Annotated in this window: 41 protein-coding genes and 4 tRNA genes (1 of these 45 only partly in view); 21 read left to right on the forward strand and 24 right to left on the reverse strand. The window is 64.3% G+C overall.

The window, feature by feature from the left end; translation table 11 throughout:
- A protein-coding gene (rnr, locus tag AWB70_RS32055; protein ID WP_053568361.1) for a ribonuclease R crosses the window boundary here: on the reverse strand, window positions 1-2,019 show its 5' portion. The gene continues 453 nt to the left of window position 1, outside the view; only the first 2,019 of its 2,472 coding nucleotides appear in the window; the start codon lies at window positions 2,017-2,019; the stop codon falls past the left edge of the window.
- A gap of 225 nt (window positions 2,020-2,244) precedes the next feature.
- On the opposite strand from rnr, the gene AWB70_RS32060 reads away from it, so the two are divergent.
- The 3 genes from AWB70_RS32060 (at window position 2,245) to AWB70_RS32070 (ending at window position 2,779) form a co-directional block, all read left to right on the forward strand.
- Window positions 2,245-2,331, forward strand: a tRNA-Leu gene (locus tag AWB70_RS32060).
- 137 nt (window positions 2,332-2,468) lie between these two features.
- Window positions 2,469-2,555: transfer RNA gene (locus AWB70_RS32065), tRNA-Leu, on the forward strand.
- Between the two features lie 137 nt (window positions 2,556-2,692).
- Window positions 2,693-2,779 (forward strand) — tRNA-Leu (locus AWB70_RS32070).
- A gap of 165 nt (window positions 2,780-2,944) precedes the next feature.
- On the opposite strand, the gene AWB70_RS32075 is transcribed toward AWB70_RS32070, so the two are convergent.
- Window positions 2,945-3,364, reverse strand: a complete 420-nt coding sequence (locus AWB70_RS32075) for a hypothetical protein (protein WP_053568402.1) — start codon at window positions 3,362-3,364, stop codon at window positions 2,945-2,947.
- A 329-nt stretch (window positions 3,365-3,693) separates the two neighbouring features.
- Between AWB70_RS32075 and AWB70_RS32080 the strand changes: the two genes are divergently transcribed.
- The 9 genes from AWB70_RS32080 to AWB70_RS32120 all read left to right on the forward strand — a co-directional run bounded on the left by AWB70_RS32080 (window position 3,694) and on the right by AWB70_RS32120 (window position 14,381).
- On the forward strand, window positions 3,694-6,186 hold the full coding sequence (locus tag AWB70_RS32080) for an acyl-CoA dehydrogenase (protein WP_053568362.1): 2,493 nt from the start codon (window positions 3,694-3,696) through the stop codon (window positions 6,184-6,186).
- A 54-nt stretch (window positions 6,187-6,240) separates the two neighbouring features.
- On the forward strand, window positions 6,241-7,668 hold the full coding sequence (locus AWB70_RS32085) for a 3-oxoacyl-ACP reductase (protein ID WP_053568363.1): 1,428 nt from the start codon (window positions 6,241-6,243) through the stop codon (window positions 7,666-7,668).
- 31 nt (window positions 7,669-7,699) lie between these two features.
- A complete protein-coding gene (locus tag AWB70_RS32090) occupies window positions 7,700-8,605 on the forward strand; it encodes a MaoC/PaaZ C-terminal domain-containing protein (protein ID WP_085952640.1) in 906 nt (301 codons plus the stop codon).
- A complete protein-coding gene (locus AWB70_RS32095; RefSeq protein WP_235024400.1) occupies window positions 8,602-9,897 on the forward strand; it encodes an acetyl-CoA C-acetyltransferase in 1,296 nt (431 codons plus the stop codon). Before AWB70_RS32090 ends, AWB70_RS32095 begins: the two co-directional genes overlap by 4 nt.
- Window positions 9,898-9,942: 45 nt before the next feature.
- Window positions 9,943-11,682 carry an AMP-binding protein gene (locus tag AWB70_RS32100; RefSeq protein WP_053568365.1) on the forward strand — a complete coding sequence of 580 codons (1,740 nt, stop codon included), beginning with the start codon at window positions 9,943-9,945 and terminating at the stop codon, window positions 11,680-11,682.
- Between the two features lie 4 nt (window positions 11,683-11,686).
- Window positions 11,687-12,550, forward strand: a complete 864-nt coding sequence (locus tag AWB70_RS32105) for a DUF1571 domain-containing protein (RefSeq protein WP_053568366.1) — start codon at window positions 11,687-11,689, stop codon at window positions 12,548-12,550.
- 194 nt (window positions 12,551-12,744) lie between these two features.
- Window positions 12,745-12,987, forward strand: coding sequence for a hypothetical protein (locus AWB70_RS32110; RefSeq protein ID WP_041730476.1), 243 nt, complete (start codon window positions 12,745-12,747; stop codon window positions 12,985-12,987).
- Window positions 12,988-13,074: 87 nt separating this feature from the next.
- Complete coding sequence (gene surE, locus AWB70_RS32115; protein WP_053568367.1) at window positions 13,075-13,854, forward strand: 5'/3'-nucleotidase SurE; 780 nt, start codon at window positions 13,075-13,077, stop codon at window positions 13,852-13,854.
- Between the two features lie 68 nt (window positions 13,855-13,922).
- The gene (locus tag AWB70_RS32120; protein WP_053568368.1) at window positions 13,923-14,381 is read left to right on the forward strand and encodes a DUF2147 domain-containing protein; all 459 of its coding nucleotides are present in this window, start codon (window positions 13,923-13,925) and stop codon (window positions 14,379-14,381) included.
- A gap of 87 nt (window positions 14,382-14,468) precedes the next feature.
- Here the strand turns inward: AWB70_RS32120 and AWB70_RS32125 are convergent, their stop codons facing one another.
- From AWB70_RS32125 to typA, 6 genes are all read right to left on the reverse strand, one after another.
- A complete protein-coding gene (locus tag AWB70_RS32125; protein WP_053568403.1) occupies window positions 14,469-14,873 on the reverse strand; it encodes a transposase in 405 nt (134 codons plus the stop codon).
- A gap of 144 nt (window positions 14,874-15,017) precedes the next feature.
- Window positions 15,018-16,115: a cell division protein ZapE gene (gene zapE, locus AWB70_RS32130; RefSeq protein ID WP_053568369.1), complete on the reverse strand. Its 1,098-nt coding sequence runs from the start codon at window positions 16,113-16,115 to the stop codon at window positions 15,018-15,020.
- A gap of 78 nt (window positions 16,116-16,193) precedes the next feature.
- Entirely contained in the window at window positions 16,194-17,624 is a 1,431-nt protein-coding gene (lpdA, locus tag AWB70_RS32135) for a dihydrolipoyl dehydrogenase (RefSeq protein WP_014191679.1), read from the reverse strand.
- A 90-nt stretch (window positions 17,625-17,714) separates the two neighbouring features.
- Window positions 17,715-19,007: a 2-oxoglutarate dehydrogenase complex dihydrolipoyllysine-residue succinyltransferase gene (gene odhB / locus AWB70_RS32140; protein WP_053568370.1), complete on the reverse strand. Its 1,293-nt coding sequence runs from the start codon at window positions 19,005-19,007 to the stop codon at window positions 17,715-17,717.
- A gap of 83 nt (window positions 19,008-19,090) precedes the next feature.
- Window positions 19,091-21,949 carry a 2-oxoglutarate dehydrogenase E1 component gene (locus tag AWB70_RS32145; RefSeq protein WP_045450738.1) on the reverse strand — a complete coding sequence of 953 codons (2,859 nt, stop codon included), beginning with the start codon at window positions 21,947-21,949 and terminating at the stop codon, window positions 19,091-19,093.
- 299 nt (window positions 21,950-22,248) lie between these two features.
- Window positions 22,249-24,075 carry a translational GTPase TypA gene (gene typA / locus AWB70_RS32150; protein WP_053568371.1) on the reverse strand — a complete coding sequence of 609 codons (1,827 nt, stop codon included), beginning with the start codon at window positions 24,073-24,075 and terminating at the stop codon, window positions 22,249-22,251.
- A 308-nt stretch (window positions 24,076-24,383) separates the two neighbouring features.
- Here typA and AWB70_RS32155 point away from each other — a divergent pair, with 308 nt between their 5' ends.
- The 4 genes from AWB70_RS32155 (at window position 24,384) to AWB70_RS32170 (ending at window position 29,350) form a co-directional block, all read left to right on the forward strand.
- Window positions 24,384-24,890, forward strand: coding sequence for a MarR family winged helix-turn-helix transcriptional regulator (locus tag AWB70_RS32155; RefSeq protein WP_053568372.1), 507 nt, complete (start codon window positions 24,384-24,386; stop codon window positions 24,888-24,890).
- Between the two features lie 84 nt (window positions 24,891-24,974).
- Complete coding sequence (locus AWB70_RS32160) at window positions 24,975-26,486, forward strand: efflux transporter outer membrane subunit (protein ID WP_053568373.1); 1,512 nt, start codon at window positions 24,975-24,977, stop codon at window positions 26,484-26,486.
- A 52-nt stretch (window positions 26,487-26,538) separates the two neighbouring features.
- Window positions 26,539-27,777, forward strand: a complete 1,239-nt coding sequence (locus tag AWB70_RS32165; RefSeq protein WP_053568374.1) for an EmrA/EmrK family multidrug efflux transporter periplasmic adaptor subunit — start codon at window positions 26,539-26,541, stop codon at window positions 27,775-27,777.
- A 13-nt stretch (window positions 27,778-27,790) separates the two neighbouring features.
- Window positions 27,791-29,350 carry a DHA2 family efflux MFS transporter permease subunit gene (locus AWB70_RS32170; protein ID WP_045450741.1) on the forward strand — a complete coding sequence of 520 codons (1,560 nt, stop codon included), beginning with the start codon at window positions 27,791-27,793 and terminating at the stop codon, window positions 29,348-29,350.
- A gap of 4 nt (window positions 29,351-29,354) precedes the next feature.
- On the opposite strand, the gene arsH is transcribed toward AWB70_RS32170, so the two are convergent.
- The 12 genes from arsH to AWB70_RS32230 all read right to left on the reverse strand — a co-directional run bounded on the left by arsH (window position 29,355) and on the right by AWB70_RS32230 (window position 44,112).
- The gene (arsH, locus tag AWB70_RS32175) at window positions 29,355-30,116 is read right to left on the reverse strand and encodes an arsenical resistance protein ArsH (RefSeq protein ID WP_053568375.1); all 762 of its coding nucleotides are present in this window, start codon (window positions 30,114-30,116) and stop codon (window positions 29,355-29,357) included.
- A 15-nt stretch (window positions 30,117-30,131) separates the two neighbouring features.
- Complete coding sequence (gene arsB, locus AWB70_RS32180; protein WP_053568404.1) at window positions 30,132-31,193, reverse strand: ACR3 family arsenite efflux transporter; 1,062 nt, start codon at window positions 31,191-31,193, stop codon at window positions 30,132-30,134.
- A gap of 46 nt (window positions 31,194-31,239) precedes the next feature.
- On the reverse strand, window positions 31,240-31,572 hold the full coding sequence (locus AWB70_RS32185; RefSeq protein WP_053568376.1) for an ArsR/SmtB family transcription factor: 333 nt from the start codon (window positions 31,570-31,572) through the stop codon (window positions 31,240-31,242).
- A 114-nt stretch (window positions 31,573-31,686) separates the two neighbouring features.
- Window positions 31,687-32,610, reverse strand: coding sequence for a tRNA pseudouridine(55) synthase TruB (truB, locus tag AWB70_RS32190; protein ID WP_053568377.1), 924 nt, complete (start codon window positions 32,608-32,610; stop codon window positions 31,687-31,689).
- Entirely contained in the window at window positions 32,611-32,997 is a 387-nt protein-coding gene (gene rbfA, locus AWB70_RS32195; RefSeq protein WP_053568378.1) for a 30S ribosome-binding factor RbfA, read from the reverse strand.
- Between the two features lie 95 nt (window positions 32,998-33,092).
- Window positions 33,093-36,110, reverse strand: coding sequence for a translation initiation factor IF-2 (infB, locus tag AWB70_RS32200; protein WP_053568379.1), 3,018 nt, complete (start codon window positions 36,108-36,110; stop codon window positions 33,093-33,095).
- A 93-nt stretch (window positions 36,111-36,203) separates the two neighbouring features.
- The gene (nusA, locus tag AWB70_RS32205) at window positions 36,204-37,679 is read right to left on the reverse strand and encodes a transcription termination factor NusA (protein ID WP_014191693.1); all 1,476 of its coding nucleotides are present in this window, start codon (window positions 37,677-37,679) and stop codon (window positions 36,204-36,206) included.
- A complete protein-coding gene (gene rimP, locus AWB70_RS32210) occupies window positions 37,676-38,134 on the reverse strand; it encodes a ribosome maturation factor RimP (protein WP_014191694.1) in 459 nt (152 codons plus the stop codon). Before rimP ends, nusA begins: the two co-directional genes overlap by 4 nt.
- 391 nt (window positions 38,135-38,525) lie before the next feature.
- On the reverse strand, window positions 38,526-40,415 hold the full coding sequence (gene rluB / locus AWB70_RS32215; RefSeq protein WP_053568380.1) for a 23S rRNA pseudouridine(2605) synthase RluB: 1,890 nt from the start codon (window positions 40,413-40,415) through the stop codon (window positions 38,526-38,528).
- A gap of 131 nt (window positions 40,416-40,546) precedes the next feature.
- On the reverse strand, window positions 40,547-41,530 hold the full coding sequence (gene scpB, locus AWB70_RS32220; protein ID WP_053568381.1) for an SMC-Scp complex subunit ScpB: 984 nt from the start codon (window positions 41,528-41,530) through the stop codon (window positions 40,547-40,549).
- Window positions 41,531-41,883: 353 nt separating this feature from the next.
- Window positions 41,884-43,125 (reverse strand): pyridoxal phosphate-dependent aminotransferase, encoded by a 1,242-nt coding sequence (locus AWB70_RS32225; protein WP_053568382.1) that lies wholly within the window; start codon window positions 43,123-43,125, stop codon window positions 41,884-41,886.
- A gap of 72 nt (window positions 43,126-43,197) precedes the next feature.
- The gene (locus AWB70_RS32230) at window positions 43,198-44,112 is read right to left on the reverse strand and encodes a LysR family transcriptional regulator (protein WP_014191698.1); all 915 of its coding nucleotides are present in this window, start codon (window positions 44,110-44,112) and stop codon (window positions 43,198-43,200) included.
- A gap of 413 nt (window positions 44,113-44,525) precedes the next feature.
- Here AWB70_RS32230 and AWB70_RS32235 point away from each other — a divergent pair, with 413 nt between their 5' ends.
- Together AWB70_RS32235 and AWB70_RS32240 are read left to right on the forward strand one after the other, a co-directional pair.
- Entirely contained in the window at window positions 44,526-44,927 is a 402-nt protein-coding gene (locus AWB70_RS32235; RefSeq protein ID WP_014191699.1) for a transposase, read from the forward strand.
- 248 nt (window positions 44,928-45,175) lie between these two features.
- Window positions 45,176-45,433: a hypothetical protein gene (locus AWB70_RS32240; RefSeq protein WP_053568383.1), complete on the forward strand. Its 258-nt coding sequence runs from the start codon at window positions 45,176-45,178 to the stop codon at window positions 45,431-45,433.
- A 226-nt stretch (window positions 45,434-45,659) separates the two neighbouring features.
- Here the strand turns inward: AWB70_RS32240 and AWB70_RS32245 are convergent, their stop codons facing one another.
- Window positions 45,660-45,971: a hypothetical protein gene (locus AWB70_RS32245; RefSeq protein WP_014191701.1), complete on the reverse strand. Its 312-nt coding sequence runs from the start codon at window positions 45,969-45,971 to the stop codon at window positions 45,660-45,662.
- Between the two features lie 338 nt (window positions 45,972-46,309).
- Between AWB70_RS32245 and AWB70_RS32250 the strand changes: the two genes are divergently transcribed.
- Window positions 46,310-46,963 (forward strand): YdcF family protein, encoded by a 654-nt coding sequence (locus AWB70_RS32250; protein ID WP_053568384.1) that lies wholly within the window; start codon window positions 46,310-46,312, stop codon window positions 46,961-46,963.
- A 265-nt stretch (window positions 46,964-47,228) separates the two neighbouring features.
- Complete coding sequence (locus tag AWB70_RS32255; RefSeq protein WP_014191703.1) at window positions 47,229-47,474, forward strand: hypothetical protein; 246 nt, start codon at window positions 47,229-47,231, stop codon at window positions 47,472-47,474.
- 116 nt (window positions 47,475-47,590) lie between these two features.
- Here the strand turns inward: AWB70_RS32255 and AWB70_RS32260 are convergent, their stop codons facing one another.
- Complete coding sequence (locus tag AWB70_RS32260; RefSeq protein ID WP_014191704.1) at window positions 47,591-48,007, reverse strand: gamma-glutamylcyclotransferase family protein; 417 nt, start codon at window positions 48,005-48,007, stop codon at window positions 47,591-47,593.
- A gap of 96 nt (window positions 48,008-48,103) precedes the next feature.
- Between AWB70_RS32260 and AWB70_RS32265 the strand changes: the two genes are divergently transcribed.
- The gene (locus AWB70_RS32265; RefSeq protein ID WP_045450749.1) at window positions 48,104-48,955 is read left to right on the forward strand and encodes an AraC family transcriptional regulator; all 852 of its coding nucleotides are present in this window, start codon (window positions 48,104-48,106) and stop codon (window positions 48,953-48,955) included.
- Between the two features lie 21 nt (window positions 48,956-48,976).
- On the opposite strand, the gene AWB70_RS32270 is transcribed toward AWB70_RS32265, so the two are convergent.
- Window positions 48,977-49,441, reverse strand: a complete 465-nt coding sequence (locus tag AWB70_RS32270; protein ID WP_014191706.1) for a GNAT family N-acetyltransferase — start codon at window positions 49,439-49,441, stop codon at window positions 48,977-48,979.
- Window positions 49,442-49,624: 183 nt separating this feature from the next.
- A tRNA-Asp gene (locus AWB70_RS32275) sits at window positions 49,625-49,701 on the reverse strand.

Raw genomic sequence — 49,701 nt, forward strand, 5'->3', positions numbered from 1 at the left:
GAAGATGCCGAACGTCGTCACGCCGTTCACCATGCCGCCATATTCCTCGCCGAGCTTGTCGCGCATGAAGTAGCACTTGAGCCATGCTTCGACGTCGCGCGAGGCTTCGTCGGCGCGCCGTTCGTTCGACGAGCAGTGCAGCCCCAGCTCCTCCCAGATCGCCACGCTGTTGCGCGCGCGGCCGCGCGCCGTGTCGTCGGCTCTCTGCATTTCGCGTGCGGCCTTCGTGAGGCCGGTGCTCAGCGAGACATCGTGACCGACGTCCGGCAGATACTTCTTGCCCTGCAGGATCGCGTAGATCGCGCGATGCGTGAGCAAGTCGGGATAACGGCGAATCGGGCTCGTGAAGTGCGCGTACGCCTCATACGCGAGACCGAAATGGCCGATGTTGTCGGGGCTGTACACGGCCTGCTGCATCGAGCGCAGCACCATCGATTGCAGCATCTGCGCGTCGGGCCGGTCGCGAATCTGCGCGATCAACGCGGCATAGTCGCTCGCGTGCGGCTTGTCGCCGCCGGTCAGCGTCAGGCCGACGCCGCGCAGAAACGCGCGCAGATTCTCGAGCTTTTCTTCCGTCGGGCCCGCATGCACGCGATACAGCCCCGGATGCTTGTTGCGCTTCAGAAAATCCGCCGCGCAGACGTTCGCCGCGAGCATGCACTCCTCGATCAGCCGATGCGCGTCGTTGCGATGACGCGGCACGATCTGCTCGATCTTGCCCTGCGAATTCACGACGATATACGTCTCGGTCGTGTCGAAATCGATCGCGCCGCGTTTCTGGCGCGCGGCATGCAGCGCCTTGTAGACGCCATACAGATTTTGCAGATGCGGCAGCAGATCGGCGCGCTTCGCCGCTTCCGGGCCCTTCGTGTTGGTGAGCACGGCCGCGACTTCAGTGTAGGTCAGCCGCGCGGACGAATGCATCACGCCCGGATAGAACTGATACGCCTTGATCTCGCCGCGCGCGGTGATGACCATGTCGCACACGAGCACGCAGCGATCGACATGCGGATTCAGCGAGCACAACCCGTTCGACAGCTTTTCCGGCAGCATCGGAATCACGCGGCGCGGGAAGTACACCGAGGTGCTGCGATCGAGCGCGTCGATGTCGAGCGCTTCGTTCGGGCGCACGTAATGCGAGACATCGGCGATCGCGACCAGCAGACGGAAACCCTGCCCGCGTCCGACCGCGACCGGCTCGCAATACACGGCGTCGTCGAAATCGCGCGCGTCTTCGCCGTCGATGGTGACGAGCGGCACGTCGCGCAAATCGACGCGATGGCGAATATCCACCGGACGCACTTCATCGGGCAGCTTCGCGGCGGAGGCGAGCGCGGCATCGCTGAACTCATGCGGCACGCCGTATTTGCGCACGGCGATCTCGATTTCCATGCCGGGATCGTCGATATCGCCGATCACTTCGATCACGCGCCCGAGCGGCTGCGAATGGCGGCTCGGGAAATCCGTCAGATCGACGGACACCACTTGCCCGACCTTCGCCTTCTTCGGATTTTGCGTGATGAGGATGTCGTGCCCGATGCGCTTGTCTTCCGGCACGAGAATGAGCGCGCCGTTTTCGTTGACGAGCCGCCCGATCACGCGCTTGTTCGCGCGCTCGGTCACTTCGACGATATGCCCTTCCGGCCGCCCGCGCCTGTCATACCCGACGATGCGCGCCAGCACGCGGTCGTTGTGCATGACCTTCTGCATTTCGCCGTTGGGCAGGAAGAGATCGTCCTGGCCGTCATCGCGAATCAGGAAGCCGAAGCCGTCGCGATGCCCTTGCACGCGGCCCGCCACGAAATTCGACGGATGCGTGAGTTGATAGTGGCCGCGCTTGTCGAGGCGGATCTGCCCGTCGCGTTCCATGGCCGCCAGTCGCTTGAAAAATCCTTCGCGCTCCTGGCGCTTGATCGACAGCGCTTCGGCGATGTCGTTCGCGGCATGCGGTGTCTCGCTCGTGCGCAGCACGCCGAGAATTTCTTCGCGGCTCGGAATCGGATACGGATATTTGCTCAAGGGCGTAGTCGTGATTTTTCTCGTTGGACGGGACTTTTGCGGTGCTTTGCAAACAGGAAGGCGGTCATCGTTGCGAGTCATTCTAACACCCGTCCTTTAAGCGCCACGGGGCTTGCGGGCCGAGCGCGCCCGTCCCGCGCGGCGCGATGCGCATTGCGTCGAAACGCTTGACAGACGCAAAGAGCCCGCTATAATTGCGTTCTCTGCTGTTAAGCAACGCGCCTTGCCCAGGTGGCGGAATTGGTAGACGCACTAGGTTCAGGTCCTAGCGGTGGCAACACCGTGGAGGTTCGAGTCCTCTCTTGGGCACCAGATGTCGGAACAAGCCACCTTCGGGTGGCTTTTTCTTTTTGTGCGGAGACCGTGTTTTTGTTTCAGATGCGTTGTATGACGTTTCGATTGACACGGCGTCCGTTCCCGCTAAAATAGCGGGCTCGCTGTACCCCTTGGCCCAGGTGGCGGAATTGGTAGACGCACTAGGTTCAGGTCCTAGCGGTGGCAACACCGTGGAGGTTCGAGTCCTCTCTTGGGCACCAGATGTCGGAACAAGCCACCTTCGGGTGGCTTTTTCTTTTTGTGCGGAGACCGTGTTTTTGTTTCAGATGCGTTGTATGACGTTTCGATTGACACGGCGTCCGTTCCCGCTAAAATAGCGGGCTCGCTGTACCCCTTGGCCCAGGTGGCGGAATTGGTAGACGCACTAGGTTCAGGTCCTAGCGGTGGCAACACCGTGGAGGTTCGAGTCCTCTCCTGGGCACCAAGGTCCTTCTTTCGCGAGACGCTTGAATAAGCGCATCGCAAGCAAAAACCCCACGCATTGTCGTGGGGTTTTTTGTTTTCCGGCTGCCCTTTCCCGAAACGCGAAACGGCCGCCCGCGCACGAAGCGAGGCGGCCGGTTCAGGGCCGCCAAAACTTCCGTCCGGGCTAATCCTGCTCATCGTCCTCGAACGTCAGCAGACGAATCAACCGCAAGAGCTCCCCACGGTCGATGACGCCGTCGGCATGATGCCGGACATCGCGCAGCCAGTTCATCGTCATCTCGGACAAGCCGAGTTCGCGCGTGATTGCCGAAACCGGCACCTCCCGTTCCAGGAAAACGAGCGCCAGGTACGTGGCAAGTAGCGTCGGCTTACCCCTGGCGTCTCGGTACAAGCCATCTCCTTTGCGCGCTGTCGATTCACGGACGTGCCTCAGCATTTCCATATCCAGCCGGACATGCACGTAACGCGTTTCCGGGATCAGAAAGTACAACAGGTCGCCCGTTTGCAAAACCCAATCCACAATGTCGACGTAATCCGGCACCGCGCCGATATTTAGCCTGACTAATTGATCGCTAATCTCCATGTTCAAATATGCTCCCATGGCCACCCCACTCGTGGCAGGTGGTCACAACAAAAGCCCCCGTGTTGTGACTTGCTGCGGCCAGTCCCGCAAAGAATGTCGCGCAGCACCCTTTGACGCCCCGCAGAGGCGGGGCGTCAAAAATCTTTCGGATTTATTTGTTTAGTATTTCGAACTAATCGCGCTGGAGTATTTCGCAAAAAGTCAAGAACGCAGAATAGCTCCCGCATATTGGGCGCCGAAGTAGATCCGTCTTAAACGCCCCCTCGTGCGCGAAAAAGCACTCCGTGGCATAAAGGATGCTCAGCGGTAAGCAACCTCGGAGATCCGTGATGCCCGCTCTCTACGTCATCGCTTTCCTCCTGCTCGGCGGCGCGCTCACCTTTCTGCAAGCGCCCGCTCTGGCGTGGCTCGCCGCGCTTGCGCTCTGGGTGGCCGCGGGACCGTTCATCGGCGTGACCGGCGCGATCGGCGTCGCCCTGCTTTCCATCGTCTTCGTGCTGCCGGCTTTCGTGCTCGCCGTCCCGCCGTTGCGACGCGCGCTCATCAGTCGGCGCGTGTTCGTCGCCTTTCGCAAGATGCTGCCGGAGATGTCGTCGACGGAGCGCGACGCCATCGAAGCCGGCACCGTCTGGTGGGACGCCGAACTCTTCTCCGGCCGCCCCCGATGGGATCGCCTGCTCGCACACGGCGCGCCGGCGCTGACGCCGGAAGAACAAAGCTTCATCGACCATGAATGCGCGCGGCTGTGCGAGCTGTCGAACGACTCGGACACGACCGCGATCTGGCAAGACCTGTCGCCGCAAGCGTGGGCGTACATCAAGGAACAGGGCTTTCTCGGCATGATCATCCCGAAGCGATACGGCGGTAAGGCGTTCTCCGCGTATGCGCATTCTCAGGTCATCATGAAGCTCTCGACGCATTCTTCGGCGGCGGCGGTGTCGGTCATGGTGCCGAATTCGCTCGGGCCGGCCGAACTGCTGCTGCACTACGGCACCGACGCACAGAAGGATCACTACCTGCCGCGGCTCGCGCGCGGCGACGACATTCCCTGCTTCGCGCTCACGAGCCCGTATGCCGGATCGGACGCCGCCGCGATTCCCGATGTCGGCATCGTGTGCCGCGGCGAGCACGAAGGACGCGAGGCGCTCGGCTTTCGCGTGACGTGGGACAAGCGCTACATCACGCTCGGGCCGATCGCAACCGTGCTCGGCCTCGCCTTTCGCGCCCTCGACCCCGATCATCTGCTCGGCGACGCCGACGCGCCCGGCATTACCTGCGCGCTCATTCCGACGAAGCATCCCGGCGTGCATATCGGCCGCAGACACTGGCCGCTCAACGCGGTATTCCAGAACGGCCCGAACTGGGGCCGCGACGTCTTCATCCCGATGGACTGGGTCATCGGCGGACGCGCGCAGGTCGGCAATGGCTGGCGCATGCTGATGGAATGCCTCGCCGCCGGCCGCGCGATCTCGCTGCCTTCGTCGAACGTCGGCATGGCGAAGCTCGCCGTGCGCGGCACGGGCGCGTATGCCGCCGCGCGCCGCCAGTTCCGCACGCCGATCGGGCGCTTCGAGGGCATCCAGGAAGCGCTCGGGCGCATGGGCGGCAATCTCTACGTGATGGACGCCGCGCGCCGCCTGTCCGCGCAGGCCGTGGATCTCGGCGAAAAGCCCTCGGTGATATCGGCGATCGCGAAATATCACATCACGGAACGCGCGCGCAAGGTGATCAACGACGGCATGGACGTGGTCGCGGGCAAGGGCATCTGCATGGGGCCGTCGAACTTCCTCGCGCGCGCGTATCAGCAGATGCCCATTTCGATCACCGTCGAAGGCGCGAACATTCTTACGCGCTGTCTCATCATCTTCGGACAGGGCGCGATTCGTTGTCACCCGTACGTGCTGAAGGAAATGGCCGCCACGCGCGACGACGATTCACGCGCCTTCGATGCCGCATTCTTCGGGCATGCGAGCTTTCTGGCGTCGAACGCCATGCGCAGCCTGCTCTACGCGTTCGGCGCGGGCGCGCTGAGCCGCGGCCCCGCGCGCGCCGATGCGCGCCTTGCGTCCTTCTACCGCGCCGCCACGCGTCTCTCGAGCGCGTTCGCCCTGTTCGCGGATGTGTCGATGCTCGCGCTCGGCGGCGATCTGAAGCGGCGCGAACGGCTTTCGGCGCGGCTCGGCGACATCCTCTCGCAGTTGTATCTGCTCTCCGCGACGCTCAAGCGTTTCGAGGACGACGGCCGTCCCGACAGCGATCTGCCGCTCGTGCGCTGGGCCGCCGAAGACACGCTGTATCAGGCGCGCGCCGCCTTCGATGGCCTGCTCGCGAACTATCCGAACCGCGCGGCGGCGGCGTTGCTGCGCGCCATCGCGTTTCCTTTCGGCCTGCCGCACGCGCCGAGCGCCGACGCGCTGGGCAACGACATCGCCATGCTGATGCAAACGCCCGCCCCCGCGCGCGAGCGCCTTCTCGCGGGCTCGCACGTTTCGTCGTTCGACACCGATCCGGTCGCGCGCGGCGAGAAGCTGCTCGCGCTGACGCCCGCGGTCGCGGCGCTGGAATCGCGTCTGCGCGATGCCGTCAAAGCGGGCCAGACCGCGCCGCTGCCGCAAAGCCCGCAAGACATCGAAGCGTGGGCGCGGGCCGCCGCCGGGCGCGGCCTCATCGACGAAAACGAGCGGGCACTCCTGACCGAATGGGCCGCCCATGCGCGCGAAGCCGTGAAAGTCGATGATTTTTCCGCAGACTTCGGTATCCTCGAAGCATTGCAAAAGCGCAACGCGGCGCTCGAACGGCAGTGGCCCGAGCGCATCGACTGAAGCAGGAAGGCCCCGAAACCACGCCGCGCCCCTTCGACGACCGATTGCCAATCGATGAAAGACCGCTATCTCGACTTCGTCAATTCGCCCTTCGGCACGAGCATCGCGCGCTCGCTCGGCCTGCCGCGTCCCGAGGTTTTACGCCGCCATCGCGCGGATCGCGCCGAGTTCGGCGGCATGGCGGCGATCGGCGCGGGGCCGTCGCCGGCGCGCTTCGACGACCTCTTGGCCGTGCTGTCCGCCATCGGCATGACGAGCGTCGCGCACGAAAGCGCCGCGGGCTGGCTGCCCGTCGCCGCGCGCCACGGCGCGATGAGCGGGCGCTTCGAGCCGCGCGTGCGCGAATCGCTCGCGAGCGAGCGCGTCGAAGCGCTGATCTTCGATGCGACCGGCATCGCGCACGGCAGCGAACTGCATGCGCTCTACGCGTTCTTTCACGACGCGCTGCGCTCGCTCGCGAAAAGCGGCCGCATCGTCGTGCTCGGCCGTGCAAGCGCGGCCTGCGCGAGCGTGGCGGCGGCCACCGCGCAGCACGCGCTCGAAGGCATGGTCCGTTCGCTCGGCAAGGAAGCGCGCAACGGCATCACGTCGAATCTGCTGCGCGTGGCCGACGACGCGAGTTTCGAATCCGCGCTGCGCTTCTTCCTGTCGCCGCGCTCGGCTTACGTGTCGGGTCAGGTCGTGACCATCGACAGCCCTTCTTCCGCACCGCAAGACTGGGCCAGGCCGCTCGCAGGCAAACGCGCGCTCGTGACGGGCGCGGCGCGCGGCATCGGCGCATCGATTGCGACGGTGCTGGCGGAGCGCGGCGCGATCGTCACCGGGCTTGACATCGAGGCCGCGCGCGATGCGCTCGATCAGACCATGCTCGCCATCGAAGACGCGTCGCCCTCGGGCGGCGCGCATGCGGCGCTCGTCGCCGATATCACCGCGCCGGAAGCGCCCGCCGACATCGCCGCGGCGCTCACGGCTTCGGGCGGCGTCGATATCGTCGTGCACAACGCGGGCATCACGCGCGACAAGACCATCGCGCGCATGACCGGCGAGATGTGGGACAGCGTGATCGACATCAATCTGCTGGCGCAGGAACGCATCGACGGCGTGCTGCTCGAACAGAACACGTTGCGCGACGACGGGCGCATCGTCGCGATCTCGTCGATCGGCGGCATCGCGGGCAATCGCGGACAGACCAACTACGCGACGTCGAAGGCCGGCGTCATCGGCCGCGTGCACGCCATGGCGCCCCTGCTGCGCGCGCGCGGCATCACGATAAACGCGGTCGCGCCCGGCTTCATCGAAACGCAGATGACCGCGCGCATGCCCTTCGGCGTGCGCGAGGCCGGCAGACGGCTCAACTCGATGGGGCAAGGCGGCTTGCCCGTCGATGTCGCCGAGACCGTGGCGTGGCTCGCGAGCCCGGGCAGCGCGGGCATCACGGGCAACGTGGTCCGCGTGTGCGGGCAAAGCCTGATCGGAGCGTAGAGACAAGGAGAACCTAAGGAGAACGATGGCGATGCACGCTCCCACGATGCCCCGCGCCCGCACCGTCGTAATCGATACCTTGCCGGCGCCCGCGAAGCTCTACGGCCGCGCGCTGCCCGCGCTTTTCAGGCGCTCGCGCGCGCCCGAACTGCCGGCGATCAGGCTCGTGCGCCCGGACGTCAGGCTCGATCCCGAAGAGGTTGGCCGTTATGCGCGGGTGTGCGGGTTCATTCCCGAGCATGGCGTGCCGCTCACCTTCCCGCACGTGCTCGCATTTCCGCTGCATCTGATGATGCTCACGGACCCTTCGTTTCCGTGGTCCGCGCTCGGCGTCGTGCATCTTTCCAATAGCGTGCGGCTGCGGCGGCCGCTCGCGGCGGGCCAGAATCTGCGGATCGAAGTGGAATGCGGGCCGCTGACGCCGCATCAGAAAGGTCAGGCGTTCACGCTGCATACGCGCATCTACCGGCGCGGCGAGGCCGTGTGGGACGGAGACAGTGTCTATCTGAAGCGCGGCGTGCGCAGCGAAAGCGCGGCGCCGTCGAGCGAACGTGCGAGCATCGCCGATGCGCCCGCGCCGCTTCTCGCACGCGAAGCGCGCTGGCAGCTTCCGCCGCAACTCGGCCGCGACTACGCGAAGGCATCGGGCGATTTCAATCCGATCCATCTGCACATGCTGAGCGCGAAGGCGTTCGGCTTTCCACGCGCGATTGCGCATGGCATGTGGACGCTCGCGCGCACGCTCGCCGCGCTGCATCCGATCAAATCGCTCGCGGCGGGCGAGGCGCACGGCGATTTCAAGCTGCCGCTCTATCTGCCCGGCGATGCCACGCTATGGACCGCCGCGCCCTCACCCACCGCGCGCGATTTCGAAGTGCGCGATCTCGCGGGCGACCGGCCGCATCTGCGCGGCCATTTCGAATGGGAGCTGCCATGAGGGAGGTTCGCAGAGTCGCGATCATCGGCAGCAACCGCATTCCGTTCGCGCGCTCGAACACGGCGTACGCAAGCGCGTCGAATCAGGACATGCTGAGCTTCGCGCTGCAGGGGCTCGTCGATCGCTTCGACCTGCACGGCCTGCGGCTCGGCGAAGTGGCGGCGGGGGCGGTCGTCAAGCATTCGCGCGATTTCAATCTGACGCGCGAAGCCGCGCTTTCGACCACGCTCGCGAAGGAAACGCCCGCCTACGATGTGCAGCAAGCCTGCGGCACCGGCCTCGAGACGGCGATTCTGGTCGCGAACAAGATCGCGCTCGGGCAGATTGACGCGGGCATCGCGGGCGGCGTCGATACCGCGTCGGACGCGCCCATCGCCGTGAACGAGCGCATGCGCAAGATCCTGCTCGAAGCGAATCGCGGGCGCTCGGCGGGACAGCGCGTCGGCGCGCTCGCGAAGCTGCGTCCCGGCATGTTCTTCAGGCCGCTGTTGCCGCGCAACGCCGAACCGCGCACGGACCTGTCGATGGGCGAGCACTGCGAACTGATGGCCAAGCGCTGGAAGATCGCGCGCGAGGCACAGGACGCGCTCGCGCAGGACAGTCATCGCAAGCTCGCGGCGGCCTACGGGCGCGGCTTCTTCAATGATCTGATGACGCCGTACAAAGGACTCGCGCGCGACAACAACCTGCGTCCCGACGTTTCGCTCGACCAGCTTTCCGCGCTGACGCCCGTCTTCGACCGCGACGCCGGCACGCTCACCGCGGGCAATTCGACGCCGCTCACCGACGGCGCGTCCGCCGTGCTGCTTGCCTCCGAAGCATGGGCCGCCGAACGCGGGCTGCCGGTGCAGGCGTTCCTGACGTTTTCCGCGACCGCGGCCGTCGATTTCTTCGACAAGCGTGAAGGCCTGCTGATGGCGCCCGCCTACGCGGTCCCCTCGATGCTCGCGCGCGCCGGGCTCGCCTTGCAGGACTTCGACTTCTACGAAATTCACGAAGCGTTCGCGGCGCAAGTGCTGTGCACGCTGGCCGCGTGGGAAGACGAGGAGTACTGCCGCACCGCGCTCGGCCTCGACGCGCCTTTAGGTTCCATCGACCGCGCGCGCCTGAACGTGAACGGCGGCTCGCTCGCCACGGGCCATCCGTTCGCGGCGACGGGCGGACGTATCGTCGGCACGCTGGCGAAGATGCTCGCGCAGGCGCCGGCCCGCAGCGACGGCACGCCGCTGCGCGGACTGATCTCGATTTGCGCGGCGGGCGGCCAGGGCGTCGTCGCGATACTGGAGCGGTAGGCAGGACGGCTTGGCGAAAAAAATATAAGCCAACGGAGACACCACATGAGCCCGGAACAGGCAGCGCCGCGCGGGGTTTCGGAGCCGCACGCAACGGACGGCATCTGGTACGCGTCGTATCCGCCCGGCATCGCACGGGAGATCGATCCGTCGCGCTACCGTTCGCTTGCGCATTTCTTCGACGAGTGCGTCGGGCGCTTCGCCGATCGCGTCGCGTTCGTGAGTCTCGGCTCCCCACTGAGCTTCGCTGCGCTCGGCGCGAAGGCACATGCGTTCGCGTCGTATCTGCAAAGCGTCGGCGTGAAGCCCGGCGACCGCGTCGCGCTCATGATGCCCAACACGCTCGTCTATCCCGTCACGCTGTTCGGCACGCTGATCGCGGGCGCGATCGTCGTCAACGTGAATCCGCTCTACACGGTGCGCGAACTGAGCCAGCAATTGAAGGACAGCGGCGCGCAGACCGTTGTCGTGTTCGAGAACTTCGCGAAGACGGTGCAGGACGCGCAACCGGGCTCGCGCGTGAGAAACATCGTCGTGACCGGGCTCGGCGATCTGCTCGGCGGCGGGCTCAATGTGAAAGGCCGCGTGATCGATCTGATGCTGCGTCACGTGAAGAAGCAGGTGCCCGCCTACGCGCTGCCCGATGCGGTGCGTCTGCCGCAAGCGCTCGCGCGCGGCGCGCGGCGCAAGTTCGAACCCGTGAGGATCGGCCACGGCGATATCGCGTTCATTCAGTACACCGGCGGCACGACGGGCGTCGCGAAGGGCGCGATGCTCACGCATCGCAACGTCATCGCGAATCTGTTGCAGGCGCTCGCGTGGGCGGGCGGGCAACTCGTCGACGGCGAAGAGACCATTGTCACGCCCTTGCCGCTGTATCACATCTATTCGCTGACGGTGAACGCGCTCGCGTTTCTCGCGATCGGCGCGCGCAACGTGCTGATCGTCAATCCGCGCGACATTCGCGCGCTCGTGCGCACGCTACGTCACGAAAATTTCACGGCGATCACCGCGCTCAACACGCTCTACAGCGCGCTCATGGACAACGACGCCTTCCGCCAGCGCGACTTCTCCGCGCTCAAGCTCGCGATGGCGGGCGGCATGGCGACCCAGCGCGTGGTCGCCGAGCGCTTCAGGGCGCTGACGGGCCGCACGCTCGTCGAAGGCTACGGCCTCACCGAATGTTCGCCGCTCGTCGCCGCGACGCCACTCGATGTGCACGGCGAAGCCGCATTCGACGGCACCATCGGCGTGCCGGTGCCATCGACGCTCGTGCGCATGCGCCGCGAGGACGGCGCGTGGGCGAACATCGACGAACCGGGCGAGCTTTGCGTGCAGGGCCCGCAAGTGATGAAAGGCTATTGGAACCGTCCCGAGGAAACGGCGGGCGTCATCGACGCGAACGGCTGGCTGGCGACCGGCGACATCGGCGTGTTGGATGCGCGCGGCATCATCCGGCTCATCGACCGCAAGAAGGACATGATGATCGTGTCGGGTTTCAACGTGTATCCGAACGAAATCGAGGATGTGCTCGCGGCGCATCCGAAAGTGCGCGCAGTGGCGGCCGTCGGCGTGCCCGATCCCGTCACGGGTGAGCGCGTGAAGGCGTTCGTCGTGCGTCGTGATGAAACGCTTACGGTGGAAGAATTACTGAAGTTCGCACGTTTACACCTGACCGGCTACAAGGTGCCGGCTTACATCGAGTTTCGCGACGCGCTGCCGCTCACGACGATCGGCAAGGTACTCAGGCGCGAACTGCGCAAAACCGCAACCAAAAAGGATTGAGCTCATGCTGGACTGGCGGCGCGCGTGCGCAGGCTTGCTATGGGTCTGTTTGCTCTTGATGAAGGCGCCCGCGCATGCGGAGTCCGCGCTGGATGCGGCGCGCGTCGGCGAGCTCGGCGTCGAGCAGCAGGCGCAATGGCTCGCACAGGCCGCCGCGAGCGGCGCGCTCGCGCGACTCGACGACGCGCAGCTCGTCGCCCTCTTCCGCTCGCTCGACGCGCGCACGCTGCCGCGTTATCTGCAGGACGGCCTGAGCGATTTCGCGTCCTGCGAGTTCACCATGCGAAGGCGCGAGCGCATCAAGGGCAAATGGCCGAAGCGCGCCGATCACATGCTCGTGCGCGTGACGCGCGAGCCACTGCGCATTTACGCGAAATGGCTGCCCGATGGCGCGCACGCGGGCCAGGAAATCATCTACGACGATTCCGTGCGCCCCGACGAACTCTATGGCCATCTCGGCGGCTTTCTCAGCATCGTGCCGATGTGGACGTCGGTGAACGGGGCGCTCGCCCGCGCGCAGTCCAACCATTCGATCCGCGAACTCGGCGTCGACGCGATCACGCGGCGCTTCATCGACGAGGGGCACAAATTCGCCGAGGCCGGCATCACGAAGCCGACGAATATCGAGGTGAAGACGATCGGCGGGCTGCGCGTGCTCGCGCTCACCTACGAGACGCCCGAAGGCCAGCCCGAGTTCTACGCGAAAAAGGAAGTGCTCGGGCTCGACCTCGAACGGCCGGTCTTTCGCACGCTGGAGTCGTACGACAACGACGGCAATATCTTCGAAAGCGTGGTGTTCGAGCGCATCGAGCCCAAGCATTTCGACGATCTGACTTTCGATCCCAAAAACCCGGATTACCGCTTCTGATTACGCCGCTGTGAAATGCCCGCTGAACTCGTGACACCGCATGTAACAACTCGCCGCACCGCGCGCCGCGCGTTTTAAGTTTCGCCTAAGAGTCGGCCGATAACCTGCCCGCACTCCATCGACATCAAGGTCAGCGCGAGGGCGACGTGCCCGCCGCGCCGCGTAATCGTCATGCAAACCTGAGGGCTTCGTTCATGAACTTCCGCCGCCCGGCTTCCGCTCCAGTGCGAGCCATCAAGAGATTGTTGAGCCATCACGAAATCGCCACGCTGCTGCTGCTGATGCACGCACCCATCGACGTGATGGCGGCCACGCCCGACGTCGCGTCGCTGACGGAATATGGCTACGTCGAGATCGTGTCGCCGGAAGCCGGCACGCCGAAAGTGCGCCTGACCGAAGACGGCAACGCGCTGCTGCGCGGGCTGGGCGTGAAGTAAGGCCTTACACCCGATCTGGACCGGCGTCACGCGAACTCTGTAATAATCGGTCGATCCGTTCAATCATCGACCCAGGAGTGATTCGCGATGTCCGCCCTCTCACCCATCGTGCAGCGTGTGCTCATCACCAACGACGACGGCATCGACGCGCCCGGCCTCGCCGCGCTCGAAGCCGTTGCCGCCGAACTCGCGCATGAAGTCTGGGTGATCGCCCCCGAGCACGATCAAAGCGGCACCTCGCATTCCATCAGCCTGCATTCGCCGCTGCGCGTCTCGCGTCAGGGCGAGCGGCGCTACGGCGTGCAAGGCACACCCGGCGACTGCGTCGTGATGGCCGCGCGCCACATCATGAAAGACGCGCCGCCCACGCTCGTGCTGTCGGGCATCAACCGCGGCGCGAATCTCGGCGTCGAGACGATGTTCTCCGGCACCGTCGGCGCCGCAATGACGGGTCTGCTGCTCGGCCTGCCGTCGATCGCGCTGAGCCAGACCTTCACCGACCGCGAAAACGTGCGCTGGGATACGGCCCGCACGCTCGCGCCCGGCGTGATCCGCCAGTTGCTTTCGATTTCCCATGACGCGCCGACCTGCCTCAACGTCAATTTCCCCGATTGCGATGCGTCCGCTGCCGGTCCGCTCACCGTGACGCGACAAGGCGTGGGACTCGTGGAAGGCATCGACGTGCTACCGATGGTCGATCCGCGCGGCATCGATTATCACTGGCTGCGCTTTCAGCGCGGCCCGCGCCCGAACTCGCCCGATAGCGAAACGGCGGTGGTCGCGTCCGGGCGGGTGTCCGTCACGCCGCTGCATTTCGATCGCACCGACGAGCGCACCTTCGCCACGCTCGAAGCGGCTCTGCGCTAGAACGATTCCTCTCGGCCGAATGCGGGCGCTTTCCCGTAAGCTCTCCCACGTCCAAACGAAGAAAGGAGATGCAGATGAGCGGTTTCATCGGAGCGCGCCGGGTGGCCGGCGTGCTGCTGGCGATCGCGTCGGCGAGCGCCTTTGCGCAGACGACACCGGCGGGCACCTGGCAAACCATCGACGATGCCTCCGGCCAGCCGAAAGCGATCATCGAAATCACCGACAACGGCAGCGGCGAGTTGTCGGGCAAGATCGTGCGCGGCATCGGCAAGCTGGATCAGCCGGATAAGCGCTGCACGGCGTGCACCGGCGAGCGAAAGGATCAACTGCTCAGAAACATGACGATCATCAGCGGCATGCGCCGCGATGGCGATACGTGGCAAGGCGGGCAGATTCTCGACCCGGAAAGCGGCAAGCTCTACAAGTGCAAGATGACGCTCGAAGACGGCGGGCAGAAGCTCGTGGTGCGCGGATATATCGGCGTGTCGCTGCTGGGGCGCTCGCAGACCTGGCTGCGCCAGCCGTAAAGTCGCGGAAGGACATAAACGACAAAGCCGGCGGAAGACAGATGTCTTCCGCCGGCTTTGCTTATTTCGTCGCGGGTCGCTACGCGATCATGCGGCGCGCCGCCGATGTGCCGCATCCGCGGCTGCCTCTGCAGTGACATCGTCGGGCAGGTCCGCGTTCTCGGGCCTGTGTTCACCCGGCACGCGCATGCGCGAGGTCATCAGCGTATAAAGCGATTCACCGGACGGCCCGAACAACTGCGTCATGACACGCAGCAGCACGCCCGATTCGTGCCATGCCTTGAACCGCCGGTGACACGTCTGATACGAAGGATATTTGCGCGGCAGCGTGGACCACGACGCCCCGCTGTACATGACCCAGAGCACACCGTTCAGCACGGCGCGCGTGTTTGCGAGGGGCCGGCCTCGCAGCTCCGAACGGGGACGCAGTTCGGGAAGCAGCGGTGCGACCATCTGCCATTCCTCGTCGGACATGTCGCGATAGGGCTTCACGATAAAAATCTCCAATTAGCTGACTGATAACTGGTATCGACGATACCGAGTACCCCCAAGCCAGCAAATCGGAGTGGTCCGAATCTCTAAATTACCCGGAGAGGCTTACGCCGTTTGGCTAACCGCCTGTTTTTGATTCTCGTATTAAGTCAGCGAGATATCCGTGACGCGTCGCGGCGCCTCCAGATACTCCTTCGACTGCATTTCGACGATGCGCGAGACGGTCCGCGCGAACTCGTTGGCCATCGGGCCTTCTACGTACAGTTCTTCGGCGGGCACGGCCGCCGACATCAGCAGTTTCACCTTGTGGTCGTAGAACACGTCGATGAGCCACGTGAACCGGCGCGCTTCGGACGCCATGCGCGGCGTCATCTGCGGAACGTCCGAGAGAATCACCGCGTGAAAGCGGTTCGACAGTTCCAGGTAGTCGTTCTGCGAGCGCGGGCCGCCGCATAGCGTCGCGAAGTCGAACCATACGACGCCGTCCGCCTTGCGCAGCGCCTTGATCTCGCGCTTCTCGATATGCAGGATCGGGCTTTCGTCGGGCACCGCCGCGAGCTTCGCGAAATCCGCGCGCAGCGCTTCGCTCGCCGCCGCGCCGAGCGGCGTGTGATACGCCTTCACTTGCGAGAGCGTTTGCCGGCGGTAATCGGTGCCGGCATCGACGTTGAGCACGTCGAGATGCTCCTTGATGAGTTCGATCGCCGGCAGCAGCCGATCGCGATGCAGCCCTTCCGGATACAGCGTGTCGGGCTCGTAATTGGACGTCATCACGAACTGCACGCCGTTCTTGAAAAGCCGGTCCAGCAGGCGATAGAGAATCATCGCATCGGCGATATCGGAGACGTGGAACTCGTCGAAGCAGATCAGCCGGAAACGCTTGGCGATGCGTTTGGCCAGCTCGTCGAGCGGATCGGCCTGCCCTTTCAGCTCTTCCAGCTCGCGATGCACTTCCCGCATGAACTCGTGAAAATGCAGACGCGTCTTGCGCTGCACGGGCACGACCGCAAAGAAGCTGTCCATCAGGAAGCTCTTGCCGCGTCCGACGCCGCCCCACATGTAGACACCGCGCGGCAGATCCGGATGCACGAGAAACTTCTTGAGCGCGTTGGAGCGGCGCGACTTGTACGCGACCCATTCCTCGTAGCAGCGCTGCAGGCGCGCGACGGCCGCGAGCTGCGCCTCGTCGGATCGATAGCCGCGCGTGCGCAGTTCGTTTTCGTAATACTCGGTGACGTTCATCTTCTGCCGTTTGAAGTGACGAAGGCGAGCGGTTTGATCCGCTCGCCTTCGTTTAGCGATGCCTATCGAAGGCGGGTCTTACATGTTCAACGCGCGCTTGTCGACGGCGAGCGCCGCTTCACGCATCACTTCCGACAGCGACGGGTGCGGATGGCAAATGCGGCCGATATCTTCCGACGCCGCCTTGAACTCCATCGCGACGACCGCTTCCGCGATCAGGTCCGATGCGTCCGCAGCGATCACGTGCACGCCGAGGATCTCGTCGGTCTTGGCATCCGCGATCATCTTGACGAAGCCTTCAGCCTTGCCGATGCCCAGCGCGCGGCCATTGGCCATCATCGGGAACTGGCCGGTCTTGATCTCGCGGCCTTCGGCCTTGAGCTGCTGTTCCGTCTTGCCGACCCACGCGATTTCCGGTTCCGTGTAGATGACCCACGGCACGCAGTTGTAGTCGATATGCGGCTTCTGGCCGTCGATGATTTCCGCCACCGCCACGCCTTCGTCTTCCGCCTTGTGCGCGAGCATCGGGCCGCGCACCACGTCGCCGATCGCGTACACGCCCGGCACGCTCGTCGCGCAGTGATCGTCAACGTCGATGAAACCGCGCTCGTTGGCCTTCAGGCCGATGCTTTCCAGACCGAGGTTGTCGGTGTTCGGCACGCGGCCGATCGACACGATCAGACGATCCGCTTCGAGCGTCTGCGCGTTGCCCGCGCTGTCCGTGTAGGCGATCGACACGCCGTTCGCGGACGTCTTCACTTCGCCGATCTTCACGCCGAGATGAATGTCGAGGCCTTGCTTCTTGAACTGCTTCGCGGCTTCCTTGGCGAGCGATTCGTCCGCTGCGCCCAGGAATTGCGGCAGCGCTTCGAGCACGGTCACGTCCGCGCCGAGACGCCGCCACACCGAGCCGAGCTCCAGGCCGATCACGCCCGCGCCGATGACGGCGAGCTTCTTCGGCACGGCGTCGAACGACAGCGCGCCTTCATTGTCGGCGATCAGCGTGTTGTCGACCGGAATGCCCGGCAGATGACGCGCCTTCGAACCCGTCGCAATGATCACGTTCTTCGCCGTGACGACTTCCGTCTCGCCTTCGCCCGACACTTCGATCTGCACGCCGGAAGCGTTCTTGCCGGTGAACTTGCCGTGACCCTTGAGCCACGTGATCTTGTTCTTGCGGAACAGGAACTCGATGCCCTTCGTCATCTTTTCGACGATGCCGTCCTTGCGCGCGAGCATCTTCGACACGTCGAGCTTGACGTCCGACACGCTGATGCCGTGATCGGCCAGATGCTTCGACGCATTCTCGAATTCTTCCGACGACGCGAGCAGCGCCTTCGACGGAATGCAGCCCACGTTCAGGCAGGTGCCGCCGAGCTTCAGCGCGCCGGCCGGGTTCTTCCACTTCTCGATACACGCAACCGACTTGCCGAGCTGCGCTGCGCGAATCGCCGCGATATAGCCGCCAGGGCCCGCGCCGATCACGACGACATCAAATTCTTTGGACATGACTTTCCTTGGTCTATCTCCGCTCTTGCGGAGGAGCCTTTTAGAAAGGCGCGCGCGAGCCTATCGCGCGCGCCCGAAGGCACTGTGCTCTTACAGGTCCAGCAGCAGGCGGGCGGGATCTTCCAGCGCGTCCTTCATCGCGACGAGCGACAGCACGGCTTCGCGGCCGTCGATGATGCGGTGGTCGTACGACAGCGCGAGGTAGTTCATCGGACGGATCACGATCTGGCCGTTTTCGACGACCGCGCGTTCCTTGGTCGCGTGCACGCCGAGAATCGCGGACTGCGGCGGGTTGATGATCGGCGTCGAGAGCATGGAGCCGAACACGCCGCCGTTCGAGATGGAGAACGTGCCGCCGGTCATTTCTTCGATCGACAGCTTGCCGTCCTTCGCTTTCTGGCCGAATTCGGCGATCTTCTTCTCGATGTCGGCGAGGCTCATCTGATCTGCATTGCGCAGGATCGGCACCACCAGACCGCGCGGCGAACCGACCGCGATACCGATGTCGAAGTAGCCGTGATAGACGATGTCGTTACCGTCGATCGATGCGTTCACGAGCGGGAACTTCTTCAGCGCGTGCACGGCGGCCTTCACGAAGAACGACATGAAGCCGAGCTTCACGCCGTGTTCCTTCTCGAAGCGGTCCTTGTACTTGTTGCGCAGATCCATGACCGGCGCCATGTTGACTTCGTTGAACGTCGTCAGGATGGCGTTGGTTTGCTGCGATTCGAGCAGACGCTCGGCGATACGCGCGCGCAGGCGCGACATCGGCACGCGCTGTTCCGGACGGTCCTTGAGCCACTGATCGGCCGATGCCGGCGCGGCAACCGACGGCAGCGACGGCTTCGCGGCGCGCGCGGGTGCGGCGGCAGGCGCCGCAGCCTTCGCGGCGGCGGGTGCGCCAGCCTGCGCGGCGAGCGCGTCGCCCTTCGTGATGCGGCCGTCGCGGCCCGAACCCGACACCTGATCCGCCGACACGCCCTTCTCGGCCAGAATCTTCGTCGCGGCAGGCGATGCCGCGCCGCCCGCAGCGCCCGCTTGCGCGGCGACCGGAGCAGCAGCAACCGGCTCGGCTTGCGGAGCCGGCTTCACTTCGGCGTCGCCTGCAGCGGCGACGGCAGCCGGCGCTTCGCCCGCTTTCGCTTCGGTGTCGATCTTCGCGATGAGTTCGTCGGCGGTGACGATATCGCCGTCGTGCTTGATGACTTGCGCGAGCACGCCAGCCGACGGCGCGGGCACTTCAAGCACGACCTTGTCGGTTTCGATCTCGATGAGGATTTCGTCCTGGGCGACAGCCTCGCCCGGCTTCTTCTTCCATTGCAGCATGGTCGCTTCCGAGACCGACTCGGAAAGCTGGGGAACCTTGACTTCTACGATAGCCATTTCTGTATTGTCCTGATGCGTGTCTGGGTGGTCGAACATCGGGACGGGAAGCGCTTCGCCTCCGCCGTCCCGATCAAGCCGAATTACTTCGCGATGGTCTGCGCGCCCTTCAGGCGGCCGAACGCGCCTTCCACGAGCGCCTTTTGCTGCTCGTAGTGCTTCGCGTAGTAGCCGACCGCAGGCGACGCCGAAGCCGGACGGCCGCTATAGGCCAGCTTCATGCCCTCGCGCATGCCTTCGCGCAGATGGTGCTCGATGTAGAACCAGGCGCCCTGGTTCTGCGGCTCGTCCTGCACCCACACGACTTCGGTTGCGTTCTCGTACTTCTTGAGCTCCGCGTCGAACTGCTTGTGCGCGAACGGATACAGCTGCTCGATACGCACGATGGCGACATCGTTGCTCTTCGCTTCGCGGCGATGCGCGACGAGGTCGTAGTACACGCGGCCCGAGCACGCGACCACGCGCTTGACCTTCTTCGCTTCGATGGCTTCGTCGACTTCGCCGATGACCGGCTGGAACGAACCCTTCGCCAGTTCCGACAGATCCGACACGGCTTCCTTGTGACGCAGCAGCGACTTCGGCGTGGCGATGATGAGCGGCTTGCGGAACAGGCGGATCATCTGACGGCGCAGCAGATGGAAGATCTGCGCCGGCGTGGTCGGCTGAACCACTTGCATGTTGTGATCCGCGCACAGTTGCAGAAAACGCTCGATACGCGCCGACGAGTGCTCCGGACCCTGGCCTTCGTAGCCGTGCGGCAGCATCATCGTGAGGCCGGAGACGCGGCCCCACTTCACTTCGCCCGACGAGATGAACTGGTCGATCACGACCTGCGCGCCGTTCACGAAGTCGCCGAACTGCGCTTCCCACGCGACGAACGTGTTCGGCTCGGCCGTCGAATAGCCGTACTCGAAACCGAGCACCGCTTCTTCGGACAGCACGGAGTCGATGACCGTGAACTTGGCCTGACCTTCCGCAATGTTTTGCAGCGGAATGTACGTGCCGTCGTTCCAGCGCTCGCGGTTCTGGTCGTGCAGCACCGCGTGACGGTGCGTGAACGTGCCGCGGCCCGAATCCTGACCGGTCAGGCGCACGGCGTAACCCGACGCCACCAGCGACGCGAACGCGAGATGCTCGCCCATGCCCCAGTCGAGCTTGGCTTCGCCCAGACCCATTGCGCGGCGGTCGTTGATGACGCGCTCGACCAGCGGGTGAACCTTGAAGTTCTCGGGAATCGTCGTGATGCGCTCGGCCAGACGCTTCAGTTCTGCGAGCGGGACAGCGGTATCCGCGGCATCGGTCCACTTGCGGTTCAGGAACGGCACCCAGTCGACCGCGTACTTGCTCTTGTAGTTCGAGAGCACCGGATCGACCGTGTGATGGCCTTCGTCCATCGCCTGGCGATATTCCTTGATGAACGTGTCCGCGTCTTCGGCCGTGATCACGCCTTGCTGCACGAGCTTTTCGGCGTAGACCGCGCGCGTGCCCGGGTGCTTGGCGATGGTCTTGTACATCAGCGGCTGCGTGACCGCCGGCGTGTCCTGCTCGTTGTGGCCCAGCTTGCGGAAGCAGATGATGTCGACGACCACGTCCTTGTGGAACTTCATGCGGAAGTCGATCGCCAGTTGCGTCGCGAGCACGACGGCTTCGGGATCGTCGCCGTTGACGTGCAGCACCGGCGCCTCGATCATCTTGACGACGTCCGAGCAATACAGCGTCGAGCGCGCATCGCGCGGGTCCGACGTGGTGAAGCCGATCTGGTTGTTGATGACGATATGCAGCGTGCCGTGCGTGCCGTAACCGCGCGTCTGCGCGAGGTTCAGCGTTTCCATCACGACGCCCTGACCCGCGAAGGCCGCGTCGCCGTGCACTTGCACCGGCAGCACTTGCAGGCCTTCCTCGTCGCCGCGGCGGTCCATACGCGCCTTCGCCGAGCCTTCGACCACCGGATTCACGATTTCCAGGTGCGACGGGTTGAACGCGAGCGACAGGTGAACCGGGCCGCCTTCGGTCGCGACGTCCGACGAGAAGCCCTTGTGGTACTTCACGTCGCCGGCCGGCAGGTCATCGACGTGCTTGCCTTCGAATTCGGCGAAGAGGTCCGCCGGCATCTTGCCGAGCGTGTTGACCAGCACGTTCAGACGGCCGCGGTGCGCCATGCCGATGACGATTTCCTGCACGCCGTTCTTGCCCGCGTGACGCACGACTTCGTCCATCGACGCGATGAAGCTCTCGCCGCCTTCCAGCGAGAAGCGCTTCTGGCCGACGTACTTGGTATGCAGGAAACGTTCGAGGCCTTCGGAAGCCGTCAGACGGTTCAGGATGTGCTTCTTCTTCTCGTTCGAGAAGTTCGGCGTCGAGCGGATCGACTCCAGCTTCTCCTGCCACCAGCGCTTCTGCTCCGGGTCGCTGATGTACATGAATTCAGCGCCGATCGTGCCGCAGTAGGTGTCGCGCAGCGCCTTGACGATGTCGCGCAGCGACGCCTGCTCGAAGCCGAAGTACAGGTTGGTCGAGTTGAACACCTGGTCCATGTCGGCTTCGGTGAAGTCGTAGAAACCGGGTTCGAGCTCGGGAATGGCGGGACGCTCGCGGCGCTTCAATGGGTCCAGATTGGCCCATTGCGTGCCCATGAAGCGATACGCGCCGATGAGGGATTGAACGTGGACTTGCTTGCGCGCGGTCGTGAGATCGCCGGTGCCTTCGCGGGGAATGAAGGCATTCGCCTTCGCGCGCTGGGCGAAGGATTCGACGATGGGGCCGTGAGCCACGTCGTTGTGCGCCGTGCCGTCGGAGGCAGGCACGTTCTGCAACGCGTCGAAGTAGGCGCGCCAGGTCTCGGGCACTGACGCAGGATTATCGAGATATTGCTCGTACAACTCTTCGACGTACGGAGCATTACCGCCGAACAGATAAGAGTTCGACTGGAATTGCTTCATCATTTTACGCTCACCTTTCTTCGAGTTTCTCGAGGAAGTGCGGGTTACGAAACCTTCCGCGCCACGGCCTGACCGTTTAGCGGATTGCGCGAATCAAGTCTGCTTGGAAGGACCTAAAAAGCGACAGCTAATCTGCGAAGCATAGCACAGAACCAATGGTCATATGACCGAAGGTCGCATGTGCGCCCTGCCCGCATTCCTTCTGCAACGGGCATTTGCGGGCGTTTTCGGGATTAGCAAGAGGCGGCGGCGGACAAACAAAAGCCGCCCGAAGGCGGCTTTTGTGCACCGAAACGCGCGGCTTACTCGGCGTTGGCTTCGCGGCTCGCGCGGCGACGCTCGTGCTCTTTCAGATGGCGCTTGCGCAGGCGAATGGACTGCGGCGTGACTTCCACGAGTTCGTCGTCGTCGATGAACTCGACCGCGTATTCCAGCGAGAGCTGGATCGGCGGCACGAGGCGCACGGCTTCGTCGGTGCCCGAGGCGCGCACGTTGGTCAGTTGCTTGCCCTTGATCGGATTCACGACGAGGTCGTTGTCGCGGCTGTGAATGCCGATGATCATGCCTTCATAGAGCGCATCGCCCGGCGACACGAACATGCGGCCGCGATCCTGCAGCTTCCACAGCGCGTAGGCAACCGCCGCGCCGTCGTCCTGCGAGATCAGCACGCCGTTGCGGCGCTCGCCGACCGAGCCTTCCTTCACCGGCGCGTACGAGTCGAACGTGTGGCTCATCAGGCCCGTGCCGCGCGTGAGCGTGAGGAATTCGCTCTGGAAGCCGATCAGGCCACGCGCCGAAATCTTGTACTCGAGGCGCGTGCGGCCACGGCCATCGGAGGTCATGTCGAGCATTTCGCCCTTGCGGCGGCCGAGCTCTTCCATCACGCCGCCCTGATGCTGGTCTTCGATATCGACGGTCAGGTTTTCATACGGCTCGCACTTCACGCCGTCGATTTCCTGCAGCACCACGCGCGGACGCGACACCGCGAGCTCGTAACCTTCACGGCGCATGTTCTCGACGAGAATCGTCAGATGCAGTTCGCCCCGGCCCGACACTTCGAACGTGGTTTCGTCGCCGGTGTCTTTCACACGCAGCGCGACGTTGTGATTCAGTTCCTTCGTGAGACGGTCGCGAATCTGGCGGCTCGTCACGAACTTGCCTTCCTTGCCCGCGAGCGGCGACGAGTTCACGAGGAAGTTCATCGTGAGCGTCGGTTCGTCGACGGTGATCATGGGCAGCGCTTCGGGATTGTCCGGCGAGCAGATGGTCACGCCGATGCCGATTTCCTCGATGCCGTTGATCAGCACGATATCGCCCGCCTGCGCTTCCTCGACCTGAACGCGCTCGAGGCCGTGGAACGACAGCACCTGATTGATCTTGCGGTTGATGATCGCGCCGTCCGGACCCGAACGCACGGCAACCTGCATGCCGGGGCGGATACGGCCGCGCGCCACGCGGCCCACGCCGATACGGCCGACATACGAGTTGTAGTCGAGCGACGTGATCTGCAACTGCAGCGGACCGTCCGGATCGGCCGGGCGCACCGGCACGTGCTCGAGAATCGCTTCGAACAGCGGACGCATGGTGCCATCACGCACGTCCGGATTCAGGCCGGCAAAGCCGTTCAGGCCCGATGCATAGACGATCGGGAAATCGAGCTGCTCTTCGGTCGCGCCGAGCTTGTCGAAGAGATCGAACGTCTGGTTGATCACCCAGTCGATGCGCGCGCCCGGACGATCCACCTTGTTGACGACGACGATCGGCTTCAGGCCGAGCGCGAGCGCCTTCTTCGTGACGAAGCGCGTTTGCGGCATCGGGCCTTCGACGGCGTCGACGAGCAGCAGCACGGAATCGACCATCGACAGCACGCGCTCCACTTCACCGCCGAAGTCCGCGTGTCCGGGCGTATCGACGATATTGATGTGCGTGCCTTCGTATTCGACGGCGCAGTTCTTCGCCAGAATCGTGATGCCGCGTTCCTTTTCGATGTCGTTCGAGTCCATGACCCGCTCGGCGACCTGTTGATTTTCCCGGAACGTGCCCGACTGGCGGAGCAACTGGTCGACGAGCGTGGTCTTGCCGTGGTCGACGTGGGCAATGATGGCGATATTGCGGAGGGCGCGAGTCATAGAAAGATGTCTTGGTTGTGCGCCGTCGGAGCGAGTCTCCTGAATGAGACTCCATGGCTCGGCAAGCCCCTCTCGATAGCGTCATGCAAGCATGACAAAACGGGCCCGGCGCGGTGAGAACCGTAAATTATAGCACGCACGAATGACGGTTCCTCGCAATAGGACGCAACCCGCAAAATCCGCCCGCCCTGCATGCGATCGCGGTATCCACGGGATTGTTAAGCGTTTTCATAAATACTCTTGCCGTTTTCGATACGCGGCGACTATAATGCTGCCTAGTCAACTATTGCATCCGCACCGTTATTTCGATGAGCGACACCCCGAAATCCTCGGCGATCGGCGATTACGTGCTTGCTGAAAGCGTCGGCTATCTGATCGGCCGAGTACGCTCGACCATGTGGAACATGGTCACGCAGCATACGTCGTCGGAGCTTGGCATCACCGGCACACAGGCAAGCATCGTCTTCATGCTGGCCGTCGGCAAGTGCTGGACAGCGGCGGATATCGCGCGCGAATACGGCATCGACGCCAGCGCGGTGACGCGCCTGATCGACCGGCTCGAAAAGCGCGGCCTGCTCTCGCGCGTGCGCAGCGAGGAAGACCGGCGCGTCGTGCGCCTCGCGCTCACCGACGAAGGCCAGGCGACCGCCGAAAAGATTCCCGCCATCTTCGCGCGCGTGCTCGATCATCTGCTCCTGGGCTTCACGCCCGAGGAAGTCGGCTTCCTCAAGAGCATGATGAGGCGAATCCTCGCGAATTCATGCGATCCGTCCGTCGCATCGCTGGTGAGCGGAAACGATAAGCCTGGTACGTAATTGCGGCGTCAAGCAAATCGTCGGCCCGAAGCCTACAAATTCATTGCAACGTCCACTTTTAACTCTCATCCCGAGAGACGAGATATGAACTTCATCTCCCAGTCCGCGCAACGCTCGCGAAGCCGTGTGAAAAGCGCCGCGGCCGCGGTCGTCACGGCGTTCGCCATCGCCGGCTGCGCGAACTACGCGGGCATTTCGAGCGACAAGCAGATCGCGTCGGCGGACCATTTCGAAGCCGCGCAAAGCGTGCCCGGACAAGGCGGTCAGTGGCCGACGCTCGACTGGGCAAAGCAGTTCGGCGACCCGCAGTTGCCGCAACTCATCGACGAGGCGCTCGCGGACAGCCCGAGCATCGCGCAGGCGCAGGCGCGCATCGCGAAGGCGTCGTCGTATATCGAAAGCTCGCGCTCGGCGCTGTATCCGAAAGTCACCGGCTCGTATTCGTGGACGCGCGAGTTGTACTCCGCCAACGCCCTCTTCCCGCCGCCCTACGGCGGCACGTGGTTCAGCGAGAACAACGCGCTCGCGAGCGCGTCGTGGGAACTGGATCTCTGGGGCAAGAACCGTTCGCGCCTGAACATGGCGGTATCGCAGCAAAAGGCTGCCGAGGCCGACATGCAGCAGGCGCGCGTGACGCTCGCCGCGTCGGTGGCGCGCACCTACAACCAGCTCGCGCTGCTCTACGCGCTGCGCGATGTCGCCGCGCGCGAGATCGCCAACCGGCAGGACGTGGGACGCATCACGGACGGGCGCGTCGCGGCCGGGCTCGACACCAACGTCGAGCGCCGCACGGCGGAAGGCAATGTCGCGACGAGCCAGACCAATCTTTCCGAACTCGACGGCCAGATCGAAACCGTCCGCTATCAGCTCGCCGCGCTGCTCGGCAAAGGCCCGGACCGCGGCCTGCAGATCGCCAAGCCGGTGATCGATCCCAAAGCGAACGTGACGCTGCCCGACAACGTGCCCGCCGATCTCGTCGCGCGCCGCCCGGATATCGTCGCCGCGCGCTGGCAGGTCGAGGCCGCGACGCACAACATCAAGGAAGCGAAGGCCGAGTTCTTCCCGGACGTCAATCTCGCCGCGGCCTTCGGTTTCGATGCGTTCGGCTGGAGCCGTTTCCTGCAGGCGAGCAGCCGGCAGATTCAGATGGGGCCCGCAATTCACCTGCCGATCTTCGACGCCGGCGCGTTGCGCGCGCAGTTGAAAGGCCGTTACGCCGATTTCGAAGGCGATGTCGCGAACTACAATCAGACGCTCATCAGCGCGCTGAACGATGTCGCGACCAACATTTCCGCGATCCGCGCGCTCGACCGCCAGGCGGCCGACGCTCAACGCGCGCTCACGGCGGCGACGAGCGCCTACCAGCTCGCGGTGATCCGCTACAAGGCTGGTCTCTCGCCGCAGTTGCAGGTGCTCAATGCCGACGAAAACCGGCTCGCCAACGAGCAGACCGTGACGAACCTGCGCCTGAAACGCACCGACCTGCAGATCGCGCTGATCAAATCGCTCGGCGGCGGCTTCGACGCGACGAGCACGAATCTCGCGATCGACGGCAGCGGGCAGCCCCAGGCGTCGAATCAGGCCGCGCCGCAGTAAGCGACACGCAAGAACACGCATCAAGACCAATACGGAATATTCGGAGTCTTTCATGAGCGACCCTCAACAAACCGCAGCCGCGCCCGCGCCGAAGCAAAGCAACGGCAAACGCCGCCGGCTGATGACGCTGATCGTGCTCGTCATCATCATCGCCGCCGTCGCGTACGGGCTGTACTACTTCCTCGTTGCGCGCTTTCACGAATCCACCGACGACGCCTACGTGAACGGCAACGTCGTGCAGATCACGCCGCAGGTCGTCGGCACGGTGATCTCCGTGAACGCGGACGATACGCAAACCGTGAAGATCGGCGATCCGCTCGTCTCGCTCGATCCGGCCGACTCCAAGGTCGCGCTCGATCAGGCCGAGGCAAATCTCGCGCAGACCGTGCGTCAGGTGCGTACGTTCTTCGTCAACAACAACCAGTACGAAGCGCAGATCGCGCTGCGCCGCTCGGATCTGTCGCGCGCGCAGGACGATCTGAAGCGCCGCATGCAGGTGGCGCAGACCGGCGCGGTCTCGCAGGAAGAAATCTCGCACGCCCGCGACGCGGTGCGCGGCGCGCAGGCCGCGCTCGACGCCGCCGAGCAGGAACTCGCGTCGAACCGCTCGCTGACCGCGAACACGACGATCGCCGATCACCCGAACGTGCTCGCCGCCGCCGCCAAGGTGCGCGACTCGTATATCAACTTCGCGCGCAACACGCTGCCCGCGCCGGTGACGGGCTATGTCGCGAAACGCTCGGTGCAGGTCGGCCAGCGCGTGTCGCCCGGCAATCCGCTGATGGCGATCGTGCCGCTCAACGCCGTGTGGGTCGATGCGAACTTCAAGGAAGTGCAGTTGAAGCACATGCGCATCGGCCAGCCGGTCGAACTGACCGCGGACCTGTACGGCTCGAGCGTCTTGTTCCACGGCAAGGTGATCGGCTTCTCGGCCGGCACGGGTTCGGCGTTCTCGCTCCTGCCCGCGCAGAACGCGACGGGCAACTGGATCAAGGTCGTGCAGCGCCTGCCGGTGCGTATCGAGCTCGATCCGAAGGAACTGGAGCAGCATCCGCTGCGCATCGGGCTGTCGATGAATGTCGACGTGACCATCAAGGACGAGCAAGGCGGCCAGCTTGGCAACGCGCAGAACACGGTCTATCAGACCAACGTGTTCGACAACTACGGCGCGCAGGCCGATCAGGAAATCGCGCGCATCATTCAGCAGAACGCGGGCACGGGCGCGGGAACGTCGTCGTCGGCCGCGCGCGGCAAGGCGACGAAATCCGCATCGGCCGCGAAGCTGATGTAAGCGGACTCGCCTCATGTCTTCGCAAAACGTCGTTCATCCGCCGCTTTCGGGCGGCAAGCTCGTCATCGGGACGATCGCCGTGTCGCTCGCGGTGTTCATGAACGTGCTCGACACGTCGATCGCGAACGTCTCGATTCCGTCGATTTCGGGCGATCTCGGCGTGTCGTCGGATCAGGGCACGTGGGTCATCACGTCGTTCGCCGTCGCCAATGCCATTTCGGTGCCGCTCACCGGCTGGCTCACGCAGCGCATCGGGCAAGTGAAGCTGTTTCTCGGCTCGATCATCCTGTTCGTGATCGCGTCGTGGCTCTGCGGTCTCGCGCCGACGCTGCCCTTCCTGCTCGCCGCGCGCGTGTTTCAAGGCGCGGTCGCCGGCCCGATGATTCCGCTGTCGCAAACGCTGCTGCTCGCGAGCTATCCGCGCGAAAAGGCGCCGATGGCGCTCTCCATGTGGTCGATGACCACGCTGATCGCGCCCGTCGCCGGTCCGGTGCTCGGCGGCTGGATCTCGGACAACATTTCGTGGCCGTGGATCTTCTACGTGAACATCCCGGTGGGCATCGCGGCAGCCATTGCAACATTCGCGATTTTCCGCGACCGCGACTCGGCGATCCGCAAGGCGCCCATCGACAGCGTGGGTCTCGGGCTGCTCGTGATCTGGGTCGGCTCGCTGCAGATCATGCTCGACAAGGGCAAGGATCTCGACTGGTTCAACTCGACGACGATCGTCGTGCTCGCGCTGATCGCGGTGATCTCGTTCGCGTTCTTCATCGTGTGGGAGCTGACGGCGGAGCATCCGGTCGTCGATCTCTCGCTCTTCGAACTGCGCAATTTCACGGGCGGGACGATCGCGCTGTCGATCGGCTACGGACTTTACTTCGGCAATCTCGTGCTGCTGCCGTTGTGGCTGCAGACGGATATCGGCTATACGGCAACGAACGCCGGTCTCGTGATGGCGCCCGTCGGGCTCTTCGCCATCCTGCTGTCGCCGATCACGGGCAAGTTCCTGCCGCGCACCGACCCGCGCTTTATCGCGACGGCCGCGTTCCTCGTGTTCGCGCTGTGCTTCTGGATGCGCTCGCGCTATACGACCGGCGTCGATACGTGGGCGCTCACGGTGCCGACGCTGATTCAGGGCATCGGCATGGCGGGCTTCTTCATTCCGCTCGTGTCGATCACGCTGTCGGGCTTGCCGGGGCATCGCATTCCGGCGGCGTCGGGACTGTCGAACTTCGTGCGGATCATGTGCGGCGGCATCGGCACGTCGATCTTCTCGACGGCGTGGGAACATCGTTCGATCGTGCATCACGCGCAGCTGGTCGAAGGCGCGAATTCGTATAACCCCGTGTTCGCGAACTCGATGCAGCAGATGCATGCGCTCGGTTACTCGCAGGAGCAGACGTACGGCCTGTACAACAGCATGGCCACGCAGCAGGCCGCGCAGCTCGGCGTGAACGACATGTTCTATATCTCGGCGGGGATTTTCGTCGCGCTGATCGTACTGATCTGGATCACGCGGCCCGAGCGTTCTGGCGGTGGGGATTCTGCGGCGGCGGCTTCGGCGGCGCATTGATCGCTCACTGCGCTTCGCCTTCGTCGGTATCGGCGTTGGCGTTGGCTTCGTGATCCATGGCCGTCGCAGCGAGCGCAGTTGCCTGCTCGGGGCGAGATTCCTTGCGTTCGCTGTAACGATCCGTGAGGTAGTCGGAACGGTCGCGAATCAGCAGCGTGAACTTCACGAGTTCCTCCATCACATCGACGACGCGATCGTAGTAGGACGAAGGCCTCATTCGTCCTGTCTCGTCGAACTCCTGCCAGGCCTTGGCGACCGATGACTGATTGGGAATGGTCACCATGCGCATCCAGCGGCCGAGCACCCGCAACGCGTTCACCGCATTGAATGACTGCGAACCGCCGCAAACCTGCATGACCGCGAGCGTGCGGCCTTGCGTCGGCCGAATGCCCGCAGACTCCAATGGCAGCCAGTCGATCTGATTCTTGAACACGGCGGTGAGCGTGCCGTGCCGCTCCGGACTGCACCACACCTGCCCTTCGGACCACTCGGAGAGCTTGCGCAGTTCGACGACCTTCGGATGATCGGCCGGCACGCTGTCGACCATCGGCAGGCCGGCGGGATCGAAGACGCGCGTTTCAGCCCCGAAGGTTTGCAGCAGGCGTTCGGCTTCGCGCGTGAGCAGGCGACTGTAGGACGTCGGTCGCAGCGACCCGTACAGCAACAAGATGCGCGGCGCGTGCGTGGAGACCGATCGAGGGCGCAACTTCTCGTTGTCCGGGATGTCCGTGTGGGCGGCGCACAGGTTCGGCAGATCTGAAAACATGTCTTTGATAATCGATCAAGTGGCTTCGTACCAGCGTCTGGAGCGATTGACGACGCCCACCACCAGCAGCATGACCGGCACCTCGATGAGCACACCGACGACCGTGGCGAGTGCCGCGCCCGAGTGAAAGCCGAAGAGGCTGACGGCGGTGGCAACGGCCAGTTCGAAAAAGTTGCTTGCGCCGATCAGACTCGACGGTCCGGCGACACAATGCGCGACGCCGAGGCGGCGATTGAGCAGATAGGCGAGGCCCGAGTTGAAGAACACCTGAATCAGGATCGGCACGGCCAGCATCGCGATGACGAGCGGCTCCCGCACGATCGCTTCGCCCTGAAAACCGAACAGCAGCACGAGCGTCGCGAGCAGCGCCGCGATCGACCACGGACCCAGGCGGGCGACCGTGTGCCGGAAGTGCGCTTCACTCCGTGCCAGCAAGCGCTTGCGAAGCCATTGTGCGAGCAGTACCGGAATGACGATGTACAGGCCAACCGAGGCGATCAGCGTTCCCCAAGGCACCGTGATCGAAGAAAGCCCGAGCAGCAGCGCGACCAGCGGTGCGAAGGCAACGACCATGATCGCGTCGTTGAGCGCCACCTGCGAGAGCGTGAAGTAAGGATCGCCCTTGCATAGTTGCGACCACACGAAAACCATGGCCGTGCAAGGCGCGGCCGCCAGCAGAATCAGGCCCGCGATGTAGCTGTCGAGCTGGTCGGCAGGCAGCCAGCCGGCGAAGACGTGGCGCACGAAGATCCATCCGAGCAAGGCCATCGAAAACGGCTTGGCGAGCCAGTTCACGAACAAGGTCACGCCGATGCCCCGCCAGTGACGGCCGACTTGCGCGAGCGCGGCAAAGTCGATCTTGACCAGCATCGGGATGATCATCACCCAGATCAACACGCCCACGGGGAGATTGACCCGCGACACTTCCATGCTGCCGAGCACGCGAAAGAATCCCGGAAAGCGTTGCCCGAGCCCGATGCCCACGACGATGCACAGCGCCACCCACAGGGTCAGGTAGCGCTCGAAAAAGCCGATGGACGGCTCGGTGTGACTGCGTGGCGTGTCGGTCGTGCTCATCGGTTTTTCGACGGGTTGCTTCTCGGTCTGCATGGCGTTGCGCGCTTCACGCCGAATCGCCGCAGCAGTTCGACGGCTTGCCGACTTCGCATGGCGCGCCCGCGCAGCAGTTTTCGGTCAGGAAACCGATCAGGCTGCTCATGGCCGCGAAGTTCGCCGTGTAAAAAACATAGCGCCCTTCCTGACGCGCGGTGACGAGTTCCGCGTGCGACAAATCCTTGAGGTGAAATGACAGGCTCGATGGTGCAAGGCCGACCTGCTGAGCGATCTCGCCAGCGGCCATGCCGTCCGGGCCGGCCACGACGAGCGCTCGAAACACCGCGAGTCGGGATTCATGAGCGAGCGCGCCGAGCGCGCGTACAACGAGGTTCGAGTCCATGTTCGCAACGTTAGCGTAGACGATTCGATATTTCAACAAATATCGAAATATTCATCGCACTTCACAATCGAACAGGCGAGAGACATGTCTCTCGCCTTCTCTACACGGCCCGACTCACTGCGCCGTGACGACCAGTCTTTCCGGCGCCAGCACACCCTCTCCGGCTTTCGCCACGCCTAGCAGGCGGCCGTCATTTTGCGCATAGACCCGCACGCGGCCTTCGCCGAGCCGCGTTGTCGCGACATCCGCGAGACGCAGGCGCTGGCCGTGAAGGAAGCGTCTCGCCGCTTCTTCGTTGAGACGGATTTCGGGAAACGTGGATAACAGCGCGTCCACCGGTTGGAGACGTTCGTCGCGCTCGGCTTCGCTCAGGTTCGCCAGCTCATCGAGCGTCACGGCGTGATCGAGCGTGAGCGCGCCGACGCCCGTGCGCCGCAACGCCGTCAGATGCGCGCCGCAACCGAGCGCCTCGCCGATGTCCTCGGCAAGCGTGCGCACATAAGTGCCCTTGCTGCACGTCACGCGAAACGTCACGAGCGGCAATGCGCACGCGATCAACTGCAATGCGTGGATCGTCACCGGCCGGCCTTCGCGCTCGACGGTCTGCCCGGCGCGCGCGTATTCGTAGAGCGGCTTGCCGTCGCGTTTCAACGCGGAGTACATCGGCGGCACTTGCACGATGTCGCCGAGGAATTTCGCCATCGCGTCGCTAACCGCGGCTTCGTCGCACGTCACGTCGCGCGTGTCGATGGCTTCGCCTTCGGCATCGCCGGTCGCCGTGCGGATGCCCAGACGCATCGTCGCTTCGTAGGTCTTGTCGGCGTCGAGCAGGTCTTGCGAGAACTTCGTCGCTTCGCCGAAGCACAACGGCAGCAAACCGGTCGCGAGCGGATCGAGCGTGCCGGTGTGGCCCGCCTTCTTCGCCAGATAGATGCGCTTCGCCTTGATGAGCGCATCGTTGCTCGACAGCCCGAGCGGTTTGTCGAGCAGCAACACGCCGTCGAGCGCGCGGCGCGGAATCTTCGGACCGCCTTTCACTTATGCGCCTTCCTGATCGTCGTCAGCGTCTTTCGCGCGCGTCGCGTTCGCTTCGTCGATGAGGCGCGACATCTCGACGGCCTTTTCGATCGTCTGGTCGTAGTGGAAATGCAGCGTCGGCACCGTGTGAATGTGCAGGCGCTTGAACAGCAGATTGTGCAGATGACCCGCCGCGTGATTCAGCCCTTGCTCGGTCGCCTTCGGATCGCCCGTTAGCGTCGTGAAGTAGACCTTCGCGTGGGCGTAGTCGGGCGTGAGTTCGACGCTCTGAATCGTCACGAGGCCGATGCGCGGGTCTTTCACCTCGCGCATCAGCTCCGAGAGATCGCGCTGGATCTGATCCGCAATCTGCACGTTGCGGTTGGTGGATGTCTTTCTTTTAGCCATGATGTCGTTCCGTTTTCTTAGCCGCCGCCGCTTCAAATGAAAAGGGCGGAGCGAGCCGCCAGGCCCACCCCGCCCTTTTCTCAGCGGCTAGCGCATTACAGCGTGCGCGCCACTTCCGTCACTTCGAAGACTTCGAACTGATCGCCTTCGACGATGTCGCTGAAGTTCTTGATCGACATACCGCACTCGAAGCCCTGACGCACTTCCTTGACGTCGTCCTTGAAGCGCTTGAGCGAATCGAGCTCGCCGGTGTGGATCACGACGTTGTTGCGGATCACGCGCACCGACGAGGAACGCTTGACCACGCCGTCCGTGACCATACAACCCGCGATCAGGCCGACCTTCGGCACGCGGATGACCTGACGCACCTCGACCGTGCCCGTCACCGTCTCGCGCTTCTCCGGCGCGAGCATGCCGGACATCGCCGCCTTCACCTCATCCACTGCGTCATAGATGATGTTGTAGTAGCGGATGTCGATGCCGTTCGCCTCGGCCACCTTGCGCGCCTGTGCATCCGCACGCGTGTTGAAGCCGATGATGACCGCTTTCGAAGCCGTCGCCAGATTGACGTCCGATTCGCTGATCGCGCCGACCGCGCTGTGCACGATCTGCACGCGCACTTCGTTGGTCGAGAGCTTTTGCAGCGATTGCACCAGCGCTTCCTGCGAGCCCTGCACGTCCGCCTTGACGATGAGCGGCAGGTTCTGCACTTCGCCTTCGCCCATCTGCTCGAGCATGTTTTCGAGCTTCGCGGCCTGCTGCTTCGCGAGCTTGACGTCGCGGAACTTGCCCTGACGGAATAGCGCGATTTCGCGCGCCTTGCGCTCGTCCGGCAGCACGATCACTTCCTCGCCCGCGGCCGGCACTTCCGACAGACCCTGGATTTCCACAGGGATCGACGGACCCGCCGACTTGGTCGACTTGCCGGTTTCGTCCAGCATGGCGCGCACGCGGCCATAAGCGCTGCCCGCCAGCACGACATCGCCGCGGTTCAGCGTGCCCGACTGCACCAGAATGGTCGCGACCGGGCCCTTGCCCTTGTCGAGCTTCGCTTCGATGACGAGACCCTTCGCGGCCGCTTCGACCGGCGCGGTCAGTTCCATCACTTCTGCTTGCAGCGACACGTTTTCCAGCAGATCGTCGATGCCCTTGCCGGTTTTCGCCGACACTTCGAGGAACGGCGAATCGCCGCCGTACTCTTCCGGCACCACGCCTTCCGCGACGAGTTCCTGCTTCACGCGGTCGGGATTGGCGTCCGGCTTGTCGATCTTGTTGATCGCGACGACGATCGGAACGCCGCCCGCCTTCGCGTGAGCGATCGCTTCCTTCGTCTGCGGCATCACGCCGTCATCGGCTGCAACGACCAGAATGACGATGTCGGTTGCCTTCGCACCGCGCGCACGCATGGCCGTAAAGGCTTCGTGACCCGGCGTGTCGAGGAAGGTAATGACGCCGCGCGGCGTTTCGACGTGGTAAGCGCCGATATGCTGCGTGATGCCGCCCGCTTCGCCCGCCGCCACTTTCGCGCGACGGATGTAGTCGAGCAGCGAGGTCTTGCCGTGGTCGACGTGACCCATGACGGTGACGACCGGCGGACGCGGCAGCTTTTCCGCCGTGTCTTCGGTGGCTTCGCCTTCGATCAGCAACGCTTCCGGATCGTCCAGCTTCGCCGCGACCGCGCGATGGCCCAGTTCCTCGACGACGATCATCGCCGTTTCCTGGTCCAGCACCTGATTGATCGTGACCATCTGGCCGAGCTTCATCATCACCTTGATGACTTCCGAAGCCTTCACCGACATCTTGTGTGCGAGGTCCGCCACCGAAATGGTTTCCGGCACGTGGATTTCGCGAATGATCGGCTCGGTCGGCGCCTGGAACGACGTCTGTTCCTGATGCTTGCCGCGTCCCTTCGGACCGCCGCGCCAGCCGCGATCGACGCCGCCGCTGGAGTCGCCGCGCGTCTTGATGCCACGGCGCTTCGATGCGTCGTCCTGCGACCAGCCGCCCTTGCCGCCGGCCTTCTTCTTGTCGCCAGCGCCTGCCGGAGCCGTCGATGCGGGCGCCGGCGCGCCGCCAGCCGCCGGCTTCTTCGCAGCGGGACGCGCAGCCTGCGCGCCTTCCGGCTTCGCGGGCTTGTGCAGCGTGCCCTTCGCTTCGGCTGCCTTCGCTTCCGCCGGCTTCGCAGCGGCAGGCGCGGGTTCCGGCGCCTTGACCTGCGCCTTGCGCGGCGTGTTCATCATTTCGCGGATCGCGCGCGCTTCCGCTTCCGCGGCCGCACGGCGCTTCGCGATGGCTTCCTGTTCCAGACGCGTCTTTTCGGCGGCGGCCTTCGCTTCCTCTTCCGCCTTCTTCGCGGCTTCGCGCTGCGCGGCGCGCTCGCTCGCGGCCTTTTCTTCCGCGGCCTTCTCGGCCTTGGCGGCAGCTTCGCGTTGCGCTTCTTCCGCTTGCTTGTCGGCCTGCTTGTCCGCTTGCTTGTCGGCCGGCTTCGCTTCCGCCGCCGGCTGGGTGCGCGCTTCCTGACGCGCGGCCTGCGCCGCACGCGAGATTTCCGCCGCCTGAGCCGCGGCTGCGGCACGGCGCGCCGCCTCTTCTTCCTGCTTCTTGCGCTCGGCTTCCGCCGCTTCCTCGCGGGCGCGGCGTTCGGCTTCCTCGCGTTCGAGCTGCGCCTGGCGCTCCTTCAGCTCGCGCTCTTCGCGCTCGAGCTGCTCGGCGGCGTGGCGCGCCTCTTCTTCGCGGCGCTGCAGTTCGGCTTCGTCGACTTCCGGCTCTTCGACGTGATTAGCCGCCGCTTCGGTCTGCTCCAGACCGGCTTCGTCACGTTTCACGAAAACACGCTTCTTGCGCACCTCGACCTGAATGGTGCGAGCTTTACCCGTTGCGTCGGATTGCTTGATTTCCGACGTATGCCGGCGGGTCAAAGTGATCTTGCGCTTGTCGGCGTCGGCGGAACCGTGCGACTTGCGCAAATGATCGAGCAGACGCGCCTTGTCCGTCTCGGACAGGTCGTCATTCGCGCTCGCTTTCTGGACGCCAGCCGCCTGCAACTGCTCGAGCAGGACGCCCGCAGGCATTTTGAGTTCCGCGGCAAATTGGGCTACGTTGTTACTCGCCATTCATTCCTCTTGATGCAAGGACATACCCTTGCGGTTAGATCGGGGTCACGCGGCCGAACTGGCCGCCAAATTTCAGTGCGCCATGGTCATTTCTCACTGGAACCAGTGTTCACGTGCTTTCATGATCAACGCCTTAGCGGCATCCTCTTCCATACCGGTCATTTCGACCAGTTCATCTACAGCCAGCTCCGCGAGGTCGTCGCGGGTCTGAATCTGGTGCTCGGCGAGCTTGGCCAGCAGCTCGTTGTCCATGCCGTCGAGACTCTTCAGATCGAGCGCGACGCCTTCGACTTTCTCTTCGTTGGCGATGGCCATCGTGAGCAGCGCGTCACGCGAGCGATTACGCAGCTCGTGCACGGTGTCTTCGTCGAAGGCTTCGATTTCGAGCATTTCGTTGAGCGGCACGTAGGCGATTTCTTCGAGGCTCGTGAAGCCTTCGTCGATCAGGATGTCGGCGACTTCTTCGTCCACATCCAGACGCGCCATGAACAGCTCGCGCAACTTGCCACGCTCTTCGTTCTGTTTCAACGCCGATTCGTCCGGCGTCATGATATTGATTTGCCAGCCCGTGAGCTCGCTGGCGAGCCTGACGTTCTGGCCGGCGCGGCCGATGGCGACCGCGAGTTCGTTCTCGTCCACGACGACGTCCATCGCGTGCTTTTCTTCATCGACGACGATGGACTGGACGGCTGCCGGCGCAAGGGCGCCGATCACGAACTGCGCGGGATCTTCCGACCATAGCACGATGTCGACGTTCTCGCCACCGAGCTCGTTGCGCACGGCCTGCACGCGCGAACCGCGGATGCCGACGCAGGTACCGATCGGGTCGATGCGCTTGTCGTAGGCGATCACCCCGATTTTCGCACGCACGCCGGGATCGCGCGCGGCGGCCTTGATTTCGAGCAGGCCCTGTTCGATTTCCGGCACTTCGAGTTCGAAGAGCTTCATCAGGAATTCGGGCGCGGTGCGCGAGAGCTCGATCTGCGGACCGCGCGCGGTGCGGTCGACCTTCGCGATGTACGCGCGCACGCGGTCGCCCACGCGCAGGTTTTCCTTCGGAATCAGCTGGTCGCGGCGCAGCAGCGCTTCCACGCGGCCCGATTCGACGATGAAGTTGCCCTTGTCCAGGCGCTTCACCGAGCCGGTCATGATCTTTTCGCCGCGCTCGAGGAAGTCGTTCAGGATCTGCTCGCGCTCGGCGTCGCGCACCTTCTGCAGAATGACCTGCTTGGCGGCCTGCGCGCCGATGCGGCCGAATTCGATCGACGGAATCGGCTCCTCGATGAAGTCGTCGATTTGCGCGTCCGGCTTCTGCTCTTTCGCTTCGAACAGCAGGATTTCCTGATCCGGCTCCTGCAGGCCGGCCTCGTCCGGCACCACGCGCCAGCGGCGGAAAGTTTCGTGCTCGCCGCTTTCACGGTCGATCGCGACGCGGATATCCACGTCTTCCTCGAAGAGCTTCTTCGTAGCGGAAGCAAGCGCAGCTTCCAGGGCTGCGTACACGACGTCCTTGTTGACGTTCTTTTCGCGTGCCAGCGCATCCGCCAGCATCAGTACTTCGCGACTCATTGTTTGCGGCTCCTAAAGTCAACCTTGGGGACGAGACGAGCTTTATCGAGGTCCGCGAGCGTGAAATCCAGCATCGCGGCGCCGTCCTTCCCTTCAAATTCCAATCCGATCTTGTCGCCTTCGGGGGCGTGCAGGATGCCGCGGAACGATTTGCGTCCGTCCAGCGGCTTTTTCAATGTAATGGAGACTTCGCTTCCCGCGAAGCGCTCGAAATCGGCGAGCTTCTTGAGCGGGCGGTCGAGCCCCGGCGACGAAACCTCGAGCCGGTCGTAGTCGATGTTCTCGACTTCGAGCAGGTATTGGAGCTGGCGCGTGACCTTCTCGCAGTCTTCGATGGCGATACCGGCCGGCTGGTCGATATACACACGCAACATGCCGCCTCCCGAACGCTCGAGATCGACAAGCTCGTAGCCCAGGCCCGAGACCGTGGTTTCTATCAATTCCGTCAGTTGCACAGTAACTCCAAGGTGTTCGCGCGCTCCACGCCGAAAACACCTGCGGGCGAGCGCCTCTCATGCGGGCGCGCACCCCTCTCTCCCGAGATGCCGAACCGAAAAGCCAAAAAAAAATGGGCGCAACGCCCATCTTTTTCAACCGAGATCGCACTCAGGGCAGAAAGAAAACTACGTGCCCAGCGACTTCATGATTTTAGCCATTTTTCAGGATAAACGCAAACGTAAAGCGCGCTTTCGAGCCTGTTGAAGCCCGTTTCGCACCAATTCCGCCTGCGTGGTCCCCGAACCGAAGCGCACGATTTTGCACCGCCGAAAGCGCGGCCGGGCGGGTTGCTTCGCCCAAACCCTGCTTCACGGCAGCTTTTTTGCACTTCGTACGCTTCCCGTTCGCTCAACGACCGCGCGAGCGATTACGCGCGCCGCGGCCTGCGCCGGCCTTGCCCTGCCCCGCGCCTTGCTGCGCGCCGCCCTGACGATTGCCACGCTGCGCGTTGCCGCCGGCCGTGCGCTTGCCCGCACCGCCGCCCATGCCCTGCGGCGCGCCTTGCGGGCGGGCGCCGCGCGGGGCCGGACGGGCGCCATTCGCACGATTGCCGTTCGGTTCGTTGCCGATGCGGTTGCCGTTCGGTTCGCGTCCGCCGCGACGGCCCGTGCCGCCGGCGTTGCCGGGACCTGCATTGCCGCCCCCGAAACCGCCCATGCCGCCCAGTCCGAAGCTGCCCGGCATGCCGCCGCCCGGCTGACCGCGCCGGCCGCCGCGTCCCGGCGTCTGCTGCGTCATGCGCGAATGCGAACTCAGCACCGGCTCGCGCGTGATGAAGCCCATCGACGTCTGCATCGGATCGGGTTGCACGCGCGGCGCGGCGCTGCGTCCGCCCTTCTCGGCCGTGGGCACTTTCAGCCCGACCGATTCCAGCAGGCTGCGCACCTGATTGTCTTCGAGCTCTTCCCAGCGGCCGCGCTTGAGTCCGCGCGGCAGGGCGATCGGACCGTGACGCGTGCGGATCAGCCGGCTCACCATGAGTCCTGCCGCTTCGAACATGCGGCGCACTTCGCGATTGCGGCCTTCCGCCAGCGCGACGTGATACCAGTGATTCGTGCCCTCGCCGCCGCCGTCCTGGATACGCAGGAAGTTTGCGGGACCGTCGTCGAGTTCGACGCCTTTCAGCAATTTCTGCTTCATCGCTTCCGACAACTGGCCGACCACACGCACCGCGTATTCACGCTCGACGCTGTAGCGCGGATGCATGAAGCGGTTCGCCAGATCGCCCGAGGTCGTGAGCAGCAGCAGGCCTTCGGTGTTGAAGTCGAGACGCCCGACCGCGAGCCACTTGGCGGTTTTCATCGACGGCAGCTTGTCGAACACGGACGGACGGCCTTCCGGGTCCGCATGGCTGACGATCTCGCCCGTCGGCTTGTGATACAGCAGGATGCGCGGCGGCTTGCTCGCGAGCTTGCGCTTGAGCGGCTTGCCGTTGATGCGCACCTGGTCCGTCGGCATGATGCGCTGGCCGATGTGCGCCGGCTCGCCATTCACCGATACCCGCCCGGCGATGATCAGTTCTTCCATGTCGCGGCGCGAGCCCATGCCCGCGTCGGCGAGCACCTTGTGCAGCTTCGGCGCGTCTTCGTCCGGTTCCAGCACGCGCTTTTGCTGGGGCGCATTGCGGCCACGGCGCAGCATCGGCGCGCGCACGCCGCCCGAGCCGTTGTCGGCGTCGAAGGCGGGCGAGGTCACGTAGGCGAAGACATCGTCGACGGCGGCGTGCGCGGCGCTCTCGACCGTCGCGGGGCCCGCGTCGTTGCGCTTGCCGCCGCGCTTTTGCTGCGCGCTCTTGCGCTGTCCGCCTTCGCGGGGCGCGGGCGCGGCGGCCTGCGCCACGGCTTCGTCGGGTGCGCCGGCGCCGGCCTCGGCGGCCTCGGGGCGCGCGTTCTTGCGGCCACGCGGATTCGCGCCTTCGCTCTTGCGCGTCCGTGCGTTCGGATCCTTGCGCGGCGTGCGCACCTGCGCGGCGACGACGCCATCGGGCGGCGTCTCGTTCACCGCGCCCGGAGCCGCGGGTTCGCCCTCGCCGCCCTTGGTCTTTGCGACAGCGCGTCGCCGCGCGATCAGGCTGCGCGGTCCGCGGCGCAGTCCGCGACGCGGACGGTCATCGCCCTCGCCGCCTTCCTCGGTGCGATCGGTGCGCGTGCGTTCGCCGGCGTCGGCCGACTCAGGGGCGTCCGCGGCGTGCACGGGGCGCGCGGATTCGGGCGAATCGCTGTCGTGGGAGTGTGTCAAAACAACCTCAAATGTCGAATCGCGCGCCCGTCGCGGGCGCGTCTAAAAATCCGCTGATCGCACCGGCTGGTCGTCTCGAAATGATCTTTATGGAGAGCCGGTTTGCGAAATCAGGGGCCATGCAATCTGCGTCAGGCGCGGCGCGCCCTCGGTTCTTCGGAGTCGTCGTCCAGTTCGTCGTCGTTCGATGGACTCGTGTCTTCCTGCTCTTCACGCGGCATCGGCATGGGCGCGGCCTGCGCCTCATGCACGTCGGGCGCATCTTGCGCGGCGCTCGACGGTTGCGCGTGAATCCCGGTTGGCAATGCGGCGCGCTCATCCTGCGCGTGCGCATGTTCCGATCCGGGCGTGTCCTGCGGTTCTTCTGTCTCTTCTTGGTCGGCGGCAATCGCAACGGCCATGCTCGTACCGCGCTGATCGCTGTCGGGCGTCGCGGCTTCGGCCGGCGCAACCGCCTCGAGAGCGTTGACCTGCGCGGCGGCGTCGCGTTCCCCAACGGCCGGCGTTTCCTGCGGCTCGCTCGCCACGGGTTGCGCATCCCCCGCCACGCTGTCGGGGAATTCGATCGAATGCTGCGCGAGCAACGATGCTTCCAGTTGCGCCGACGGATTGTCCAGCGCGGGCAGCTCGTCGAGCGCGGTCAGGCCGAGGTCGTCGAGGAACTGCTTGGTCGTCGCGTAGAGCGCCGGGCGGCCCGGCACGTCGCGATGACCGATCACTTCGATCCAGCCACGGTCTTCGAGCTGCTTCACGACCTGCGTGTTGACCGTCACGCCGCGAATCTCTTCGATATCGCCCCGCGTTACCGGCTGCCGATACGCAATGATCGCCAGCGTTTCGAGTACGGCCCGCGAATACTTGGGCGGCTTCTCCGGATGCAGCCGGTCGAGATAGGTCCGCATCGCGGGCTTGCTCTGAAAGCGCCAGCCCGAAGCGAGCGCCACCAGTTCCACGCCGCGGCCCGACCAGTCGGCCTTGAGCGCTTCGAGCAGCGCGCGCACGGTATCCGCCGAAATGTCGTCGGCGAAGAGCTTGCGCAATTCATTCAGCCTGAGCGGTTCCTGCGCGCAGATCAAAGCAGTCTCGAGGACGATCTTCGCCTCTTGGGTATTCATGCAGCTTGAGTCAACCCTGTATGGTCAATGATTCAATTCAAAACGAGCTTGCGCGGGACCGAACGCAACCAAAATGGTGCGAACGATAAAACTGGACGCGGAGTTTCAAGACGCGCTCGCCCGATTGTAATCGGTCATATTGATTGGGAGCACGCACCGGGGAGAGGCGTATCGGGCGATCGGTGAGCGAATCGCGGGGCCACCCCAGCCGGACGAGGTGGCGCTTTCATAGGCGAAAGCGCGTGACTGAGCGCCATATTACGCAAAAACAACCGGGGCGTAAAGGTGATCGATTGATCACGCCCGGGCTCACTCGACGCCAGCTCCGCATGCCTGACGCCGAGCAGTGAGTTTCAGGCGGCGGCGCGCGACGCCAGGAAGCGCCGCAGACGCTCGACGCCAGCGTCGAGCCGCGCGGGGTCGCACGCGTAGCACCAGCGCACGAAGCCTTCGCCCTCCGGACCGAACGCGCTGCCCGGCGCGAGCCCGAGACCGGCTTTGCGCACGAGCGCCTTGCACAGGTCGAGACTGTTTCGCGCTCCCGGCAGCGAAAAGAACACGTACATCGCGCCGTCGGGGGCGCGCACATCGACGCCGTCGATCGTCTGCAAGGCCTTCACGAGATGATCGCGACTCGCGCGCAGATCGGCGACGAGCGCCTCTGTGAAACGCCCGCCTTCCTCGACCGCGACGACGCCCGCCTGCTGCACGAACGACGGCGCGCACGAGGTGTTGTATTCGACGAGCTTGCCGAGATCGTCCATCAGTTGCGTCGGCGCGACGAGCCAGCCGAGCCGCCAGCCCGTCATGAGCCACGCCTTCGAGAACGAATTCACCGCGATCACGCGTTCGTCGCGCGCGGCGAGATCGAGAAAGGACGGCGCCGCCTGGCCGGGCGCGCCGTCGCCGTAATACAGGCGTTCGTAGACCTCGTCGGCGACGATCCAGATGCCATGACGCCGGCAATGGTCGAGCACGATGCGCTGCTCGTCGCGCGTCATCGTCCAGCCGGTCGGGTTGTTCGGCGAGTTGATCATCAGCATGCGCGTGCCCGGCGTGAGCGCGGCGAGCAGGCGTTCGAGATCGAGCGTCCAGCCGCGCGGGCCGTAGTCGAGCGCAACCGTGTCGACGCTCGCGCCCAGAATCTTCGGGATCTCGACAAGGTTCGGCCACAGCGGCGTCACCGCGACGACGCGATCGCCCGCGCTCGCGACGAGTTGCGCGGCGAGCATCAGCGCGTTCACGCCGGCGCTCGTCACGGCGATGTGCTCACGCCCGGTCGGGCCGTGCAGCGCGCTCACGTAACGGGCGAGCGCATCGCGCAGCGGCGCGATGCCGAGATTGTGCGTGTAGAAGGTCGCGCCGTCGGCGAGCGCGCGGCTCGCGGCATCGCGAATGAACTGCGGCGTCACGCGATCGGATTCGCCGAACCAGAAAGGCAGCACGTCCGCAATGCCGAAGCCCGCGTTCGCGACCTCGCGGATTTGCGACGGCCGCAGCGCGCGCACGGCGTCGCGCGCATTCGGCGCACCCGCTCCGTGGGCGCCCGCCAGTTGGCTCAGTTCGCTGATCACCGCCCCTTCCGATTCACTCATCGCCGGCCCCGTCGACTTGTCTAAAAAATGAAGTCTAACGCGCGCGCCCTCTTTTCGAGATGTGAAGACGCGTCATTCGAGGTCTTCCGCACGTCTCGGCAGTGACGCGATCAGCGACCAGACGGACTCCGCCGCGGGCGAGAGCGAGCGATCCCGCCGCCGCACGAGCTCCACGGTGCGCTCGGCGCGCGGCTCGATCGGCAGCGCGACGAGGGACGATTCCGCCGGAAGCGGCAGCGCGAGCCACGGCAGAACGCTCACGCCGACGCCCGCCTCGACGAGCCCGAATACCGTCGCCGAATGCCCGAGTTCCTGCACGACCTGCGCTTCGACGCCGTGCTCCTGCATGACGGCGTCGATGATCGGCCGGCTGCCGGACGCATGATCGAGCATCACGAGGCGCTCGCCGGCGAGCGCTTCCCACGGGACCGCCGTTTCGCGCCCGAGCGGATGATCGCGCCGCGCCACGAGACAGAAGGAATCCGTCATCACGGGTTCGCCGTGCAATTCATCCGATGAAAACGGGCCGATCACGACGCCGAAATCGACCTCGCCGGATTTCACCTTGCGCAGGACATCGGATTGCACGTCGTCGCGCAGGCTTAGCGTCACGAGCGGAAATTGCCGCATGCAGGATGCAATAACGCGCGGCATCAGCCGGCAGGCCACCGTCGGGCTCGCCGCGACGATCACGCGTCCGCGCCGCTGCTGGCTCAGATCGCGCACTTCGCGCAGCGCTTCGTCGAGGTCGGCCAGAAGGCGCGATACGGTGCCGACGAGGTTCAGGCCGACGTCGGTCAGTTGCACCTCGCGCGTGGTCCGGTCGATGAGCTTCAGGCCCATCTCGCCTTCCAGTTCGCGCACGCACCGGCTGACGGCCGACTGGGTGAGACCGATCTCGTCGCCCGCGCGACTGAAGCTGCGCAGCCTGGAAACTTCGATGAAGACGCGCAGTTGCCGCAGCGTCACGTTAAAAGGCGCGTTCATTCGGAATGTTCATCAATGACACTGCTCTATGAGAAATCGTAACAGAGAAATGATCCGACTTGAGGCGCGAACGTACGTTTCGCTGCAGTGCAGCAGATTGCGGAAACGCACGTCAGATGGGCCTATTGCACTTGATTGGTGATTGTCCCGATTTCTTAATCAGTCTGTTTCGGGTCTGATACGGGCCATGCTGGCATCGCGTCAGCCTACTGCCATGCGGGTCTCCCGGATTTCGCGACATGCATGGCACGGTTCTCGCATTTCATTGCGCACAGAAGTCGGAGTCAAACGCGGTTACATCGAACAACGTCCGCCGCAACCGCTCCGGCCTTCCCTGGTATTCGTTCATCGGATTCCGACCAGAGTGCGCGGCGCGGGGCAGCGCACCGGGGTTAGCTTCGCTGAGGTGAGATATGGTGCTGTTCGACGATTTGAGAGATAACGAGTGGGCGCTGGTTGAGGCATTGTTTTGTGCCGAGCCGGCCCGTAGCGAACGGCGTGGACGTCCGCGCGTCGAGGCGCGCGCCGTGGTCAACGCGGTTCTGTGGGTATTGTCGACGGGCGAAGGCTGGTCGAAGCTGCCCGGGCGGTATCCTTCGCCCCCGACCTGCCGCCGTCGCTTCGACGAATGGCAGGCGGACGGCACGCTGGCCGAGATCGTGAAGCGCCTTTCCAGCAACGGCCGCGAGGTGTCGCTGCGCGGGCGCATCGGATCGAGCGCCGCGAAGCCGCCTGCGCCGCCGAGCCGCGACCGCCTGCGTGGCGCTTTCTGGACCAACCCGGAATCCTGGCGCGCACCGGCCAAGATGGCCTGAGTGATTTCGCTTGCAGCACCGAGACCGGCGCTCGCCGGTCTCGCTCGACATGTCAGTTCTCGTGTGGGCCGCGGCCTGCGCGCATCTCCACTTATTCCGCACGACGCGCCCGGTCACGCTTTAACACAGCGGCGCGCCGCGCGTCCTGCACGAAACAACTCTTTACCATTCCTTACAGCGCCCTGGCGGCTCGAAGCTTAGCGTGGTGGTGATCGAACAAGCCTCACAAAGGCTTCGAGGATTTCGCCATGAAGGCATCGACTCTGCTCGTCAATGGCGCTCTTGCCGCACTCACGAGCACCGCGGCGATGAGCCAGGCCCAGCCGCCGCCTCCGGCATCCGATTTTCATGTGAGCACGAAGGCGTCGATGGCCGCTTCGCAGAATGCCGGCCGCGCGCGCGATGCGTCGCCGCCCGCGCCGCGCGGCGATCTGCGCGGCGACATCGCGAGTAACGTGCGCGCTCGCCCCGATTCGGATCGCGACGGGCGTTCCCGGCATCATTAAGCGCGTAGCGCGAGGTGGTTGCGCACTTGCGCGGAACCACTGCGGCGCATGTCAGTCACACCCTATGCCATGAGCACAGCGTGGCAACAGTGAGATCCGGTCTGCCCGTGTCCTTCGCGATACGGGCATTTTTTTGCTGGCTAGCGTAGGCCGATCGTCGGCGTCTTTCATACGGCGACAAGGCCCCCTCGACCCATGCGTCGACCGTCGACCGCACCCGGCAGTATCAGACGCGCGCCTCCAGAACCGCTTCCTGACCGCCAAAGGTGTAACGTTCCGAGCGGCGCAAATCCCAGTCGGTGGAGCGCTCGTCGCGGGAGAGCCGCGAGAATTCCTGCTTGCCGCGATCGGTGACGACCGCGATATCGACCGGCGCATGGAATCCGGGCGCGGGAGCCACGGTGCGTTGCCGGGCGAGCTCGAGCAGTCCGAGCGCGCGCAGAAGATCGAAAACGTTGGGGCGTTTCGCCCAGGGAACCTGACGATACTGCGCTCGGCGAAGTGCTTCGAGTACAACTTCGTTGGAATACGTGGTCATCTCGTTCTTTCTTCCTGTGCAGCCATGACGACGCTCGTGACGGTCGCAAGACGGTCCGCGACGTCGACTAAACGCGGCGCGCCGAATTTCGTCTGCCAGGTGAATTCATGCAGTCGAATGTTTGGCCGCCGCTTGCGTTAGGTGCTGCTTTCTATTACAAGCCCCCGTTGACAGCGCGCTGATCACGCGCTTTGCTGCGACACCCCGCCGATGCGTTCCGAAGCACGCGATGACGGAACGAATTGCCCTAAAACCAATACGTTACCCCAATCAAATTGGTTTCATTCACTTTATTGCTGCTTTTTTTTGCACTATTCGCGCTGTGGCGACGCCGCCGCATGCAAATCGCCATCGTCGTGGCGGGGCTTGTGTGGGCCATCGGCTCGGGATGGTTCGCCAATCCTCTGCTCGATCTCGCCCAGCTCGGCTATCGTTACACGGACATGCCGACGTTCGCGCCGAAGACGACAATCGTGCTCATGGGCGCCGGCACCAGCCGCCGCGCGTCGGGCCTCGTTCCGAAGTCCGATGCGATGCCGCGCATCGCGGCCGTGGCGACGCTTTATCGGCAGTGCCGCGAAACCGGCGCGTCCTGCAAGGTGATCCTGAGCGGGGGCGATCCGCAGGATCACGGGCAAGCCGAAGCCGACAATTACGCGCCCTACGTGCTCGCGCTGGGCGTGCCTTCAGAGGATCTCGTGCGCGAGAACCAGAGCCTCAACACGTACGAAAACGCACGTAACGTGGCGAACATTCTGGGCCCTTCACATGACAATCGTTTGATCCTCGTCACATCCGCCTACCACATGCGGCGCTCGGTGCGCGCTTTCGAGGCGTTCGGCTATGCGCCCGTGCCTTATGTCTCGGATGTGCGGCATTACGGCGTCACGCTCTTGCCGCATAGGTGGGGCTTCTCGAACAGCGAACTCGCCTTGCACGAACTCGTCGGACTCGCGCGTTTCGACGTGTATCGCTGGCTGCATCTCTATTGAAGCAGTTGTGACCGGACATCTGCAATAGTAAGCAGTCTGAAATAACTGGAGCTTTGCGCGTCATCATGAACTGCTGACTGCAAATGAACGCGCGACACACCGATGCCCGATTCCGGGCTTATGATTGAGATTGTCTGACCGTCGGGCGCGGCGTCCGCGCCGACGGCTCGCGCTGCAGCGGGAGCGTTTTTTGCTCAGACTGACACCGTCGTTCCACCGGATCGGACAGGCGATTCCCGGGTTCAACTGCTATTAGGAGGTAAAAATGAAGAAAGTGTCCCTGGCTGTTCTGTTGTCCCTTGGCGTGGTCGCATCGGGCGCATTTGCCCAGAGCGATCAAGGCGTGACGATGAGCACCGATCCTTCGAAGATCGCTGACATCGAATCGCGCGCGCAGACTCTGCAATCGCAGCAGGACAACATGCAAAACACGCGCACGCAGACGCCTTCTCACAAATCGACGCATCACAAGAAGTCGCACAGCAAGCCGATGTCCAGCTCCGGCCAATAACGCCGGGCTCGATGTAGCGGCTGTACTTGCTCGGGCGCGGGGCCAATCACGCCGCCCTGGAGTCGACACACCGGCTTCAGGGCGGCGCGAGCATTTTCACGTGTGGCGCGCCGCCGTTACGCTCGCGTCGCGCGATGCGTGACCCAGTCGCCACTCTCGATGCGCGGCAAACCTGAGACGGCCGAGGCCGCGACCGGGTAGATCAGGCAGTCGATCCTGTCTTTCGTCCCCTCCACATCCACTTCGACATGCAGACGATGCGCGCGGAATAGCCCTTCCACGCCGGGATACACGTCCTCGATTTCATCGAGCACGGGCACGAGCGCATCCTCGATCCGATACACGTCGCCGCGAATGGGTGCTCCCTCCTCGTCGATCACGAGTCCCGGATACGTGCCGAAGTCGAAGAGCCGACCCCGGACGTGCGCCGCGCCGATACATTCGGGCGTCGCAATCGCGTGCCGCTCGGCCGCGCGGCTGATATCGTTGACCTCGCCCGCTCGCAGCGTGCCGTAGACAAAAACGTATTGCATCGGGAATCGCGCTCCTGTTATCCGAAAGTTGACCAATGGCATTATGCGCTGCACTTTCGGCTAACATCGGGCGTGAAACACATCATCCGAACGAACATGCCCACGTTTGTCGAATCGAGATCGTCGAGCGAAGAAGTCGAACATCTCGACATCCCCATCGAGCATTCGCCGACGCTCGATCATCCGATTCGCGTGCGCTCGCGGCCGGTTCCCTACGGCGTGCGCATCGCGCTGCATACGCATCCGTGGGCGCAGGTCGCCTATACGTCGCGCGGCGTGCTGCGCGTCGCGACCGTCGATTCGACGTGGATGGTGCCGCCTTCGCGCGCGATCTGGGTACCGCCCAACGTTACGCATGAGGTCGTGATCGTCGAGGACGCGTATCTTCGCACGCTGTACGTCGATGCTAGCGTCGTCCCGGCCGGGCTCGGCGCGTGCCGGGTCGTCGAGGTGTCTCCGCTCCTGCGCGAGGTGATCGCCGCGCTCGACGAAGAGTCGATCTCCCGGCAGCGCGAACGGCTGCTTGGCACGCTCGCGCTCGATGAGATCATCCGTTCGCAGCCGCTGCCGCTCTCCGTGCCGATGCCCAACGAGAAGCGCCTGCGTGCGCTGTGCAACGCCGTGCTGGCCGATCCGTCGCACTCGGATCTCGAACGATGGTCCTCGGAAGCCGGCGCAAGCACGCGCACGATCGCGCGGCTCTTTCGGCGTGAACTGGGCGTGAGTTTTTCGCAATGGCGTCAGCAAGCCGTGCTCGCGCGGGCAATTCCCCTGCTGAGTCAGGGGCGCCCGCTCGCGCAAGTGGCGCGCGAACTGGGCTATCAGAGTCAGAGCGCCTTCTCCGCGATGTTCCGCCGTGCGTTCGGTGAAAGCCCGCGCGCATTTTTCGCGCGTGACGGCGGCGACAATCGTGATGGACGTGAGGAACGCGATACGGACGGCGCCTAGCACACGCCCGACGCGCTTCGATCAGATGCGCCGGACCATGTGACGGATCGCGCCGAGTTGCGCGAGGCGCGGCCCGGCCGGCCGGTAGCCGAGACGTATGTAGAGACGCGCCGCCGGGTTATCGACGAACACGCGCAACTGACACTCGGCGAGCCCACGCGCCCTCGCCCAGCGATGCGCGGTGTTGAGCAGGAATGTGCCCGCGCCGCGCCCGCGATATCCCTGCGCGATCTGCACGTCGCGGATATGCAGCGAATTGTCTTCCTCGGTCACACGCATGACGCCGATCGGCATGCCGTCGGCCTGAAGGATGAAGTTCTCGGATTCGCGCCAGCTGGACAGAAAGAGATCGCCGCGCCAGACGAGGTTGTGACGCCGGTAATAGCCGACCATGTTGTCGTGCGTGAGCGCTTCGGCGAAGGCGAAGTCCGCCATGGTCGCCTGGCGCAGTTGGTAGAGCGAGAGGTCTTCGGTCGGGTCGAGCATCGCACGGGCACGCGAACAAGTGCCTAAACACTAAGGCAGCGCGCGCGGGCTTGCAATGGGCTTATTGCCGTCGAGTGCGGATGGAACGTGTACGAAAGGGCGTTCGCCCGATTGACGGCGACTGCGCCGGGAATGAAATGGCCAAAAAAAATCCAGCCCGAAGGCTGGATTTTCTACGACTTTTGGCGGAGCGGACGGGACTCGAACCCGCGACCCCCGGCGTGACAGGCCGGTATTCTAACCAACTGAACTACCGCTCC

The sequence above is a fragment of the Caballeronia cordobensis genome (assembly GCF_001544575.2).
GTDB classification, from domain to species: domain Bacteria; phylum Pseudomonadota; class Gammaproteobacteria; order Burkholderiales; family Burkholderiaceae; genus Caballeronia; species Caballeronia cordobensis.

What these genes read in the sequence shown, in the direction of transcription:
- AWB70_RS32105 (WP_053568366.1), top strand. Translation starts at nt 11,687, where the DNA reads ATGCTGGACTGGCGGCGCGCGTGCGCAGGCTTGCTATGGGTCTGTTTG.
- arsH (WP_053568375.1), bottom strand. Translation starts at nt 30,116, where the DNA reads ATGTTTTCAGATCTGCCGAACCTGTGCGCCGCCCACACGGACATCCCG.
- scpB (WP_053568381.1), bottom strand. Translation starts at nt 41,530, where the DNA reads ATGAATACCCAAGAGGCGAAGATCGTCCTCGAGACTGCTTTGATCTGC.
- lpdA (WP_014191679.1), bottom strand. Translation starts at nt 17,624, where the DNA reads ATGTCCAAAGAATTTGATGTCGTCGTGATCGGCGCGGGCCCTGGCGGC.
- AWB70_RS32155 (WP_053568372.1), top strand. Translation starts at nt 24,384, where the DNA reads ATGAGCGACACCCCGAAATCCTCGGCGATCGGCGATTACGTGCTTGCT.
- AWB70_RS32255 (WP_014191703.1), top strand. Translation starts at nt 47,229, where the DNA reads ATGAAGAAAGTGTCCCTGGCTGTTCTGTTGTCCCTTGGCGTGGTCGCA.
- AWB70_RS32100 (WP_053568365.1), top strand. Translation starts at nt 9,943, where the DNA reads ATGAGCCCGGAACAGGCAGCGCCGCGCGGGGTTTCGGAGCCGCACGCA.
- AWB70_RS32095 (WP_235024400.1), top strand. Translation starts at nt 8,602, where the DNA reads ATGAGGGAGGTTCGCAGAGTCGCGATCATCGGCAGCAACCGCATTCCG.
- nusA (WP_014191693.1), bottom strand. Translation starts at nt 37,679, where the DNA reads ATGAGTCGCGAAGTACTGATGCTGGCGGATGCGCTGGCACGCGAAAAG.
- rbfA (WP_053568378.1), bottom strand. Translation starts at nt 32,997, where the DNA reads ATGGCTAAAAGAAAGACATCCACCAACCGCAACGTGCAGATTGCGGAT.
- AWB70_RS32240 (WP_053568383.1), top strand. Translation starts at nt 45,176, where the DNA reads ATGAAGGCATCGACTCTGCTCGTCAATGGCGCTCTTGCCGCACTCACG.
- AWB70_RS32225 (WP_053568382.1), bottom strand. Translation starts at nt 43,125, where the DNA reads ATGAGTGAATCGGAAGGGGCGGTGATCAGCGAACTGAGCCAACTGGCG.
- AWB70_RS32270 (WP_014191706.1), bottom strand. Translation starts at nt 49,441, where the DNA reads ATGCTCGACCCGACCGAAGACCTCTCGCTCTACCAACTGCGCCAGGCG.
- AWB70_RS32075 (WP_053568402.1), bottom strand. Translation starts at nt 3,364, where the DNA reads ATGGAGATTAGCGATCAATTAGTCAGGCTAAATATCGGCGCGGTGCCG.
- AWB70_RS32110 (WP_041730476.1), top strand. Translation starts at nt 12,745, where the DNA reads ATGAACTTCCGCCGCCCGGCTTCCGCTCCAGTGCGAGCCATCAAGAGA.
- infB (WP_053568379.1), bottom strand. Translation starts at nt 36,110, where the DNA reads ATGGCGAGTAACAACGTAGCCCAATTTGCCGCGGAACTCAAAATGCCT.
- surE (WP_053568367.1), top strand. Translation starts at nt 13,075, where the DNA reads ATGTCCGCCCTCTCACCCATCGTGCAGCGTGTGCTCATCACCAACGAC.
- AWB70_RS32185 (WP_053568376.1), bottom strand. Translation starts at nt 31,572, where the DNA reads ATGGACTCGAACCTCGTTGTACGCGCGCTCGGCGCGCTCGCTCATGAA.
- AWB70_RS32165 (WP_053568374.1), top strand. Translation starts at nt 26,539, where the DNA reads ATGAGCGACCCTCAACAAACCGCAGCCGCGCCCGCGCCGAAGCAAAGC.
- AWB70_RS32235 (WP_014191699.1), top strand. Translation starts at nt 44,526, where the DNA reads ATGGTGCTGTTCGACGATTTGAGAGATAACGAGTGGGCGCTGGTTGAG.
- AWB70_RS32120 (WP_053568368.1), top strand. Translation starts at nt 13,923, where the DNA reads ATGCAGATGAGCGGTTTCATCGGAGCGCGCCGGGTGGCCGGCGTGCTG.
- AWB70_RS32085 (WP_053568363.1), top strand. Translation starts at nt 6,241, where the DNA reads ATGAAAGACCGCTATCTCGACTTCGTCAATTCGCCCTTCGGCACGAGC.
- AWB70_RS32230 (WP_014191698.1), bottom strand. Translation starts at nt 44,112, where the DNA reads ATGAACGCGCCTTTTAACGTGACGCTGCGGCAACTGCGCGTCTTCATC.
- arsB (WP_053568404.1), bottom strand. Translation starts at nt 31,193, where the DNA reads ATGAGCACGACCGACACGCCACGCAGTCACACCGAGCCGTCCATCGGC.
- odhB (WP_053568370.1), bottom strand. Translation starts at nt 19,007, where the DNA reads ATGGCTATCGTAGAAGTCAAGGTTCCCCAGCTTTCCGAGTCGGTCTCG.
- AWB70_RS32260 (WP_014191704.1), bottom strand. Translation starts at nt 48,007, where the DNA reads ATGCAATACGTTTTTGTCTACGGCACGCTGCGAGCGGGCGAGGTCAAC.
- AWB70_RS32080 (WP_053568362.1), top strand. Translation starts at nt 3,694, where the DNA reads ATGCCCGCTCTCTACGTCATCGCTTTCCTCCTGCTCGGCGGCGCGCTC.
- typA (WP_053568371.1), bottom strand. Translation starts at nt 24,075, where the DNA reads ATGACTCGCGCCCTCCGCAATATCGCCATCATTGCCCACGTCGACCAC.
- AWB70_RS32145 (WP_045450738.1), bottom strand. Translation starts at nt 21,949, where the DNA reads ATGATGAAGCAATTCCAGTCGAACTCTTATCTGTTCGGCGGTAATGCT.
- AWB70_RS32250 (WP_053568384.1), top strand. Translation starts at nt 46,310, where the DNA reads ATGCAAATCGCCATCGTCGTGGCGGGGCTTGTGTGGGCCATCGGCTCG.
- AWB70_RS32160 (WP_053568373.1), top strand. Translation starts at nt 24,975, where the DNA reads ATGAACTTCATCTCCCAGTCCGCGCAACGCTCGCGAAGCCGTGTGAAA.
- AWB70_RS32265 (WP_045450749.1), top strand. Translation starts at nt 48,104, where the DNA reads ATGCCCACGTTTGTCGAATCGAGATCGTCGAGCGAAGAAGTCGAACAT.
- AWB70_RS32090 (WP_085952640.1), top strand. Translation starts at nt 7,700, where the DNA reads ATGCACGCTCCCACGATGCCCCGCGCCCGCACCGTCGTAATCGATACC.
- AWB70_RS32245 (WP_014191701.1), bottom strand. Translation starts at nt 45,971, where the DNA reads ATGACCACGTATTCCAACGAAGTTGTACTCGAAGCACTTCGCCGAGCG.
- AWB70_RS32170 (WP_045450741.1), top strand. Translation starts at nt 27,791, where the DNA reads ATGTCTTCGCAAAACGTCGTTCATCCGCCGCTTTCGGGCGGCAAGCTC.
- zapE (WP_053568369.1), bottom strand. Translation starts at nt 16,115, where the DNA reads ATGAACGTCACCGAGTATTACGAAAACGAACTGCGCACGCGCGGCTAT.